Annotated in this window: 61 protein-coding genes (1 of these 61 running past the window's edge); 14 read left to right on the forward strand and 47 right to left on the reverse strand. The window is 41.3% G+C overall.

Annotated elements, in window-relative coordinates; translation table 11 throughout:
- On the forward strand, nt 1-821 hold an 821-nt coding region (gene pheA, locus HGJ98_RS14370), incomplete at its 5' end, for a prephenate dehydratase (RefSeq protein ID WP_291352096.1).
- Nucleotides 822-895: 74 nt separating this feature from the next.
- Here pheA and thrC read toward each other — a convergent pair.
- Nucleotides 896-2,371 (reverse strand): threonine synthase, encoded by a 1,476-nt coding sequence (gene thrC, locus HGJ98_RS14375; protein WP_291352097.1) that lies wholly within the window; start codon nt 2,369-2,371, stop codon nt 896-898.
- Between the two features lie 237 nt (nt 2,372-2,608).
- Between thrC and HGJ98_RS14380 the strand changes: the two genes are divergently transcribed.
- A complete protein-coding gene (locus tag HGJ98_RS14380) occupies nt 2,609-3,997 on the forward strand; it encodes a uridine kinase (protein WP_291352098.1) in 1,389 nt (462 codons plus the stop codon).
- 112 nt (nt 3,998-4,109) lie between these two features.
- Here HGJ98_RS14380 and HGJ98_RS14385 read toward each other — a convergent pair whose 3' ends face one another.
- From HGJ98_RS14385 to HGJ98_RS14410, 6 genes are all read right to left on the reverse strand, one after another.
- On the reverse strand, nt 4,110-4,295 hold the full coding sequence (locus HGJ98_RS14385; protein ID WP_291352099.1) for a 2-hydroxymuconate tautomerase: 186 nt from the start codon (nt 4,293-4,295) through the stop codon (nt 4,110-4,112).
- 36 nt (nt 4,296-4,331) lie between these two features.
- Complete coding sequence (locus HGJ98_RS14390; RefSeq protein WP_291352100.1) at nt 4,332-4,673, reverse strand: GIY-YIG nuclease family protein; 342 nt, start codon at nt 4,671-4,673, stop codon at nt 4,332-4,334.
- Nucleotides 4,674-4,676: 3 nt separating this feature from the next.
- Nucleotides 4,677-5,495, reverse strand: a complete 819-nt coding sequence (locus tag HGJ98_RS14395; protein ID WP_291352101.1) for a menaquinone biosynthetic enzyme MqnA/MqnD family protein — start codon at nt 5,493-5,495, stop codon at nt 4,677-4,679.
- A gap of 74 nt (nt 5,496-5,569) precedes the next feature.
- Entirely contained in the window at nt 5,570-6,325 is a 756-nt protein-coding gene (locus tag HGJ98_RS14400; protein WP_291352187.1) for a fumarylacetoacetate hydrolase family protein, read from the reverse strand.
- Nucleotides 6,326-6,356: 31 nt separating this feature from the next.
- Nucleotides 6,357-7,007 (reverse strand): endonuclease III, encoded by a 651-nt coding sequence (gene nth / locus HGJ98_RS14405; RefSeq protein WP_291352102.1) that lies wholly within the window; start codon nt 7,005-7,007, stop codon nt 6,357-6,359.
- Between the two features lie 14 nt (nt 7,008-7,021).
- Nucleotides 7,022-8,077: an HD domain-containing phosphohydrolase gene (locus HGJ98_RS14410; RefSeq protein WP_291352103.1), complete on the reverse strand. Its 1,056-nt coding sequence runs from the start codon at nt 8,075-8,077 to the stop codon at nt 7,022-7,024.
- A 165-nt stretch (nt 8,078-8,242) separates the two neighbouring features.
- Here HGJ98_RS14410 and HGJ98_RS14415 point away from each other — a divergent pair, with 165 nt between their 5' ends.
- On the forward strand, nt 8,243-8,995 hold the full coding sequence (locus tag HGJ98_RS14415) for a TSUP family transporter (RefSeq protein ID WP_291352104.1): 753 nt from the start codon (nt 8,243-8,245) through the stop codon (nt 8,993-8,995).
- A 61-nt stretch (nt 8,996-9,056) separates the two neighbouring features.
- Here HGJ98_RS14415 and HGJ98_RS14420 read toward each other — a convergent pair whose 3' ends face one another.
- The 3 genes from HGJ98_RS14420 to HGJ98_RS14430 are packed head-to-tail and all read right to left on the reverse strand — an operon-like array spanning nt 9,057 to nt 11,601.
- Complete coding sequence (locus HGJ98_RS14420; RefSeq protein ID WP_291352105.1) at nt 9,057-10,181, reverse strand: VanW family protein; 1,125 nt, start codon at nt 10,179-10,181, stop codon at nt 9,057-9,059.
- A 24-nt stretch (nt 10,182-10,205) separates the two neighbouring features.
- The gene (locus tag HGJ98_RS14425) at nt 10,206-11,042 is read right to left on the reverse strand and encodes a PRC-barrel domain-containing protein (RefSeq protein ID WP_291352106.1); all 837 of its coding nucleotides are present in this window, start codon (nt 11,040-11,042) and stop codon (nt 10,206-10,208) included.
- A gap of 16 nt (nt 11,043-11,058) precedes the next feature.
- Complete coding sequence (locus HGJ98_RS14430) at nt 11,059-11,601, reverse strand: hypothetical protein (protein WP_291352107.1); 543 nt, start codon at nt 11,599-11,601, stop codon at nt 11,059-11,061.
- Nucleotides 11,602-12,014: 413 nt separating this feature from the next.
- Here HGJ98_RS14430 and HGJ98_RS14435 point away from each other — a divergent pair, with 413 nt between their 5' ends.
- Nucleotides 12,015-13,067: a diguanylate cyclase gene (locus tag HGJ98_RS14435; RefSeq protein ID WP_291352108.1), complete on the forward strand. Its 1,053-nt coding sequence runs from the start codon at nt 12,015-12,017 to the stop codon at nt 13,065-13,067.
- 114 nt (nt 13,068-13,181) lie between these two features.
- Here the strand turns inward: HGJ98_RS14435 and HGJ98_RS14440 are convergent, their stop codons facing one another.
- The 5 genes from HGJ98_RS14440 to HGJ98_RS14460 all read right to left on the reverse strand — a co-directional run bounded on the left by HGJ98_RS14440 (nt 13,182) and on the right by HGJ98_RS14460 (nt 15,968).
- Complete coding sequence (locus HGJ98_RS14440) at nt 13,182-13,328, reverse strand: hypothetical protein (protein ID WP_291352109.1); 147 nt, start codon at nt 13,326-13,328, stop codon at nt 13,182-13,184.
- A gap of 169 nt (nt 13,329-13,497) precedes the next feature.
- On the reverse strand, nt 13,498-14,112 hold the full coding sequence (locus HGJ98_RS14445; RefSeq protein ID WP_291352110.1) for a YigZ family protein: 615 nt from the start codon (nt 14,110-14,112) through the stop codon (nt 13,498-13,500).
- Between the two features lies 1 nt (nt 14,113).
- Nucleotides 14,114-14,503 carry a thioesterase family protein gene (locus HGJ98_RS14450; RefSeq protein WP_291352111.1) on the reverse strand — a complete coding sequence of 130 codons (390 nt, stop codon included), beginning with the start codon at nt 14,501-14,503 and terminating at the stop codon, nt 14,114-14,116.
- Between the two features lie 208 nt (nt 14,504-14,711).
- Complete coding sequence (locus tag HGJ98_RS14455; protein WP_291352112.1) at nt 14,712-15,134, reverse strand: CBS domain-containing protein; 423 nt, start codon at nt 15,132-15,134, stop codon at nt 14,712-14,714.
- Between the two features lie 108 nt (nt 15,135-15,242).
- Nucleotides 15,243-15,968 carry a demethylmenaquinone methyltransferase gene (locus HGJ98_RS14460; RefSeq protein ID WP_291352113.1) on the reverse strand — a complete coding sequence of 242 codons (726 nt, stop codon included), beginning with the start codon at nt 15,966-15,968 and terminating at the stop codon, nt 15,243-15,245.
- 202 nt (nt 15,969-16,170) lie between these two features.
- On the opposite strand from HGJ98_RS14460, the gene HGJ98_RS14465 reads away from it, so the two are divergent.
- Nucleotides 16,171-17,352 (forward strand): MFS transporter, encoded by a 1,182-nt coding sequence (locus HGJ98_RS14465; RefSeq protein WP_291352114.1) that lies wholly within the window; start codon nt 16,171-16,173, stop codon nt 17,350-17,352.
- A 135-nt stretch (nt 17,353-17,487) separates the two neighbouring features.
- On the opposite strand, the gene HGJ98_RS14470 is transcribed toward HGJ98_RS14465, so the two are convergent.
- From HGJ98_RS14470 to HGJ98_RS14490, 5 genes are all read right to left on the reverse strand, one after another.
- The gene (locus HGJ98_RS14470; RefSeq protein ID WP_291352115.1) at nt 17,488-18,081 is read right to left on the reverse strand and encodes a TetR/AcrR family transcriptional regulator; all 594 of its coding nucleotides are present in this window, start codon (nt 18,079-18,081) and stop codon (nt 17,488-17,490) included.
- A 92-nt stretch (nt 18,082-18,173) separates the two neighbouring features.
- Nucleotides 18,174-18,446, reverse strand: a complete 273-nt coding sequence (locus tag HGJ98_RS14475; protein WP_291352116.1) for a FeoC-like transcriptional regulator — start codon at nt 18,444-18,446, stop codon at nt 18,174-18,176.
- 43 nt (nt 18,447-18,489) lie between these two features.
- Entirely contained in the window at nt 18,490-20,574 is a 2,085-nt protein-coding gene (feoB, locus tag HGJ98_RS14480; RefSeq protein WP_291352117.1) for a ferrous iron transport protein B, read from the reverse strand.
- A gap of 83 nt (nt 20,575-20,657) precedes the next feature.
- On the reverse strand, nt 20,658-20,924 hold the full coding sequence (locus HGJ98_RS14485) for a FeoA family protein (protein WP_291352118.1): 267 nt from the start codon (nt 20,922-20,924) through the stop codon (nt 20,658-20,660).
- 127 nt (nt 20,925-21,051) lie between these two features.
- Nucleotides 21,052-21,708 (reverse strand): hypothetical protein, encoded by a 657-nt coding sequence (locus HGJ98_RS14490; protein WP_291352119.1) that lies wholly within the window; start codon nt 21,706-21,708, stop codon nt 21,052-21,054.
- A gap of 199 nt (nt 21,709-21,907) precedes the next feature.
- Here HGJ98_RS14490 and HGJ98_RS14495 point away from each other — a divergent pair, with 199 nt between their 5' ends.
- On the forward strand, nt 21,908-22,066 hold the full coding sequence (locus HGJ98_RS14495; RefSeq protein ID WP_291352120.1) for a hypothetical protein: 159 nt from the start codon (nt 21,908-21,910) through the stop codon (nt 22,064-22,066).
- Nucleotides 22,067-22,349: 283 nt separating this feature from the next.
- Here the strand turns inward: HGJ98_RS14495 and HGJ98_RS14500 are convergent, their stop codons facing one another.
- Both HGJ98_RS14500 and HGJ98_RS14505 read right to left on the reverse strand, forming a co-directional pair.
- A complete protein-coding gene (locus HGJ98_RS14500; RefSeq protein ID WP_291352121.1) occupies nt 22,350-22,661 on the reverse strand; it encodes a zinc-ribbon domain containing protein in 312 nt (103 codons plus the stop codon).
- Nucleotides 22,662-22,894: 233 nt separating this feature from the next.
- Nucleotides 22,895-23,380, reverse strand: coding sequence for an HD domain-containing protein (locus HGJ98_RS14505; RefSeq protein WP_291352122.1), 486 nt, complete (start codon nt 23,378-23,380; stop codon nt 22,895-22,897).
- 110 nt (nt 23,381-23,490) lie between these two features.
- Here HGJ98_RS14505 and HGJ98_RS14510 point away from each other — a divergent pair, with 110 nt between their 5' ends.
- The 3 genes from HGJ98_RS14510 to HGJ98_RS14520 all read left to right on the forward strand — a co-directional run bounded on the left by HGJ98_RS14510 (nt 23,491) and on the right by HGJ98_RS14520 (nt 25,848).
- Nucleotides 23,491-24,471 carry a glycosyl hydrolase family 18 protein gene (locus tag HGJ98_RS14510; RefSeq protein ID WP_291352123.1) on the forward strand — a complete coding sequence of 327 codons (981 nt, stop codon included), beginning with the start codon at nt 23,491-23,493 and terminating at the stop codon, nt 24,469-24,471.
- Between the two features lie 183 nt (nt 24,472-24,654).
- The gene (locus HGJ98_RS14515) at nt 24,655-24,936 is read left to right on the forward strand and encodes a late competence development ComFB family protein (protein WP_291352124.1); all 282 of its coding nucleotides are present in this window, start codon (nt 24,655-24,657) and stop codon (nt 24,934-24,936) included.
- A 237-nt stretch (nt 24,937-25,173) separates the two neighbouring features.
- Nucleotides 25,174-25,848: a Crp/Fnr family transcriptional regulator gene (locus HGJ98_RS14520; RefSeq protein ID WP_291352125.1), complete on the forward strand. Its 675-nt coding sequence runs from the start codon at nt 25,174-25,176 to the stop codon at nt 25,846-25,848.
- On the opposite strand, the gene HGJ98_RS14525 is transcribed toward HGJ98_RS14520, so the two are convergent.
- A complete protein-coding gene (locus HGJ98_RS14525) occupies nt 25,845-26,702 on the reverse strand; it encodes a hypothetical protein (protein ID WP_291352126.1) in 858 nt (285 codons plus the stop codon). The genes HGJ98_RS14520 and HGJ98_RS14525 overlap by 4 nt on opposite strands.
- Before the next feature lie 139 nt (nt 26,703-26,841).
- On the opposite strand from HGJ98_RS14525, the gene HGJ98_RS14530 reads away from it, so the two are divergent.
- Nucleotides 26,842-29,088 carry a DEAD/DEAH box helicase gene (locus HGJ98_RS14530; protein WP_291352127.1) on the forward strand — a complete coding sequence of 749 codons (2,247 nt, stop codon included), beginning with the start codon at nt 26,842-26,844 and terminating at the stop codon, nt 29,086-29,088.
- A 76-nt stretch (nt 29,089-29,164) separates the two neighbouring features.
- On the opposite strand, the gene rd is transcribed toward HGJ98_RS14530, so the two are convergent.
- The 5 genes from rd to HGJ98_RS14555 form a co-directional block, all read right to left on the reverse strand.
- Entirely contained in the window at nt 29,165-29,326 is a 162-nt protein-coding gene (gene rd / locus HGJ98_RS14535; protein WP_007784579.1) for a rubredoxin, read from the reverse strand.
- A 124-nt stretch (nt 29,327-29,450) separates the two neighbouring features.
- Nucleotides 29,451-29,828, reverse strand: coding sequence for a hypothetical protein (locus HGJ98_RS14540; protein ID WP_291352128.1), 378 nt, complete (start codon nt 29,826-29,828; stop codon nt 29,451-29,453).
- Nucleotides 29,829-29,929: 101 nt separating this feature from the next.
- A complete protein-coding gene (locus HGJ98_RS14545; RefSeq protein WP_291352129.1) occupies nt 29,930-30,622 on the reverse strand; it encodes an HAD family hydrolase in 693 nt (230 codons plus the stop codon).
- A gap of 744 nt (nt 30,623-31,366) precedes the next feature.
- Nucleotides 31,367-33,541, reverse strand: a complete 2,175-nt coding sequence (gene ldhH, locus HGJ98_RS14550; protein WP_291352130.1) for an L-lactate dehydrogenase (quinone) large subunit LdhH — start codon at nt 33,539-33,541, stop codon at nt 31,367-31,369.
- Complete coding sequence (locus HGJ98_RS14555; RefSeq protein WP_291352131.1) at nt 33,542-34,111, reverse strand: lactate utilization protein; 570 nt, start codon at nt 34,109-34,111, stop codon at nt 33,542-33,544.
- A gap of 609 nt (nt 34,112-34,720) precedes the next feature.
- Between HGJ98_RS14555 and HGJ98_RS14560 the strand changes: the two genes are divergently transcribed.
- Both HGJ98_RS14560 and HGJ98_RS14565 read left to right on the forward strand, forming a co-directional pair.
- On the forward strand, nt 34,721-35,491 hold the full coding sequence (locus HGJ98_RS14560) for a tetratricopeptide repeat protein (protein WP_367142736.1): 771 nt from the start codon (nt 34,721-34,723) through the stop codon (nt 35,489-35,491).
- A 148-nt stretch (nt 35,492-35,639) separates the two neighbouring features.
- Nucleotides 35,640-35,807 carry a hypothetical protein gene (locus HGJ98_RS14565; protein WP_291352133.1) on the forward strand — a complete coding sequence of 56 codons (168 nt, stop codon included), beginning with the start codon at nt 35,640-35,642 and terminating at the stop codon, nt 35,805-35,807.
- Between the two features lie 130 nt (nt 35,808-35,937).
- Here the strand turns inward: HGJ98_RS14565 and HGJ98_RS14570 are convergent, their stop codons facing one another.
- A complete protein-coding gene (locus HGJ98_RS14570) occupies nt 35,938-37,524 on the reverse strand; it encodes a prenyltransferase/squalene oxidase repeat-containing protein (RefSeq protein ID WP_291352134.1) in 1,587 nt (528 codons plus the stop codon).
- Between the two features lie 186 nt (nt 37,525-37,710).
- Nucleotides 37,711-38,163 (reverse strand): N-acetyltransferase, encoded by a 453-nt coding sequence (locus tag HGJ98_RS14575; RefSeq protein WP_291352135.1) that lies wholly within the window; start codon nt 38,161-38,163, stop codon nt 37,711-37,713.
- 295 nt (nt 38,164-38,458) lie between these two features.
- Between HGJ98_RS14575 and HGJ98_RS14580 the strand changes: the two genes are divergently transcribed.
- Nucleotides 38,459-39,874 (forward strand): ATP-binding protein, encoded by a 1,416-nt coding sequence (locus HGJ98_RS14580; RefSeq protein WP_291352136.1) that lies wholly within the window; start codon nt 38,459-38,461, stop codon nt 39,872-39,874.
- Here HGJ98_RS14580 and HGJ98_RS14585 read toward each other — a convergent pair.
- The 6 genes from HGJ98_RS14585 to guaB form a co-directional block, all read right to left on the reverse strand.
- Nucleotides 39,852-41,099, reverse strand: coding sequence for a hypothetical protein (locus tag HGJ98_RS14585; RefSeq protein ID WP_291352137.1), 1,248 nt, complete (start codon nt 41,097-41,099; stop codon nt 39,852-39,854). The genes HGJ98_RS14580 and HGJ98_RS14585 overlap by 23 nt on opposite strands.
- A gap of 105 nt (nt 41,100-41,204) precedes the next feature.
- Nucleotides 41,205-42,278: a P1 family peptidase gene (locus HGJ98_RS14590; RefSeq protein WP_291352138.1), complete on the reverse strand. Its 1,074-nt coding sequence runs from the start codon at nt 42,276-42,278 to the stop codon at nt 41,205-41,207.
- Between the two features lie 82 nt (nt 42,279-42,360).
- A complete protein-coding gene (locus tag HGJ98_RS14595) occupies nt 42,361-42,942 on the reverse strand; it encodes a TetR/AcrR family transcriptional regulator (protein ID WP_291352139.1) in 582 nt (193 codons plus the stop codon).
- A 154-nt stretch (nt 42,943-43,096) separates the two neighbouring features.
- Nucleotides 43,097-44,254, reverse strand: coding sequence for a glycerate kinase (locus HGJ98_RS14600; RefSeq protein ID WP_291352140.1), 1,158 nt, complete (start codon nt 44,252-44,254; stop codon nt 43,097-43,099).
- A 6-nt stretch (nt 44,255-44,260) separates the two neighbouring features.
- Nucleotides 44,261-44,596: a hypothetical protein gene (locus HGJ98_RS14605; RefSeq protein ID WP_291352141.1), complete on the reverse strand. Its 336-nt coding sequence runs from the start codon at nt 44,594-44,596 to the stop codon at nt 44,261-44,263.
- Nucleotides 44,597-44,831: 235 nt separating this feature from the next.
- Nucleotides 44,832-46,283, reverse strand: coding sequence for an IMP dehydrogenase (gene guaB, locus HGJ98_RS14610; protein ID WP_291352142.1), 1,452 nt, complete (start codon nt 46,281-46,283; stop codon nt 44,832-44,834).
- A gap of 140 nt (nt 46,284-46,423) precedes the next feature.
- Here guaB and HGJ98_RS14615 point away from each other — a divergent pair, with 140 nt between their 5' ends.
- Nucleotides 46,424-46,924 (forward strand): HD domain-containing protein, encoded by a 501-nt coding sequence (locus HGJ98_RS14615; RefSeq protein ID WP_291352143.1) that lies wholly within the window; start codon nt 46,424-46,426, stop codon nt 46,922-46,924.
- A 139-nt stretch (nt 46,925-47,063) separates the two neighbouring features.
- Here HGJ98_RS14615 and HGJ98_RS14620 read toward each other — a convergent pair whose 3' ends face one another.
- The 11 genes from HGJ98_RS14620 to HGJ98_RS14670 form a co-directional block, all read right to left on the reverse strand.
- Nucleotides 47,064-47,321: a translation initiation factor 2 gene (locus tag HGJ98_RS14620; RefSeq protein ID WP_291352144.1), complete on the reverse strand. Its 258-nt coding sequence runs from the start codon at nt 47,319-47,321 to the stop codon at nt 47,064-47,066.
- A gap of 102 nt (nt 47,322-47,423) precedes the next feature.
- Nucleotides 47,424-48,263, reverse strand: a complete 840-nt coding sequence (locus tag HGJ98_RS14625; protein ID WP_291352145.1) for a PHP domain-containing protein — start codon at nt 48,261-48,263, stop codon at nt 47,424-47,426.
- A gap of 34 nt (nt 48,264-48,297) precedes the next feature.
- The gene (locus HGJ98_RS14630; protein WP_291352146.1) at nt 48,298-49,251 is read right to left on the reverse strand and encodes a dipeptidase; all 954 of its coding nucleotides are present in this window, start codon (nt 49,249-49,251) and stop codon (nt 48,298-48,300) included.
- A gap of 111 nt (nt 49,252-49,362) precedes the next feature.
- Nucleotides 49,363-49,623, reverse strand: coding sequence for a stage V sporulation protein S (locus HGJ98_RS14635; RefSeq protein WP_291352147.1), 261 nt, complete (start codon nt 49,621-49,623; stop codon nt 49,363-49,365).
- Between the two features lie 111 nt (nt 49,624-49,734).
- Nucleotides 49,735-50,520: a TIGR00282 family metallophosphoesterase gene (locus HGJ98_RS14640; RefSeq protein ID WP_291352148.1), complete on the reverse strand. Its 786-nt coding sequence runs from the start codon at nt 50,518-50,520 to the stop codon at nt 49,735-49,737.
- A 145-nt stretch (nt 50,521-50,665) separates the two neighbouring features.
- Nucleotides 50,666-51,295: a hypothetical protein gene (locus HGJ98_RS14645; RefSeq protein WP_291352149.1), complete on the reverse strand. Its 630-nt coding sequence runs from the start codon at nt 51,293-51,295 to the stop codon at nt 50,666-50,668.
- Between the two features lie 112 nt (nt 51,296-51,407).
- Complete coding sequence (gene rny, locus HGJ98_RS14650) at nt 51,408-52,955, reverse strand: ribonuclease Y (RefSeq protein WP_291352150.1); 1,548 nt, start codon at nt 52,953-52,955, stop codon at nt 51,408-51,410.
- A 342-nt stretch (nt 52,956-53,297) separates the two neighbouring features.
- Entirely contained in the window at nt 53,298-53,828 is a 531-nt protein-coding gene (locus HGJ98_RS14655) for a regulatory protein RecX (protein WP_291352151.1), read from the reverse strand.
- Complete coding sequence (gene recA / locus HGJ98_RS14660) at nt 53,806-54,846, reverse strand: recombinase RecA (RefSeq protein ID WP_291352152.1); 1,041 nt, start codon at nt 54,844-54,846, stop codon at nt 53,806-53,808. The genes HGJ98_RS14655 and recA overlap by 23 nt, the downstream gene beginning before the upstream one ends.
- A 276-nt stretch (nt 54,847-55,122) precedes the next feature.
- A complete protein-coding gene (locus HGJ98_RS14665; RefSeq protein WP_291352153.1) occupies nt 55,123-56,739 on the reverse strand; it encodes a DEAD/DEAH box helicase in 1,617 nt (538 codons plus the stop codon).
- Nucleotides 56,740-56,756: 17 nt separating this feature from the next.
- On the reverse strand, nt 56,757-57,671 hold the 3' portion of the coding sequence (locus HGJ98_RS14670) for a competence/damage-inducible protein A (RefSeq protein ID WP_291352154.1). Its footprint extends 336 nt past the window's final position; the window shows 915 of its 1,251 coding nt (coding positions 337-1,251); its start codon lies beyond the right edge, outside the window; its stop codon occupies nt 56,757-56,759.

Raw genomic sequence — 57,671 nt, forward strand, 5'->3', positions numbered from 1 at the left:
AAGAGGCACTTCACTTATTTCTAACCACACAGTCTGAATTTATTGATTCACCCCCTGAGCTTATTCCCTTCTCTACAATACCTCGTTTACTATTCGCCTGCGATGATAAAGAAATTGACTGGGCCTTTGTCCCTTTAGAAAATTCAACAGAGGGGCAAGTGGGCGTAACTATGGATACTCTTGGTCAGACTGAGCATCTCTTTATCAATCATGAATTCGTACATCCTATTGATCAATGCCTTTTAGCCCACGAACCTATGCCCCTAGCACAAATTGAACGGGTCTATTCTCATGAACAAGCCATTGGGCAATGCCGTGAGTTTCTTGAGAAACACCTGCCTAATGCTCAACAAGTCACTTGTCTAAGTACTGCTGAGGCAGCCCATAGAATTTCTTCAATCCGAGAAAACTGGGCCGCTATAGGACCACGTCGAGCTGCTCAACTCTATAACCTTCACCTTCTTCAGGAATGCATTCAAGATGCAACGCTAAATGCCACACGCTTTGTGCTAGTCAGTCATAGTCTTGCTGAAATGTCGGGTGGGGACGATAAAACCTCTCTTCTAGTTATTGCAGAAAACAAACCAGGATCACTCTATCGAATTTTAGGGGAATTTGCTAAACGTCAAATCAATTTAAGCCGGATCGAATCCCGGCCCTCGAAGCGAATACTGGGAGAGTACGTTTTCTTTGTTGATGTGGACGGTTATGTCTTTGCTCCACCCATCCAACAGGTTTTGTGGGCACTCAAGGAAGAACGTATTTCTGTTAAACTACTGGGGTCCTATCCAAAGGCACAACCCCATGAGAGAATATTTTAAGGAGAGAGGAAACTTCCTCTCTCCTTAAAATATATCCTGTTTAATTCACTAATAGACGTCTAGTATCACGTATACTATGCAAACTTCTTTTGGATAAACTCAGAGATATCTTCGGGTTTAATCGATGAAACTGATTTTTCTGCTTTGTTTTCCAATCCTTGTAAGCCCTGAGGAACTTTCCATCCAGTTAATTGGTTTAAACGATCAAGAGCTTGCCATTCATCTCGGCAGCTCTCCTGTCTTTCTTTAGCTAAACCTTTTATGACATTCGAGGAAAACTTGAAGGGGCTTGCTGTTGAGGCTATAACGCTGAACGTTTGATCGTTTGTCTCATAACGATAATCCTCGTACACTTTCATGGCGACCGCTGTATGGGGATCAAAAACATACTGATAGGTTTTATAACTTCTTGCTATGGTTTCAAGAGTTTCCTCTTCATTTGCCCACCCGGCGTAAACTGTATCTTGACAAGCTTTCAGGGTCATAGAATCAACCGCGAAGGATCCTTGATTGCTTGAATTATACCAGGCCTGAATTTTCTCTGCGTCACGGCCACTCATTTCAAAAAGAAAACGTTCGAAATTACTTGACACTAAAATGTCCATGGAAGGCGAAATCGTTTGATAAAAGGATCGTTGGCTTTGATAAACTCCTGTTGCAAAAAAATCCGTCAAGACATTATTGCTATTTGAAGCGCAAATAATTCGATTAATCGGAAGGCCCATGCGCTTAGCGTAATACGCGGCTTGTAGGTTACCGAAATTCCCAGTAGGAACCACGACATTCATCTTACTCCCTGAGTGAATCTTCCCCTGCTTTACCGCCTGTAAATAGGCCCAATAATAATAGACAATTTGGGGTAAAAGCCTGCCCCAATTAATAGAATTAGCCGAGGAAAAAATTAGTTTTTTCTTTTCAAGCTGAGCTTTTAACAATTCCGAAGCAAAAACTTGTTTAACTGCCGTTTGACATTGATCAAAGTTTCCCTTAACTGCAACAACGTGTGTATTATTTCCTTCCGTTGTAGTCATTTGACGCTCTTGAACAGGGCTAACGCCTCCCTCCGGGTAAAAAACAACAATGTGCATCCCATTTCGGTTTTTAAACCCTTCTAAGGCGGCTTTTCCAGTATCTCCAGAGGTTGCTACCAGAATTAAAACCTCTTCATCCCGGTTAAACTGTTTAAGACTAACCTTTAATAAGTCAGGTAATACCTGTAAAGCCATGTCTTTAAAAGCCGCCGTAGGCCCATGCCAAAGCTCCAACACTCCAAAGTTTCCTACTGAAACCAAAGGCGCAGGGTCTTCGCCATCAAATGTTCCATCTGAATATACGTTTACGATTTTAGAAAGCGCTTCCTCTGAAAAGTCCGTAAGGTATGGCATCATTACACGTTTGGCGACATCACGATAGGTTAACCCCTGAAGGTCCTGCCAATTCAAGTCTGGAAAATTTGAAGGGACAAAAAGCCCCCCGCTTGGTACCATTCCTAAAGTAATAGCTTGCGATGCTGTTTGGTCGTACAGATTACCCCGTGTGCTTTCGTACAATACTTTTTCCTCCTTGACCCTATTAACTGATTGTTTACAATCTATTCGCGGTATAGTCTCTTTGCCAGAATAAATCTCCTTCATATTCGACTTAAACTAGAACGGGTTTTATACCCTCCGAAGTAGGATGTAAATTACTATTTGATTGTAAATTTTAATCGATATATTGAAGGAAAGCAATAATCACTTGTTGAATACCCATTTTAATGCAATTATAGATTTGAAAGGAGCTCGGGAATGTCAGATTACTCAATACGAAAATATCGACAGAGTCTGGTTATTGGACTTATTGGAGTCGTAAAAGAACTTTTTCCGGATGAACAGCTTAAGATCTCTCACTCAATCCTCGATGGAGTGTATTGTGAACTTGAGAATTCTGTCCTATCTTCAAGGGAAATCCAAAGGATTGAGGATCACCTAAGAATTTGGGTACGTTCAGATCAAGTCATTTCTTATGAAACTGGGAATGATCACCTCTACCATTGTCAAATAAATGACCATATGATCACGACAATCTATCCTCCACTTGAGAGGTCAGGATCTCTAAAACATTTTAAACTAATCCACTTTTTGCCTGGTTTCATATTGCTCTTTCCTAATGCCAATCATCCGGAGTCTCTCTCTCCCTTTGTTCCTCCTGAAAAACTCTCTGCAACATTCTCCGAAACTCAACGCTGGTTAGAAAATCTGCACCTTTCGAACGTTCAAGATGTCAATGCAATTATATCTTCTAAGTCTTCACAGGACGTCATCTACTTGGCTGAAGCCTTACATGAAAAAAAGATATCCTCCATTGCAGATCGTATTTTTGAGCAACGATCGAAAGTTCGTGTCATCCTTATATCTGGACCAACTTCATCTGGCAAGACGACCTTTGCCCAGCGACTATCCACCCAATTACGTGTTAACGGTCTTCGACCCGTTGCATTATCTCTGGACAATTACTTTTTACCGAGGGAAGAAACCCCTCTCGACAGTAATGGACAATATGATTTTGAATGCTTGGAAGCCCTTGATCTACCACTCCTTGCTGCTCATTTAAATGCGCTAATCGGGGGATTAGAAGTTGAAACTCCTGTTTTTGACTTTGTCTGTGGTGGTCGTTGCCCAGCCGGCAGACCTATGCGCCTGAGTCCCGATGAAATCCTGGTCATAGAGGGAATTCATGCTCTTAATCCATCATTACTTCCTTCACTCGACCGAACCCAAATGTTCAAAATATATGTTAGTGCCCTTTTTCAACTTAATATTGATGCGTACACTCGCGTGCCAACAACCGAAGTTCGGCTCATCCGCCGACTTGTGAGAGATGATAAATTCCGCGGGACCGACCCTGCTCGAACCCTTGCTCAATGGGAAAGTGTTCGACGAGGAGAAAACAATAATATTTTTCCTTATCAGGAAGAGGCTGATGTCATGTTTAACTCTAGTCTGCTTTACGAACTCAATGCCTTACGACCTTATGCTGAACATCTGTTGATCTCCATTACCCCAGAATGCCCTCATTATGAAATGGCTGCTCACCTTTTAACCCTTCTATCCTTTTTCAATCCATTAGATATTTCCACAGTCCCCTTTAACTCCATTCTTAGAGAGTTTTTAGGGGGAAGCGCCTATAATGTTTAACCTAGTCGGCCGCTAATCTCCAGTAAACGGTCAAGATAAAATAGTAAAACACAAAGCGCGAAGAGGAAATGCTCTTCGCGCTTTCGCATTCTGACATCGTAATCATTAATTACTATTTGTCACAAGCAAGCTTCCCCGCCTTAGCGTAATTTTCTTTGGCCATATCTCGGATGATAATAGAGATACTCTCTGGGGTTGCCCCGATAGATTCTTCGATAGCCTGAGTGACTTTCTCAGCAAGTAAACGTTTTTGCTCAGTTGTCCGACCTTCTAATAAATCGATTTGTACAATTGGCAATGTATTTCCCCCCAACATTATAACAAATATAAAGGATCAATCCGTCAAGTTTATTAGGTCTTGAGAAACCTCTAAAACTGAGAAGCTTAGATTTCGACGCTCTGCTAACTTATAAATACGTTCTGGTTGCATTATCAATTGATCCTTTTCCATTCGCAAGCATCTCTTTATGGCATGTTCTAACCGCAATGCTTCACTCCATGAGCCAACCTTCCAAGCTTGTGCCAAAGTAACGGGAAGATGCGAGGCTGTATACTTAGCTCCTTTTCCTCTTGAGGTTCCGCTGTTATGTTCTTTCACCCTCCGCAAGAGGTCTGTTGTTGCGCCAGTATAGATCGTATTATTTCCACACCTTGCCAGGTATACCCAATAACCCATGCTTTACTCCTTAGGCCAAAATTCAAGAACCGGTCGGCTTGGCAGTAGCTTCTGTTCAAAACATAGTTCTAAATATTTTCTTAACCCCGTCACCAAGGTTAGATCTAACCCATAGTTAAATTGTGCAAAGTAGTCTCTCCAATAGTCATGTGATCCTCCGAGCATGCTAATGCATGTCCCTATGACGGCATCCATATTACATAGGGCCTTAGCTTTAGCTTCTAAGAGCAATTGGTAGATGCACTTTAATTCCTGTTCCCGCTCAGTTAAGAGTTTTTTAGGGAAGGCCCATACTGCATATGTCATAGAGCAGCCGGTTTGCTTATACCATTCCTCACCCAAATCAAAGACAAAACAATCCGGCTGACTAAGCGCTACTTCTATGGCTGCATCACCAATCAGAAGGGCTGCATCCGCTTTGACAAACATTTCTTGAAGATTTGCCGGCATAGTAAAATATCGAGGAGTTACTCCATAGAAATGATGGAGTAGAATTTTAGTTAAATTGACAGATGTTGCTGATGCATCTGTTAATGCAATTGTTAAGCCTTCTAATTCTTTCAAAGGCACTTTTGAAAATAATAAAATTGATCCTACTCTTCCTTTTGTAGAAACTGAGAGGTTTGGCAAAATCGCATAATCTCTCCAATGCTCCCCATAGGAAAACGCACTTATCGGAGCCATATCTATCCTTCCATCGGCCAACATTGCATTATGCCCCGTCGGCTCCGCTGTAACCGATTCTAGTAAGGGATGCTCTCTCTGTAGAAAAAAGAACATCGGCAACATATTAGTATTAGGGTTATGTCCAATGCGAATCATGCTTGTACCCCCATGCAGTAAAAATATATTAAATCCTGAAACACCAACCTCTGCTAGTGGGTGTTCCGAGTTCACTATTTTACTGTATTGCGTAATTCCCCAATCATTTGAATTCTTACAATTACCTCATCCCCAGGTTGAAGGGCACCTACTCCTTCTGGCGTACCAGTAAGGACTACATCCCCAGGATTGAGTGTCATGACTTGAGAAATAAAGCTTACGAGTTTTGGTACTGAAGTTATAAAATGTCGGGTATTCGAAGACTGCTTAATTTGACCATTAACGAAGGATTGGATGTCTAATTGACTAGGATCGATATCCGTGACAATCCAGGGTCCGATGGGACAAAAGGTGTCAAATGATTTCGCCCGAGTCCATTGACCATCTTTATTTTGAAGGTCTCTTGCCGTTACGTCATTAGCACACGTATAACCAAAAATGGCTTTTGAGGCGTCGCTTTCTGAAACATCTTTAATAGTCTTTCCAATGACAACCGCCAGTTCCGCCTCATAATCAACACGTTGGCTGATTTTGGGGTAAATAATCTCAGCATCCGGGCCAATAACTGCGGATTGCGGCTTCATGAAAACAACCGGGTCAACGGGTAAGGAATGGTCCAGCTCTTGAGCATGTAAAGCATAATTAAGTCCTACACAAACGACTTTATTGGGTTCCACAGGAGTCAGCAAAGTAACCTCCTGTAACGATACGTAAGTTCCAGTTAGTTTACTGTTAGGATTTAGAAATTCCCCGTCGAGATACTGAATCCTTTCTTCTTCTAGGACTCCATATCCAATCCGGCTATTGTTGATAAAACGAACATACTTTATAGTGATCAGTCCTCTCAATTTTATGCTGAAACTAGCGTTTGTCTTCAAAGTACATCTTACAGACTTGATTAACAGGGCATTCCACACAAGCAGGCTTCCTTGCATTACAGATTCGCCTGCCATGAAAAATTAAAAGATGATGGATTAAAGACCATCGATCACGCGGGAAAATCTGCATTAATTCTTGTTCTACCTTTTCCGGAGTCTTCTCGTGGGCTAAGCCTAAACGATGTGCAACTCGAAAAACGTGTGTATCAACAGCAATCGCTGGAACCCCGAAGGCATTACTTACTACTACATTTGCAGTTTTACGTCCTACACCAGGAAGACGTCTCAAGCTTTCTATATCGTCCGGTACTTGTCCGTTATAGTTTTCAACTAGCTCTTTGCAGGCTGCAAGAATATTCTTGGCCTTGTTATGGTAGAGCCCTAAAGAACGAATTTTTGTTTCAAGGGCAATCTGCCCTAATCTGAGGATAGACTCAGGGGTATTCGCCTCTGCAAATAAGGAAGCTGTTACTAGATTAACTCTATCGTCCGTACATTGAGCGGATAAGATCGTGGCAATTAAGAGTTCAAATGGGGAATTAAACACTAACTCACATTGAGCATCAGGAAACCTTTCCTGTAAAGCATCATAAATAAACTGAGCAACTTCCTCAGCAGAACCAATTTGGGCCATGATGTTTCCTCCGCTTAACTTAAGACTTCCTGGATGAAGATTGTTCGCTTTTCTACCATATTGTATTCTTTCATATCATTGGATCCAAATTCTGACTCATCAAAAACCCTAACGATCGGTCTGGCTGGCATACTTAGATTCTGATCAACAACCACTCCGATTTCACCTGTATTCAGCTTAACAGTAATCCCTGTTGGATATGCTGCAATGGTTCTAAGAAATACCCTAACCATTTCTAAGGGGAAGAGTACACCAGCGAGACCCATTAGAATTTCACAGGCTTCATGCGGCATAATACGCTTGACGTTACTATGGTCAGATGTAACCTTGTCATAGAAGTCCGCAATCGCTACTATCTGAGCTAAGGGATGAATTTCCCCCTCTTTTAGGTGCCGTGGGTAGCCTGTTCCATTCATATGTTCATGATGTTGAAAAGCAATGTGAGCGATAATCAAATTAAGATCTTTTCGCTTCCTCAGTTCCTCGAAACCTAGTGTGGTATGTGTTTTAAGTGTCTCCACTTCTTCTGGTGTTAAATGATCGTTTGTCAATAGTTTTGGATCCATTTTTAACTTACCAACGTCATGGAGGATTGCTCCAATAGCTAAGGTCTCAAGCTTTTCAAGATCTAATAACAGAGCCTTCCCTAAAATTGTTGAAAGAACACAAACATTTACCGAATGGGCGAACATCTGATTGTCAAGGCTTCGCATATCCATCATGTTAACTAGTATATCCTTTTTAAATAAGATCTCCTCGACGATTGTACTGATGATTTTTTTTAAGTCAAAACCATTCAGGTCTTTTCCTAGTCGTATAGCCCTTGAACTTTTCTCGAGAACTTCCATGGCCTCACGACGATGCTCTTCACGAATAACATCTTCTACGATCACATCATTAAAACGATCATCTTCGATGTAGAGAATGGAAATCCCCATATCTCTTAATTTCGCAATATACAATGGTGTGAGTTTAACCCCTTTGCCTAACAGGATTCTGCCTGAACTCGAGTAAATGGTTTTACCCAAAACATCTCCCATGGTTAACGAACTAACACTTACTTGCCGCACTTAGAGGTTTGCTCCTTCCTTTCGAAGCATCTTAATCAACACCCTACTGCATAATCCTACACCATTTTAAGCTTTTTTCCCAGTCTTCATTTCCAATAAGTGTGATGACGGAAATGCTTCTAGGGAGTATACTAATAAAGCGATCTATAACAGTGAGGTATGATTATGTTACTTGACCTTACCATAATATGCACACTTGGTTTTATTGCTGCAATGGTGGATGCAATTGCTGGAGGGGGCGGGCTTATTAGTCTGCCTGCTTTGCTCATGGTTGGTGTGCCCCCTCATCTTGCCCTAGGAACGAATAAATTTGCAGCCTCCCTAGCTTCATTAAACAGTTCTATAACCTTCGCTCGCTCTGGAAAAGTGCACTTCCCACTGGTCAAATGGCAAATCACCTTTACATTGATCGGTGCCTTACTAGGGGCTTGGGCTGTTCTCAGGGTTAGCTCCGATTTTTTGAACAAAGCAGTCTTGTTCTTGATTCTATTAGTAGGTATTTACACCCTGGTTCATAATAACTTAGGGATGGAGAATAAATTCAAGGGACTCAGTAGATCAAAAATCCTTCTTGGGTGTCTATTTGCTGTTATCTTAGGATTTTACGATGGTTTTTTTGGCCCGGGAACAGGATCCTTTCTGATCTTTTCCTTTATCGCACTCTTTGGTTTTGATTTTGTCGCTGCTTCTGCAAATTCTAAGGTTTTAAATTTCACTAGCAATATTGCTTCTCTCATGATGTTTGCTTGGAATGGTAAGATTGTATATTCATATGGTATTCCCATGGCCATATTCATGATCTTTGGCTCCTATGTGGGCACGAGGCTTGCCATTCATCGTGGTGCAGCTCTTGTAAAACCTGTTTTTGTCATAATGTCTCTTTTAGTGGCTACAAAACTTATGTTTCAGTATTTCTAGATTAAAAATTACTTATATTTAAAACACCCACTTCTTGAAGTGGGTGTTTTAAATGAACAAGTCACTTTGGGTCTTTATCCCAAGATTCCGGGCCTATGGGATAACCTTCTGGATTTTGAAGTTCCGGGTGTTTGTCATCAGCCAATCCAAATAATCGTATTCGAAGCCAATTAGCCCCAGTACGTGCACTTATTAACAAGTACCCTTTTGTATCATTTCGAAAACGGAAGTCGAGAATTCCATAGGATACAGTGGCATCTTGCCCTCTCAAAACGTAGGATACTGGCAATGAATGATTGTGCTTTTCTTCTATAGCAAGATTGGCCTGAAGTACCGCTTGATACAGCGTTGATGAGTCTTGGCAAATGCCTCCTCCAATTTCTTGGATCCTCGACTGATTAACAAAGACTATGGCCGGCGAATAACCACTATCCGCCGTACGTTCTCCAACGACATCATTGAACGAAAACACCTCTCCAGGAGGAATTAATTGATTATTTAAGGCTATAGCTGCTAGACGCACATTATTCGTTCGTTGCACATCTAGTGGATTAAAATAAGTCGTGTAATCTCCTAGATTATCTCCGACCTTGGCTATATCAGAAGTGCTCGGCTTAGCAGGCACATCCTTTACAACAGCTTCTACTTGTTTTCCCTCGTGTTCTTGGGCGACTTTCAGCCAGGTCGCTTCAATATCTAATTCTAACCCCGATAATCCTTCTGACCTTTTTAATTGACCATCCACAAACTCAATTGTAGCTGAAAGGGCAGGTCGATTTATTTCCTTACTAAACCCTTGCAACTGTTCGATGATTTCAGATCGATCTAATTGAATGATATCAGCTGAGGCAACCCCAGAGGGACGAGAGAAATTTTGAAGAACATCAGCGAACCAAGACCCCTTTGTAACAGGGAAGACTAGATCCAACCATCGCTCAATCTCTGCATAAGTACCCTCCCACTTTAAGGGATAAACCTGTTCCTCATAGATAACTGCATGGGGTAACGTATCTCTTATGAGCTTCGATACTTGAATTCTAGTTAGTCCTGAGAAGTCCTTGCCCCGCACACTTAAACCTTCTGGCGCCCGATCATGTGTATTAGCAAACGAAACAATGGTTCCAAACCCTAATGTTACACATAACTGTAACAGCAAGGCAATGATAAATAATCTTGATCTTTTCATTCTTAATTTATCTCGTTGTATTTCTTAACTCTTCTGCAAGTGAGAGGTTACTTCCATCAATGTGCTTCTTGTCGTAATGTGAGTAACCATTTCGGACGTAATGCACTCACCAGCACGTAAAAGATCTGCATTGTCTAAAATTATGTCTTTATCAACCTTTTTGCCGATAAAATATTGGAGCTGACGTTGTTCAAATAAGTTAAAATCAGCTTCTTGTTCAAACGCATCGTGTTCTTCAATAGTATCGACTTCTTCTTCAAGAAGATCGACTTCTTCAACAGAACCAAAGTCTAGGGAATTGACTTCAACGGGAATATCCTGAAAGTCGTCAATAGTCTGTGTCTGATTGTCCTCCTCATTGCTAATCATAATGATCTCTTGGTTTGAAGCCGCAGCTTCTCCGATTCCTTCAATGATGAGTAGTTCTTTGCCTAAGGTAATGATTTTTTCGACCTCGATCTCCTGCAGTTGTCCCTCTGATTCAAAAAGACAGGAGGCGATATGGCCGGTTTCTTCGTCAATGATAATTTCCGTCACAGCTCCAATAAGTTGTCCCTTTTTAGTCAAAACTTGAGTTCCTATGACACGGATATCTTGCTTTAATAAATTCTGAACCTCGGCATTTTGAGCTACATCTTGTATGACGTCTGGATATGGGATCGTTATTGCAAATTCCCCAAGTCCCAAGATGTCTGCATAAGGTATGACTTTAGCTCCAAAATAATCTGAGGGCTGATCGATAATCATAAAATCTAATGATTTACTCTGCTGGTTAAGTACTAGATCCTTTACAACTCCAACTTGCGTTCCATCTGAAATGCTTATAACTCGCAATCCAATTATTTCTCTTGTCGGTTTCATGGCGAGAGCCTCCTAATTAATTAAAATATTTAATAAGATTTTCTTTGTGTAGCCAAGCATCAAAGCGACGCCGTAGTTCTGAATTAAACTGTGGCAAATATTTTTGAATATGTCCCTTTAATTCAGTTAACGCATAATCACGCTCCTCTAGATTATCCAATAGCCAATAATAATCAATTATTAAATAAAAGGCCAAATCAGGCATCGGCTCCAGAGTTAATGCACGGGAAAAATAAACTGCGGCTTGTTGAAAATTTCCGAGATGTTTTTCTTTAAATCCCATATCGATGAGTTCATCGATCGTTAGCAAATCTAATCCTTCGACGATCTCTTCAGCTTTCTGTGAGTTTCCAACTTCTAAAAGTGGAAGTGGTGCGTCGGACTCTGCTTGGGTTTCAGAATCATCCCGTGGAGGACTAAGTTCTTCTACTAAAGCATCTTCATCAACTTTTGTGTCTTTTTCGACTTTATTCGCATTATTGTCTTGCAAATTATACTTTTTGTTGAAGTGCTTGTCTCCATCCTTTTTTCTTGACCATAATATAGCTGAAATAATCAAAACTACAAGCACAAACCATAAGATAATCCAACCTGACTGAAGAGCTCGGGGAAAAACTAAGACAGCACAACTCAACAAAAAAGTGATAGTGAACACTCTCATCCTCGATATTCCGAACACTCTCGCTTGCCATGTTAAGAACAAAACAAAGGGTATACTTCCTAAAACGACTGTCAATTCATATGTCAGAATACGGGTCCCCCTTTATATTAAACCATTTCATTTTAAAAATTCGACAGAAGTCCCATTTCTCCTTCTTCTATGCCCATGGATTTGCATTTTTATAGCTGCTTCTTTGACAATTTTCTTTTGGAAAAATATGATATAGTCAAAGGATAATTCAACTTAAAAGAGAATAGTATAATAGTCTGCCTTAATTCAACACCTTCACTCATTTTGTAGGGGGCATAGTTATGTCAAGTGATCGGCAAATCGACCCAGAAGACACTTCTGAATTGTTGCAAAGAATATATGTCTTAGAAAGCGAGTTAGAAGCAATACGTTTACAGACAAACGTTCTTTTAGACATTGCACGTGCTCTTAATGCTTCGCTAGATCCTAAAGTAATTGCCTCCAATATTATTAGTGCTATTGCATCTCTTATTAGTATTGATCAAGCCAGCGTATGTCTTTACAATGAAAAAACTCAAGATTTTCAAGTTATAGGAGTTTTCGATTCACAAACAATTACACCACAGATTCCTCCAGATCTTGATTTGTCGTTTCTATTACAAGTATTAGATAAAGGGGTTACCTATTATTGCCCCCCCGGAAATAGAAGGCAAGATTGGGAATGGATATGTTGTTTGCCTCTTCAAAACGCCCAACATAAAACCGGAACAATCAACATTCACGCCATTCGCCAAACGGAAATCACGTCTGAACAAATGAGATTCTTGGAGACTGTTGCCGGTCATGCAACCTCGGCATTGGAGAATGCTCTTCTTTATGCCATTGTCCAGAGGGAATCAATTACTGACGGATTGACAGGCGTATATAATCATCGTTACTTTCAAAAACGCTTGCGCGAGTACATCTCACTATGTCAACGCCATAAGCGGTCAGTGACCTTTGGCTTACTTATGATCGATGTTGATAACTTCAAACAGTTTAACGACAAATATGGACATCAATTCGGAGATACCGTACTTCAAACGATTGTGATTGAGCTTCGTAACAATTTAAGAGAAGAGGACCTCATTGCCCGTTATGGTGGAGAAGAATTTGTCATTCTTATCCCAGAAGCTACGGAAAAAATTGTACTATTTATCAGCGAAAAAATTCGAGACGTTGTAGAAAAAACCAAAGTTCTTCACCAGGCAACTGGCATTGATGTATCCGTTACAATAAGTATCGGCGTTACCCTCTGGCGCTCCTCAGATTCTCCGGCGTCATTAATTTCAAGAGCAGATCACGCTCTTTATGAAGCAAAAACAACCGGACGTAATCAAAGTGTCTTCAAATAGATAAGAACACCGCCTGGATAGCAAGGTGTCGTGATATCCGGAAAAATAATAAACATCCCCTCGTCATAGAAGGGATGTTTTAGTTATATAATTGATGGGTTAAATTGAAAATCATTAAGCCTCTATTACCCTTCGCATGGTTCCACTATTTTTCGGTAAATTGACAGTTAATTTAACGAGCTGAAGACATGATGCCGCAATAACCACTGCGCATCCCCCTAGAAATCCACCAATTATTAGGACTGGAATGAAACCTAACATAGAATATGCCCCCTTTACTCAATCTTGTTAATTAGTCACGGCTTGTCATTAATTGTTTTTATCTTTGCTATGATTTTAGCATATGGATAAGAAAAAAGAAAGTGATTGTATTCACTTTCATAAAGTTTAAATATTCACATAAAATAAACAATATTAACTACAAAAGTTTCTATCTCCATATAGTTCCGTGATCCTCATATAGGACTTGTTTTCTAGTAAAATCATCAATCCATTCTCTGAACTTCTCTATTTCATGTTCAGGAATATTAACATGAAGATTAATTACGTCACTAAACTCTTCGTTTTGAATGAACCAATCGTGTTGTTCGAATTGATACTTAAGAGTTTCAAACCATTGATACGGTACACGTAAAATGTATATCTGATAAACGGATAGTTTCTTTAATTCTGTCGAATTAATGACTTGTCGAGCAGTTCCACCATAGGCTCTTGTCAACCCACCCGTTCCTAGTAGTACTCCCCCAAAATAGCGAACTACAACTAGAAGCACATTCCAAATATTTCGGTACTGAAGGATATCCAGTATAGGGCGCCCACCAGTACCCTGAGGCTCGCCGTCGTCAGAGGACTTCTCCATGAATCCGTTGTGTAATCGATAGGCGTAAACATAATGACGAGCATTGGGATAGTCTTCGCGAATTTTTATCAAAGCTGTTTCTATTTCCTCTAACGTTGTAAGAGGAATAGCAATGCCAATAAAACGAGATTTATCGATTACTTGTTCCTCAGTAACAATTCTAGATAATGTATTAAATCCTTCCACGTTATAACTCCTGCTTGCGATTTTTCGTTTTAGCAAGAAAGGGTTCGACTTCAATAATAAAACGTTCGTGCTTTCCTATGCCAATCTGTCCAGCTTCGTCGTATACTTCTACTGAAAATACGAGTCTACGGCGGTCTATTTCAATGAGTTCAGCAGTGGCGAGTACTTTAGAGCCTAGTGGAGTAGCAGCAATATGCTTAATATCTAAGGAAGTTCCCACACTCGATTGCCCCAGGGGTAACTCCAAAGAATTTACAGCGGCTTCTTCCATGAGCGCCACCATAGCGGGAGTTGCAAAGACCTCAAGTTGTCCACTACCCATAGCCTTTGCAGTATTAGAATCTTTTACTATGGTTTGGGCCTGTCCTTTTATTCCAACATATAAATTCAAAGCGAGCACATCCTTCTCTTATTTTTATTTTAGTCTATCACAAAACTCACAAACAGATAATAACGTTGTGAATTTTTCACAACGTTATTATCTGCCTAAAAGGGTTTATCCAATCTTAAGACTTACGCTCATCAAGTAGGCACGTCCACCTGTAAGTTGAACAAGTACTCTTACCATCGTGCCAAATTCGATACCGAAATCTATTTAGTTAATGGTGTGCACCTTGAGAGATATCGCTAAGGGCATCTCCAGCTTCATTAACATGAATTTTTTCGATGGCTAAATCACCTAATGCCACTATTCCAATGATTGTTCCCTGTTCTACTACTGGCAATCTTCGAATTTGATACTCGGACATTAAATGAGCAGCCTCATGAACATCTTGATCTGCAGTAACTGTGATAACCTGAGAATTCATAATATCCTTAGCCCTTTTGCTTTCACTATTTAATCCATCTGCTACAACCCTAAGAACAATATCCCTGTCGGTAATGATTCCAACTACTTTCTTGTCCTCACACACAGGAATTGAACCAACATCCTTGTTCTTCATCAACCGCGCTACTTCTACAATTGAGGCATTTGGAGTAACCCAATCAACCTGATTCGTCATGACGTCACGTACTTTCAAACTGATCCCTTCCTTTCAATTTTTCTTATATAACAGGGATAGTATGAGCAACTACGTAAATAATCATGCAGATATTATTGTAAGATAAAATCTTTAGAAGGAGGACTCCTATAAATCCCGTGGTTTTGTTCCGGAAACGATGGCCACAACACCACCAGCCAAATTATTGTAATGAGCCTCTTCAAGTCCACATTCTGTAAAAATACGTACTAATTCTTCTTGGGCCGGGAACTCTCGAGCAGAGTCGTGTAGATATTGATAGGCACTAGCCTTTCTTGCCCAAACCTTGCCCATAAAGGGAACAAGTTTATCGAAATAGAGCCAATACGCTTGTTTAAAACCAATAAGTGATGGTTTAGCCATATCAAGGGATACAACCTTCCCTCCGGGCTTAACTGTTCTTATCATTTCCCGTAACCCCCGTTGCAAGTCCGGCAAATTCCTCAACCCCCATCCCACTGTAACTCCGTCAAAGGAATTGTCTTGAAAAGGGAGCTCCATCGCATTTCCATGAAGAAATCGAACACTACCTACATTTGATGCCTGAACCAAGGATTTTTCTGCAACTTCTAACATTTTTTGCGAAAAATCAAGCCCGGTCACGCTTCCTTCGTGGCCGACAACACGCCCTAATTCCATAGAAAGTTGACCTGTCCCACAGCAAACATCAAGCATATGCATACCAGGCTTCGCACCGACCTCTTGAACTGCTAGACGCCTCCATCGCTTATCCATTCCTAGGCTCATAAGGCTATTCATCAGGTCATAACGCCCTGCTATAGAATTAAACGTTTCTTTCACATATGTAGCCTTATCTTTTCCTGCAAAATCCATCGCAATCTCCCTATCTATTGGTTTTACTAAAATAGTATTCTCATTTACATAAATACTACCCCTACAAGAACCTTTTGTCCATAGACCCACTGAATTCGAAATACTTGCTACAACAAGTCCCAATAGTTACAACAAACCTAGTATTATTTATTGACCATTTTCAAATAAGCTCGTATACTGTTTTAACGAAAGGAGTCCCAACATGAATCATAAGCAACCTATTGAGTATTCTACCATTGGTGTCCTATCGTTAGCTCACATGCTAAATGATATGTACAGTAACTATCTACCTCAAATGCTCCCTTTTCTAGTCGCAGCTACAGCCCTTAGTGCTACGAGAGCAGCCATATTAGTTTCAGCGTTTACTATTAGCTCTTCTTTCATACAGCCAATCTTTGGCTACTTCCTAGATCGACAGGGAAAGCGGTGGCTCGTCCATGTGGGCACACTTTGGATGGCAACTATGCTCAGTTTAACTGGTCTTGTAACCAACTATCTTCTGCTTGTACTCTTAGCCACTTTAGCGGGTCTTGGGACTGCCGCCTTTCATCCCCAGGCATCAACCATGATTACTGTTGTAAGTGGTGACCGAAAAGCCGTTCTTCTATCTATGTTTATCGCCTTTGGGAATATTGGGTTTGCTCTCAGCCCACTCCTACTGGTTCCCCTTTTTCAAACCTATGGTCTTAGCGCTACAGTTTATACAGTTATCCCCGGGATTTTAGTTGCTTTACTCCTCTATTTTTTTGCCCCCAAAAATAATGTACTTAGTGGAAAGGCCCCCTCGTTAAGCGATGTACTTAATTCTTTGCAAAATGCCCGTACAGAACTGCTGGCGATCACTAGTGTCATCGCTATTCGAGCTTTAACCTTTACCGGATTGTTAACCATTCTCCCCTTATATTTTCAGGCACAAAACCTTTCGTCGATTGCCTCTAGTCATTTAGTTTTTATTATGTTATTCTCTGGAGCTATCGGCGGAATTCTTGGTGGATATATTTCAGATCGATATGGTCGTAAACGGTTAATTGTTTCTTCCCTCGCCCTTTCTACACCTCTTTTCTATGGTTTCACACACACACAGGGCGTTTTTAGTGTTATTTTCTTAGGCCTTGCTGGTGCTTCTCTATTGTCCAGCTTTTCTGTGACCGTAGTAGCTGCTCAAGAAGCTATTCCGAATAATAAGTCTCTCGCTGCCGGATTAACCATGGGCTTTGCTGGGGGAATCGGAGGGCTAATGGTAATCCTAATAGGCCGTATAGCAGATCTTTATGGCTTATCTACGGCGATCTCAGTATTGTTCTTTCTCCCTCTTGTAGCCGGAATTACCGCACTATTGATGAAAAGCCGACCTCCAGCGAGAACCCAACGAATAGCCACATAAGTTAGGAAATTAATAGTATAGAAGAAGACTCTTCTTTAGAATTACGGCATCACTTACGAAAAGAGCCAATCACTTAGATTTCAAGAAAATTTAAGTGATTGGCTCTTGATATTTTCAAAACAACGTAGAATTTAATTATTGTTTCTGCTTTATTCTAAAAGCCCCTCGCATAAGATCAAATACTAAGTCTTCTACTCCCTCTAAAGGACGCGGTTTCTTAGAACTCACCCAATCGCTGATAGCAGCATCAAGAGTTCCAAAGAACATCTGTCGACCTACTTTAACGTCTGCTAGCACTATTTCATCTTTCTCTACGCCTTCTGCAAGAACTTGTTCAATTAAATGGAAATACTCTCGCAGGGGCCCAGAAACTGCCTCCCTAATTTTAGGATCAGATTGTCTAAGTTCAATTTGCGTAACTATAGCTAGAGAGCGATTTTCCTGCATGTATTTAAAGTGAGTCTGAATGATGCATAATAATCGTTCTTGAGTTGTCTGGTATTGAACCACAGACTGACGAACTTCTTGAATAAATCGACCCATTCGCTCTGAAAAAAGACTGACCAAAATGTCCTCTTTATTCTTGAAATATAAATAAATCGTTCCATCAGCGACGCCGGCTAACTTGGCAATTTTAGATACCTGGCAAGTGAAATAGCCATACTCGGCAAAAGCCTCCGTGGCTGCATCTAAAATTGCATGATATTTTTCCTCACGGGGCTTACTCATTATGTCACGAGCTCCCTTCTTAAACAATTCCTAACACCTTAGATCGTACTAAAGGATATTTAACATCATACCATAGATCCTATTATCTAACATCATTTTCCCGAGGATCGTCCTGACAATATTTGTCCCCTCTCCGTAAGTACCCAAAAAGCAAACCCTTCTGGGGAAAGAAAGCTACATCCTTCACATTCACCGCTGCTTGGATCTTTACCGCAGCTCGGGCTACAGGCTCGCCCTAAGACCTCACGACGGACATAACCCATGTGTTCCATTTGTTCCAAGGCGCTTTCAAGCTCTCTTACGGAATAACCCAGTTCTTCAGCCAACTGGGCCATTGATAAAGATTTGCACGATAGTACTTCCATAATACTTGTAAGCAAAACGGTTCACCCCCAACGGGTTTTGTTATTAAAAGCCCAGAACTCTTCCTCCGTGAAAAACAAGCCATCCTATGACGAAACTAAGTATTAGGTTATAGGCAATCCCAAAGCTTGTCCAACCTAGGCTCTTTGACTCCTTATAGGTCGTAACAACTGATGCAAGGCAAGGAATATATAGCATATATACTACCAGAAAGGTATAGGCACCTAAAGGAGTCATGGCCCCAGTCATAGCCTCAGCGATTGACTGGGAAGCATCCGCGGCTACACCGTACAAAATACCTAGTGTGGATAATGTCGTTTCTTTGGCAGTAAACCCAAAAACAATCGCAACCATAATGCGCCAGTCAAATCCTAATGGCTGCCCGATAAAAGCTAACCCCTCACCCATTTTTCCAGCCCATGTGGCATTCATGGGGGCCCCTTGCGGATAAGAGCTTAAGACCCAAACGACTATTGATGCTACCAAAATAAACGTCCATGCTCTTTTTAAGAAGGAATAGGTTTTTTGCCAAGTAGGCATTAAAACATTGCGCAAGGTGGGGATATGGTATAAAGGAAGTTCCATTACAAAGGCTGATCGTTCCTTTTGTTGGACGACTTTTCTTAAAAATAAGGCCGAGAACATAACCAGAAGTAAACTTATTAATAATAAGCTAATCATTATGAGAGCTCCTCGAGAACCAGGAAAAAATGCTGCTACGACAGCGCTCATGACTCCTAAGCGCGGAACACAGGGAATCAAGGGATTTATTAACATGGTAATCAAACGGTCCTTAGGATCCTCCAAAGTTCGTGTAGCCATTATTGCTGGGACATTACAACCAAATCCGGATACTAAAGAGAAAAAGGACTTTCCATGTAATCCCATAAGTTGCATAAATCGGTCACCCAAGAACGCTGCACGGGCTAAATAACCACTGTCTTGCAATATAGAGAAAAAAGCAAAGAATATCGCAATTTGAGGAACAAACGCTAAAACAGCGCCCACCCCAGCAAAGATGCCGTCTCGTACTAAACTCTGAGCAGCCTCAGGCACATGGCTCCACTGTAGCAAACTTACAACGACCTCTGCCGCCCAAGCCATTCCTTCCGATACAGCTCCTCCTAATGGTGCACTGGCAACAAAAGAAAACCAAAATACCAGGGAAATAATAAGGAACATGATAGGATAACCCCAGATCGGAGAAAGTATCCATTTATCTAAAGCATCTGTCCAGGTAGGTTTAGCGGAATTCTCATGCACCCTAAACTCAGGGAGAATCTTTGAAATATATTGGTACTTGGCATCTGCCACTGCCATTTCGAAATGATCCTTGCTCCACCCCTCTATTTCATAAGCCTGGAGCAACTCCTCTCCAGGCAAGGTAACTGATTCTTGAAGTACATATTTGAGCGGATCTCCTGCATCATGGCAGGGATCCTGCTTCTTATTCCTTTGGGAGGACCGAGGGATGCTTTGCCAAGTTTGCCCTATTTCCGGATCTTGTTCTAAACGTTTGATAGCCAACCAACGTAAAGGATACTTTGAAGCCCAAATAGTACCAGTCAATAGTTGTTCCAGTGCCTGAATCCTTTTTTCCAGCTCGTCCGGATAAGGAATTTCATCCCAAACAGATTCACTTTTAAGTTTTCCTACCCGAATAGCCTCTGTTAAGAATTCGTTGATCCCTTTCCCTTTAGCTGCAACGATTTCCACAACGGGAACATTCAATGCTTGCGCTAACCTATTTGAATGAATTGTTATCCCTGCGGACTTTGCTAAATCCATCATATTTAAGCCAATAACAACCCGTGGGGTAAGTTCAAGAATCTGTAAAACTAGATAGAGGTTTCGTTCAATATTTGAAGCGTCAACCATTGCCATAACGACATCTGGCTTTTCGCGGAGAATATATTCGCGTGTAACAATCTCTTCTTGAGAATATGCGGTCAAACTATAGGTTCCTGGCAGGTCGATCAGCTCTATTTCGTCATTATCTCTATGTATCGACCCCGATTTTCGTTCAACTGTTTTTCCAGCCCAGTTTCCTACCTGTTGATTAGAACCCGTTAAGGCATTGAAAACTGTACTCTTCCCTACATTAGGGTTACCTATTAGAGCTATTTTCATGCCTCTACCGCCTCCTCCCTTTAAAGCTAACAATTATGTCCTAGCGGTAAACTTAATTATCTATCAGTACAAAAATCTTTTAATTATCGACTTGCCAATGAGTATTCGATGTGTTCCTGATTATTTTGGGTGACCATAATTTTGGCACATTCTCCACGCCGCATTGCCAAATAGTACCCCTTAAGGCGAAGTTGAAGTGGGCCGCCTAATGGAGCACTACGAACAACTTCCAATTCTACACCTGGAACAATCCCCATATCCATCATACGACGACGCAAGGCCCCTCCGCCTTCAATACGCTCAACACGCGCCCGTTCTCCAGGTTTTAAATCCTGTAAAAATCGTTCCATCGTTCATCCCTCCCTATCAAAATGATTACCATTCTCAAGCTAGACTAAATAATTAACTGAGAATATATCTCATTTAATTATAGAATACTATTCATTCAATTTCCTGTCAATAGAAATTATATAGGTGTCAAATACCCCCATGCTTTTCGAATAATATTCTTACATCTTCGTCGATGAACCGATGTTCTACGCTGTTGATGTCGAACTTAAAGAGTTTAAACATGAACTGCATAATATATCCTAGGGCTATTGACATGATCAAAGTCCCTACACCTACGTAACCGCCTAATAAATAACCAATAAAAAGTGCACTAATTTCAATAGAATTCCGAATAAAACGAACTGACTTATGAGTCTTTTTTGTCAAGGCGATCATTAATCCATCCCGTGGACCTGAACCTAGTCCTGCACCGATGTAGAAATAACTGGCAATGCCGATAATAACCAGTCCCAAAAATATCATGAGTACACCAGAGAAGACTTCATTAACAATCGGAATCAAGTGATTTAGCATGATTAAATCCATAAATACGCCGATAAAAATCATATTAAACAAGGTGCCCCACCCTAACCGTTCTCCCAGCACTACATTAGCTATTACAATAACAACCCCAACGGCTATGGTTGCTTGCCCCATGGTTATGCCAATTAAATAGGTACAACCCTGATGAAAAACATCCCAAGGCGATAGGCCAAGGTTAGCGTTTATTGTCAAAACAATACCTACAGCATATAAGAAAAGACCAATAAATAATCTGATAAGCTTTTGAACCAGGCGTGACATTAAATCACCATAACCTTCCACTCAATAGTAATTCTATAAAATTTCTTCGTTAATAGCTTAGAACTCCTAAATCAATTTGAGTTCAGATAACTGAGGTACATAATTCCTCTACAATATAATCATACTTAATTATAGTACGATACGAGTTTAAATTCTAAAATTTATCTCGCTATATTCAGTTATACAAGGAGGAAGAGCTATGTCATTCCAAGAAAGGCTATCTTCTAAACAGGAAGAAGCCCAGTCATCTAAACCAAATCCCAAAAACTCCCCTATGCCTAACACAACAGGGGAAAATAAAGACGACATTATTTTCACTAAGGATAAAAGCCCAGATGATCTGGAAATTTTAGAGTAATTTCCCCGCTTAACTAACTACTAAATAAATATGGCATCCTTTATCAAGCAAATAGTTAACGTTAGGACTTCTCTACACAGAGGGGTCCTTTTTAAAACCTAATCGATAAGATTTTACAATTTTTCAGGCGTTGAATCGACCATTCATACGAACTTTAGGTTAGGAAGCGTTAAAACGGTCTAAAACGTGTCAAAAGGACCGTCCCCCTGCCATAAAAAGGACCGTCCCCTGTCATAAAAGCAAAAAAAGACCAGGGGTTACCCCCCAGCCTTTTGTGTTCATATTAGTAACGACGCATGGATTGGAAGCAATCTCGACAGTAAACAGGTTTTTCGCCAGAAGGCTGGAAAGGAACTTCTGTTTGTACACCGCAACTTGCGCAGACTGCAGGGAACATTTCCCGCTGAGGGCGACTACCAAAACCGCCGTAATTACTTCGACCGCCACCTGATTGTTGTTTGCGTGCCTGACGACAAGCTGGGCAGCGAGTTGGTTCATTTTCAAACCCTTTTTCAGCATAGAAGTCTTGTTCACCAGCTGAAAATACAAATTCTTGACCACAATCACGACATGTTAGTTGTTTGTCTTGAGCCATTATAAATCCTCCTTATTTGGTGATCTTGTACACGTTGGATCCTCACAAATTATCATCCGTTACACCAAATAAGGTTAGAATATGGATTCCAATTTTAGTTAGGCCCAATTTTAACAAGTACAGGGTCAGTATAGCAGAGGCAATGCTGATTAGCAATTAAATTTTTTCTCAGGCTATTAATAAGAATAATTCACGTTATCAGTATGTAGAGACCGATTACTAAAGATCTCTCCCTAATATGGATAAGGTATTCCCAGGTCCTCTAACGCCGTCTTGAGTCTTGCCATATGAAATGGTTTCATTATATCTTCGCCGTGCCAATGACAATCTAAGACGTCAGCATCCTTAACAATCTCTTCAAGGGGTGTTCCAACCTCATCCTTCTTGGAATGGTTTATGACGGCTTGAACAATTTGATCTTTTACTTCAGCCATATCTTCTTTCTCAGCCAAGAAACTTCGAACTGGACCTTCTCCTTTTGGTGCATGTTCATACTGTCGTCCAGAGATCCAGCGACCCATATCATGAAGGGCACAAGCTAATGCTGCCTGCTCTACGTTTATTCCCCTCTTTTCAGCGAGCATACGCCCAATTTGGGCACAGCTTGTGGCATGTACTTTTTCCCATATGATAGGATAATCTCGTTTACTCGTTTGCACCTCTAATTCATCCAATAACGTAAAAATCTTTTGCAAGTCCCCCATAAACTCCCAATTCATTAAACTTCTCCTCCAAATACTTATTTTACCAATACAAAAAACAAAAATTAATTCTCGTTCCCCTCATATCTTATTCCTAAGAGGATTTGCTACAACGAGGAGGGGTCTGTTTGAATTCAAGTTGGACACCTATTGCACGACGTCTTTTAGACAAACGATTATGGATACTGGGTTATACTGCTGAGGACTTTCAAGGTGACTCTCGAGCCAACGATACACTTTTGCAACAGGGCTCCCGTATCGATGTTTATGCTGATTTTGCGTTTCAGCTAAAGGCTGACGGTCAGTTTACTGGTCAAGTGAATACGTTCCTTCTTCAAGAGGCTGTTAAACGTGGCATCGCGCCTTTTATTCTTTATCACAATTTTAACGGAAAAATCTTTGATCCGATACCCTTAAGGTCTGTTTTATCGTCAACCGCCTCACAACAAAATTGCATACGCCATATGATGAACTCCCTTCCCTCGACTGCTGCTGGTGTTCATGTTGATTTTGAAGGGGTAGAAGCTCCTTATCGTATTCCTTTTCTAGCCTTCCTTGAATCCCTGAGAGCTGAATTACATAATCGTGGTTTACTATTAACCATTGCCATCCCAGCTAAGCGTACGGAGTGGGAAGCACCGGGTTACGACTTTGCAGGAATTGGTCGTCTATGTGATTCCATCACCTTAATGACCTATGACGAACATTACTCAGGAGGTTCCCCTGGTCCAATTGCAAGTTTACCATGGATGACACAAGCACTCGACTATGCTATCCGTTATATTCCCAATGAAAAACTTTTATTGGGTATCCCTGTATATGGGTACGATTGGTCCAGTGAGCCAACCCGTCTCGTGCCAATGCGGGATATTCCGGAATTGATCACTCGAACCAACGCACGACCACTTTGGTCAGACCAAGCAGTTGAACCATACTTTTATTATTGGGCAGGGCGTATTAAACATACTGTATGGTATGAAAATGAACTTTCTGCCAAGGTTCGTTTTGGTTTCATTAAGAGCTACAAATTAAGAGGGATTTCCATTTGGCGCCTTGGATTTGAAACAAGTCGCTTCTGGCAAGAAGTAACAGGCAAAATCAGAAAATAGCTTCTAGCAATTATAGACTAAGAGAGCATCTTCATAAGAGGAGTGCTCTTCTTTCTTAATTTCCAAGCTTCTAAAGCATAATATATAATATAATAATCATATCATTGTTCTTTGGAGTATTAACCCTTATTATTAGACTGATACGGATAATTTAGAAAGATTAGAGGAGATGAATCAATTATTATGTATGATCTCAAAAACCACACAGAAATAGTTGTCCAACATGCACTAGATACCTATCTTCGGAATAATACTCTGAGCTGTTCATGTGAACGTTGCCAGGCTGACATTATGGCACTTGCTTTAAATCGTTTACCAGCACGTTATTACGTATCAACACGTGGTGAGATTATGACCCAATTCACCTCTCAGGCACTTCCAGACCAGACACGTGTCATGGCGGATGTTGTTCTAGCTGCCCAACAAGTCAGCGCTAACCCCTCACACCCATTAGACCAATCTTAAACCTATCCCCAGCATTGTACGATTAGTCTGCATTTATAATGATAATCACTGCAAGAACAGCGACTAAAAACAAGGTAAACACTCGAAAAGGATCATTGATGAGGGATAATACTCGCACTGGAGTCAATTCAATCTCTAGCATATCCATTCCTCCTCACTTCTCTTTCTAGTCTATGGCATTTAACAGACTAGTGAGAATGGGGAGACAATGAATTTTTAGGAAATGAGGTTCAATTAGTGCCTAATGCTGACGACCTTCTTCGCTTTTCTTTATTTTCTTCCTTAAGTTCTGACGATGTTGCCCCTCTTCTTCCTCATATAGTCGAGCGTCGTTACCGCCCTGGGCAACTTTTATATGTCGAAGGTGAGATTGGTTCATCTGTATATTTTGTCCTTTCTGGGCAAGTTAAACTATGTAAATCAACTCCGGCAGGTGAAGAGCAAATTCTTGACTGGTGTGGTCCCTATGAGTGTCTTGCCGAGGTTCTCCTTCTTGAGGCTGGGTCATACCCTTCTACAGCTGAAGTCCTGAAAGACAGTATACTATTAGTGCTTAACAATGAAATAATGCCTCAGATTTTAGAAGCCAATCCTTCCCTATCCGTTGCACTGATTCGAACTTTAAGTCGAAGGTTAAGGCTCGCACAAGAGTTTATTCGCATCTTAACTAATCGTTCGACCACTGGAATCCTTGCTGCGCTTTTTCTCCGTCTAGCTCGACCTGCAACAACTCCAGGACAGCCAATATTTGTTGATGCTTCTATAACTCATCGAGATTTAGCCAGTATGATTGGAACGTCTAGAGAATGTGTCAACCGGGCTATTAATGGTTGGAAGCGATCCGGGATTTTGAAACTAGTAGATGATCGGTTAGAGATCCTTAAACCCCAAGAACTAGCAGAATGGCCTTAATTGAACACCATAGAACTCGTACTATCTGGTCGTTCTAATTGATTAATAATTCGCCAGCATTCCTCCCAGCTAACGTTTGGTTGTCGGCGCCAAAAGATCATCGCTGCCCTGGTCTTTTCGCACTCACGATCGTTGAGCATGCTTTGGCTAGGCATTTTAGCACCCCAAGCATTAATCCATTCTTGATAACAGTGGATTAATTCAGTTGATTGGCTTTTCAGATATCGCATAGTGTAAACAGTTGTCAGCCAATGAATAACTTTGTCTTCACCACCTCTGGCATAGACCTGCCCATCTAAATCAGATCCAGCAACCAAGAGCAACAAGAATAAGAAATGGACCCTTACAGCCTGCTGTAAAGTATCTGGATTAATCTCATATAATTCGGCAAAGCGCCCTAGAGGTTTTAAGAACAGTTTAACAGCGGGATCCCGATAAGTACATATTCCAAAGGCCGCAAGCGGGATTGGGTAAACATCATTCAATCCGCTTTCTTGTAATTGACCCACTAACTCCCGTTCAACTTGAATCAAACGTTGCTCTCTCATAAGAAGCTGATCTGTCGTCTCTTTTAGAAATGATTCAGCTTCTTTAGGTCGTTCTGGCAGGGAATCGGCCCATTCCCGTAAACGAGATCGCCGTGGCATTAGTATTTCAATCATGGAGCCTGTCTCTTGATGCAGTTGTTTAAACCCTTGGCGAACTCGATCAGGATCTCGATATAATCCCCGCATCAACGTTTCAGCAGGTTGGGGAATTTCCATAGATTCCTCGAACCGTACAATAACTTCTCCATTGCGCTCTGGAAACTTGAGCCCCATGGCCTTCTCAATTTCTAATCTTATAGAAGACACATCTGATCCCCCCTAGCCTTGTCTCTTGTTTCATCCTATGGATTCAAGGGATAATTCAGACCATGCCAGACCTAAATTTGACCATTATTCGTTGCTTTGTTAAAATTAGTAAAATGAATCAGAAACGAGCTGACTGCTATTGTCTAAACGAACTTATCACGAAATGGACCTAGATCCCTTCCAGGAAGAAGCACTTGACGCAATCGATGCAGGCAAATCCGTCATTGTAGCAGCACCTACTGGCACTGGGAAAACTCTTGTTGCGGATTATTTAATTGAGAAGGCCATGAAGGATCATTTAAGGGTGATCTATACAGCACCGATTAAGGCCCTTAGCAACCAGAAATTCAGGGACTTTAAAAAGCAGTTTGGAGAAGATGCTGTCGGAATAATGACTGGAGATGTTGTCCTTAACCCAACTGCTCCCCTGCTTATAATGACAACAGAAGTATTTCGGAATCAAGTCATCACTGAAGACCCTAATCTAGAATTTGTGTCGCACATAGTATTTGATGAAATTCACTGGCTAAATGACGAGGAACGTGGAACAGTATGGGAAGAATCGATCATTCTTGCTCCACCAAAAATGAAGATTCTCGGTTTGAGCGCGACAATCGCTAACGCCCGGCATTTAGTGGATTGGATTGAATCCATACGTCATGAAGAAGTTGCTCTTATTGAAGAACACAATCGGGTTGTTCCCCTAGAATACTATTACTATACTAAAGATACCGGCCTTGTCGACTATGATCAACTTTGGCGTTATTATCGTCGAAAACTAAAGGACCGTATCAACGACGATAATCCTTTTGGTCCTACAACTCATTTAGATCTCATACGCACAATTCAGCGTAATCATCTCCCCGCACTTTTTTTTGTGTTTAGCCGAAAACAATGCGCCTTAAAAGCAATGGAGCTTGCAAACATCGCAAATTATCTGCGACCACATGAACGTAAAGTCGTCGAGGAAAAATTTATACATATCTTTGGTCAAGAAATTGACTGGTCATCTTCAACTCGTCAACTCAGACGTTTATGTTCCAAAGGAATCGCTTTTCATCATGCTGGTTTACTTCCCTCACAAAAAGTTGTCGTCGAAGAACTATTTCTTGAAAGGCTAATTAAAGTTCTTTACTGTACAGAAACCTTCAGTGTCGGAATAAATTATCCGGTCAAAGCAGTTTGTTTTGATTCCCTTAACAAATATGACGGACGAAATTTTCGTCCCCTTGCCAATCACGAATTTTTTCAAATGTCTGGGCGAGCAGGACGACGCGGTCTTGATGAAAAAGGATTTTCTTTCGCCATCGTCGATTTAGCATATATGGAAAAAAGCCCCCCGCCTAAATTTCAACTAAACCGACTTGAACCTCTCACCAGTCAATTTAGGCTGACTTATAATACTGTTCTCAATCTCACTGCGACCTTAACTCAAGCACAAATAGAAATTTACTTCCAAAAAAGTTTTTCCGCTTATAGTTATCGATTAAGTTCTGAGCGACTTCATTCCGAATTAGCGCAAATCCAGCAAAAACTCGAAGAAACCCAACATCTCTGCGATGAGGTCGGCTCCTTTACATGTCCAATTAAACACCATCCCAAGCGCAAAGAGCTTGAGAGGCTTAAAAAAGCTTATCATTCCTTGGGTCCCCGTAAGCAATCCCGTGTATACGGGCGGGAAATGGCTCGTAAAATTCGAGCTTGGGAAAAGCTATTATCCCAAACTCCGAAAAGTTGCGACTTCCAACGCCAAGAAAATTGCCATGTTCAAAGTAAATCTTACTTAAAACTCAAACTGCAACAGCAAGAACTTCAAAATGCTGTCGCTGCGCTTCCTGAAGAACATGCCTTTCTTCAGGAATTTGAATACAAGAAGAACCATCTTCGTCAACTTGGCTATTTGCGTGGCGATGAATTATTACCTCGCGGAACATGTGCCAGTCGAATTTATGTTCAAGAACTCTTGGTTACTGAACTAATCTACTCTGACGTTTTCCAGCAGTTGGATGATGACCAACTGAACGCCTTGATTTCCAGCATTGACTTTGAAGCGAGGAAAAACGATATGTTTCATCGGACAACAGTCTTTGATTCAACACCCGTCAAAGAAATTGTTGAATACATTCAGAGTATTTGTGGGCAAGATTCAGTGAGATATGACCCACGCGTTGCAGGTATCACCCATGCTTGGAGTCAAGGCAGTACCTTTGTCGAAGTCCAAGCCCTTTGCAACTTAGATGAGGGAGATATCATTAGCGTGTTTCGACGAACTATTGATCTTATGCGCCAAATGAGGGAGGCTGTTAGCGATTCTGCCCTTCGTAACCGCCTAAAAGCATGTATGGATAAACTAGACCGAGATGAAGCCGCCATTATGGAACTATAAAGGGAAAAGCTCAACGCTTTTCCCTTCTCTATGAAAAAATCTAAAATTGTAGTTCAAGACATTCGACCCTATAGGTTTATTCGGAAACCTCAAACATATCTTTGCCTACGCCACAAATCGGACAAACCCAATCTTCTGGGATATCCTCAAAAGCAGTACCTGGAGCAATACCCGAATCAGGATCCCCAGCCTCAGGATCGTAAATGTAACCGCAAGCTGTGCAAACATATTTTTTCATTCTTATTACCTCCATTTTTTCTAAGACTATGTATAACTTATTTTAGCATTTTTTCTCCTGATTAGCTAATTCTCCCCAGCCGAATTAACAAATTTCAATCACTAGTTTACTAAACACATTTACACTAACTTATGAATCCTGTCTCAAAGGATATATTGTAATTCTTTAAAACATATCTTCGAAAGTCCTCAGCACATTGGCAAGATTCTTGATGATCACAAAAACCCACTTCTAACTTACCAATGAAATGATGGTGAAGAATATAAACATTCACATACAAATGACTGACTTTCTCGTTTAGAGCAAGATAATGCTTAACAGTGATATAAAACAGAGTAAGCAGAGCGATACTTATAAACATCCCGATCATTGGAAAAAGCCAAGGAATGATTAGGGCTGACAAACCAAGCATTAACACCATAGTCATTCCGATTTTTTCCTGCTGTTTAGCGAGTTTCCACTCGTTATATCGACCTAGAAATTCATAAAACAACTGAGCCATACGCACTGACGGAAACGGCGGATTAGGTTTCCCCTCCGTTTTGTCATTGACGTACTGGCAAAGTACACCCACTTGTATCCTTCCTTTCAAGTTAAACTTCTTCACAGGCTCCCTTGACTAATAAGCTGAAAGAGATCATCGAGCTGGCCAGCATAATCTGTTTGAATCTCTGTATCTCTCGACCCAACTAAAAACGTCTTCATGCCTAACTCTCGACAGACCATATCATTGATGTGTGGGGTGATCATAAGGCAATTTTGAGGCCTGACTCCTAGGTTTTCCGCTACCTCTTGAAAAAACCCGAGGTGTGGTTTTGAAAAATGTACGTTATCTAAGGTTGCAATAACTTTAAAATGTTCAGGGGTAAGACCGGACCAACGAATTTCTTCCTGTATTGCAATTAACGGCATGAGCGGATTGGAGACTATCGCCGTTAAAAAGCCTTGTTGAATAGCAAATTCCACTACTTTAACCCATAGTGGATTGGCTTGAACGAGGCATCGTAAGGCAGGAAAGTCAGAAATGTAAAATTCCTCAAATATAGGCTTTAAGACCTGTACAGACTGCCCAGTGGCCTTAGAAAAGTCCTCAAAAAATGCTTGTATGACTGTTTGTTCAGGCTTAGGTTCTTTTTGAATAGTTTCTAAAGATTTTAATAATTGTTTAGAAAACTTATCCGGCGAAAGAAGGTGTGCAAATCGTGGTGCTAAGATTCCAAGGTAGTTCTGAACGAACTTTGCTGTATCAAGGTTTGTCAATGTTCCCTCTATATCAAAGAGAATTGCTCGGATCACAATGTTGTCCTCCTAATTGAGGTCTCAAGCACAGAATTCTTCGTTGTTCTGGCCCTGTAGAATTAATATTCTCCTTTTTCTTCGAAATTCCTTCTAGTCTTAGAGATGTTACAGTCAATCAACTATTAATATTCCCAGCTCTGCCAACATAATTCCTATCCATATTCACCTGACTCAAACGGGAAATTTTAAAACTATCGGAAAACCCGTAGGAGCAATTCATGTATTGCCCTACAACGCAAAAAAGGTCCCAGAAGAGAAGTTCTCCTCTAGGACGCTTAACAACTCAGTTCTTGCTACGACCCACTCTTAAACAGAGGTGCAATCCCTGAGGCAGCCCTCCCTAGTATGCTGCAGGCACATCGGGAGGGCCATTTTGTATGAGGCCTCAGCTTAAGGATCCCCATTTCATGTCATAAAAACGCTTAATTTAGACATTCTTAAAAGGTATAGACTAGCTGCGATTCGTTCTTACTTCTAAATCATAACTATAAATTAGTGACTGTCCCTTTTAAAACACTAAATAATAAAACGTCAATTCTTAAAAAATGGTTTACCCTTCTCTGCCTCTCCTCTCTCGCTAAACAACCTTTCCCTCTAATGCGATTTCGCTCGCTTTCGTGGCAACACATTGCCTACTTCCTTTGGTAATGGTTGTCTGCTACCCTTTACTTACTTCTTGGTTTGACCTGGAAATTCCTTGGCAGAAAAATAGTATTTAAGCACAAATATTGTTGAATTAAATTACTTCTTTTTACTCTTATTTGTCTTTGCGTTTTTCCGCTTTTCTAAAAGAAGTTCTGCGGTGTGTATAACCTTAACGTTTGGATTATGCTTATCGAGGCCACCTGAAATCTGCATTAAACATCCTGGGCAATCAACTACGACAACATCTGCACCCGTCTCATCAATATTAGCTAGTTTACGATCCAGGATAGGTCCGGATAGCTCTGGAAATTTTATGGAGTAGGATCCGGCAAAGCCACAACACCGATCGGATTCTTTCATTTCAATGAGTTGAACTCCTGCGGTATCAGTCAATATCTTTCGTTGTTCCGCGTAAACCCCCATTGAGCGTTTCAAGTGACAGGAGTCGTGATAAGTAATCTTAAGGGGAATTCCATCTCCTCCTGGAGTTAGTCCACCAAGATCAAACAACAACTTGGAAAAGTCTTTAGATTTTCGACTTAACTCTTCCGCACGAGCTGCTAATGCTGGATCATCTTGAAGCAGCTCTTTGAAGCTTTCTTTAAGCGCGTGGGTACAGGTCGGACATGCTGAGACAACATAATCCACCTTTTCAGCCTCTAACGCTTCGATATTCATAATTGCACACTTACGTGCATTATTTCGATCTCCCATATAAGTTGCTGGAGCACCGCAACAGGATTGTCCGTCTGGGAAGACAACCTCGTATCCTTTTTCATTAAAGGCACTGATAACTCCTTCTCCAATCTTTGGATAAACAAAATCAATCAGACAGCCTGCATAAAGGGCAACCTTTCCTTTAGGATTCTTAACATCCTGTTTTATAGTTTTAATGACATCTCTGAAGGGAACCTTAGCTACAGCCGGTAAACTCTTCTTCTCAGTCAGCCCTGAGAGGAACATTGGTAAGTGACGAATAACTGGCTGTCCTTTGGTAAACGGCTTTTGCGCGACAGAAGCTACACGTAACAGAGAATGGAAAAGCCGCCGATTAGACACTACATCCAGTGCAAATTTTTGCGTAAAGGGTAGTCCTTCTTTTTCTCCCATACGGTTACGTAACTCTAGAATCATTTGAGGAATATCTAATTTTCCTGGACATACTTCAGAACACTTACCACATTGCAGACAAAGATTTTGAGGATTCTGAGCATCTTTTTCAGAGTTCACAAAATTAGTTAGGATCGTCCCGATGCCACCAGTATAAATATGCCCATAGACATGCCCACCTACGAGTTGGAATGCGGGGCATACATTTAGGCAAGATGCACAGCGGATACACTGAAATGTCTTCTTAAACTTCTCATCGTTATACATCTTACGTCGGCCATTATCCATTAGAATAATGTGGAATTCTTTGTCTTTAATTGTGCCGTCGGAATAATATGCAGGCGTAGGACCCGTTACCATACTCACATAGCTAGTTATTTGCTGACCCGTTGCACTTCTGGGAAGTGCTTGAAGGATATGGGTTGCATCTTCGAACTTTGGAACAAGTTTTTCGATACCGACTAAGAATACATGAGTCGGAGGCAAGGTAGATGTTAAACGACCATTACCTTCATTTGTCAGCATCATTAAAGTCCCTGTTTCGGCGATTGCCATATTAGCGCCGGAAATCCCCATATCAGCCTCAAGAAAGGATTTTCTAAGCTCTGTTCTGGCCGTTTTAACAAGTTCAGCAATTACTGGTTGGTTTAATCTATTCAAATGACCAGAAAAAACATCGGCAACTTCTTCTTTAGTCATATGAATTGCAGGCATAACCATGTGGGAGGGATGTTGACCAGCTAACTGTACAATCCACTCTCCCAGGTCAGATTCCTGTACTTCTATTCCTTCAGACATCAATGTTTTGTTAAGTAAGATCTCCTCTGAAACCATTGATTTTGACTTTACTACTTTTTTCACGTCTTTTCGTTTAGCTAACTCGAGAATATATCGTTTTGCATCTTCTCCAGTGGCTGCACGGAATACTTTAGCCCCTCGTTTTGTTGCTTCTTTCTCAAATTGATCAATCATCTCGTCCAAATGGCTAGCTGCATATGACTTAACTTGCGCAATATTGTCGCTGATTTCTTTAAAATTATACCCTTCATAAGCTTTTTCACGAGATATGACATAGGCATCTCCAAAGCGCCCCAAAGCTCCACGTAAGACGTCATTACCAAGTGCATCCGAAATTTTCTTTTTAAACTGTTTGTCTGCCATTTAAGCCGCACCTCCTACTTCCTCATCTACAAAGATAACAACCAGTTGTTTGGGCCCATGAACCCCAATTGTTAAAACCCTCTCAATGTCTGAAGTTCTACTAGGACCCGTGATAAACCCAACAAATCCTGGGATTTCAGGAAGAGCATGCAGAGTGGCCATGGTTTCTTTCAGGGTTGGAATTATACTAGACGTCGATACTAGTGCAATATGGATTGGAACAAGTGTCGAACATAAGCGCTGATTGACATCAGAATCTGCTTGAACGAGGGTTCCAAGTTCAGCTATGGCATAGTTAACTTGCGTGATACCCGCTTCTGCATCTGGGGTTACCGCACGAAAATTATCTGTGTAAACAGTTAGACCTTTTCCACCAATTAACTCGGAGAAATTCCCTTTTTTCGAGATAGAGGCATCTAAGAGTGCGACATTTTTAATTCCTTTTTCTATCATAACCTTGCAAACAAGTTCTCCTGCTTCTGTTGAAGTGTTGACACGATAGCATTCACCAGATACTGCTTCTAATTTTGTTTTAAATCGTTCGTATAATATACTTTGGTCATCTCTCATACGGACTTCCCCCTAATGTATTATTCTTAATAATATTATTCCTACGTGGTCAGACCATCATGCCACTTTTATTTATTTTAAGTCATAATTCAAGAAATTACAATTACTTTCTCTAACCAAAATTTTAAATATTATGATTAATAATTTGGATCCTAGTTAGGAATAAATCCATTAAACGAGGATACTTACCCATGTTTTATGAGGATTGTACCACAAGGGTAAGGATGAGCTGTTCTACTAAAATTTACAAATTGATTTTCGACAAACTTTGCGGTATGTTTAAATAAGTAAAGTCTAGTAGTTAAATCTTCTAGGTTTTGCGCATAAAGAGGATTTCCGGACGCGGAAATCCTCAAAACTCACTTCCACCAGACTATCCTACGTGTGCAAATTAGCCCGTCTCTTTATAATACTTATGTACTAACCATGTATGCCCCTATACGGTAGTCGCCGAGAAATAAGTCCAAGAGATTCCTAAGATGAAGCATTCTGTGACAGAATGCTTTTTTTATGTTTAAGCCTGAAGTATGTTCGATTATTTATGACGGAGTTATGTTCTAATTACCGTGTTATTATCGTATAGATTACTGAGGGGATAGAATGCGAGTTATGCGATACGATCCAGAAATACTCTATGTTCATAAATTATGCTTCTTTATGTTCTTATCAACCTTTACCCTGCTCGCTACGGCAATCGTTACTTGGAACTTTGATATTCCTAGCGGGCTCAAAGTTCTAGCTGCGGGGCTAGGCCTTTCCTATATTGTCATGGTTCTAAAGAAAGATTTCAATCCCCCTGAAACGAAATTGACCGCTAAACGTATGGCTCACACAATTTTACAAGACACCAGCCCTCTGTCCATCGCTCGTTTTGCAAGTCAGCTTTATTATTACTTCCATGAACCTGCTCAAGCAATTTCACTATTAGAAAAATACCTTCCCAGCCAAGATCCTCTTATCTGTACGACACTAGGTGACATCCTCCTTAAAGAAGGTAAAGCAAAACGGGCACTCTATATTCTACGAGATAATCCTTTTGCGTTAGTTGATCCGCTTCTTTTAGCAACTCAAGGTCGTGTTCTGAAACATATCGGTAAAATTCCCGAAGCTGCTCGATTATTCGAACGAAGTTTATCTCTCTCAAAACGGGAAAAGTTCCCTAAAAGCAGTTCCAACTGGATCACTCAAAAGATACTAACGATTAGCTATATAGCCAATATTCATCATAGGCTTGCAGATTGTTATATTATCCTTGACGACATTACCCAAGCAAAAAAGCATTACAAAGCAGGTAATCGACTTCTTCTTGATATATCTCTTTGGCGTCGATGCCCACCTGTTCCTATCGATTCAACAAAAAACCGCAAAAATACTTATTAGTTCTTCATTCTTTTCCCTTTTGCCGCTAATCTTTACGCCCTATTCCAACAGCTTTTTTAAGGAAAGTTTTCTATAATAAGAATAAAACTTATATGATATTGCAAAATTGGACAAGACTAACCCCGAGTTCTGAAATGGAGGGTGAAAAATGCTGTCAACACAAACTGACGAGGTTTTGGGATTTATCCGTGAATTTGAAGTATCTTCTCGTGATTATCTCCTCTCCAAGGGCTTGAGTGAATCCGAGATGAGAAACGCCTACCTTGATTTACAATGGGATTTCCTACATACAATACTTAAAAATATTAGTCAGTAACTCATTCAGCCGAGCTAATTATCGAGACTTCGGCAACAAACGTCTCAACCTTTAGGGTCATAGTAAGATGCAAACAAGAGCCTGTTAGATGGCTCTTGTTTATTATTGTTTAATTAAATCGCTCATAGAATCACCTAAAAAATGACGCTTTATATAGTCGTTGATAACGCTGTAATGCTCTAATAGCTGTAAGTCCCGTTGTTAATGGTTCCTCATAATTCCATCCCTTGGCATAGATTCCTCGATAAGAAGGTTCAAATGAACCATTCCTGTTCTGTAACATAAGAAGGTTTAGAATTCCATTATTCAGAACTTCTTTGGGGATAATTCTAGCATAACGCCATAACCCTGAAATAGCTAAGCCGGTTTCAACAACAGACCCCCAGCCCCCATCACTGTTTTGTGTTTCTAACAGAAACTCCTGTGCTTTCTTTCTAGCACCTAATATATGACGTGCAGTGTTCCATCGTTCCCAACTAAATTTCCACTTACTAAACAATTCCAAGGCCTGTGCAGTACTATAAACCGATCCCTCGAACCAAGATGCCGGAAAAGCGCCTTGATTATTCTGCTGAGAAAGTATCCAATTTAGCCCATGCCATATTCGTTCGTCTTGAGAACGCTTACTACGCCACAATGCCTCTAAAACGTGAATGCTAACATCCACACTCGGTATATACACTGGGAATTCTGAAGTAACATTAGGGGGAATCCCTTGAAAGCTAGGAAACGTACTCCAGCTTCCATCGTCATTTTGTAATCGCTCAAGAAGGTGGACCCCCAGCTCATTACGCTCCCCAGACACCTGATGCAAACCGATCAAGGCAACTGCCGTGTCATCCAAGTCGGGGTGGGTGTACGGTGGTGTGCTCCCATAACTACCATCATCATTTTGTGCTCTTTTCAGCCACTCGATCCCCTCTTCCAGCCACGGGATCTCTGACGGGTTCCGGGTTATCTCTCCAAAGACGCTGACCGCCCAACCCATTGCCCATATTTTTAGTTGGTCAAAAGCAGGCCATCCACCACTTGGATATTGTTTCTGTAATAACCATTGCCCAGCCCTTTGAGTTTGTTCTTTGTGAAGTCCATTGTTCATCATAGCAAGAATGGCCATACTCGTTGCAATAATATCTTCTGCCCAAGATCCGTCCTTCATTTGTGTTTTCACAAGATATTGAAGTCCTTTTTGAATCCCATCTTGTGAGTTGGAGGCTAGAATTGATGCTGCAACAACAACCGATCTACCGTATAGTGGTAACTTAGTTAAGATCCTATCTTCAAGAATCGTGGGAAGCAATATTTCTTCCGGTGTAGGCCCTTCCAGGCCAGGAACGACTCTTTGCCCTAATGATAAAATCACTTGAGAAAATTGCCTCACTTGAGACAAAAGTCTAATTTTAGCTCTCCATCCGCCTTGACTTCCCATCAGGACCATTTTTACTATTTGGGTTATCTCTTCATCCGGTTTATCACCCGGAAATTTACCCCATCCTCCATGATCCTGCTGTTTCAGCCATTGTATGCCTTGATATTGTGCATTCTCATACCCTTTACCAACCGCGAGAAGCGCAAGAGCAGCAAGGGCTGTTGCCCCTGGGCTGGGAGAAACACTATGGGCTTCGTCAACCTTACCTGACAAAATCTGTTCTACACCCTCGGATACATAACAACGTGCTTGGTCAAGACATTCTTGAACTTCTTTTCTAAGCTCCATAGAATTCTCTCCATCTTCATATTTAGCGCATGCCATAGTATTAACTATGTTATCAAGCGGTAAATTGTTCCATAAAAAAACTTGCCCAACCTTAAAGGTTCGGCAAGTTGCTTCCATATCGGCATTTGACCGCTTTCACTTGATCCAAGCGAAGAGATTTCGAGGCTATGAAGTCTAAAGAAAACGCTAAAGTGTACGACTTACAGCAATTTCATCACAATTTGGAAACTTGATACAATTAATACACTCAGTCCAAACCTTCTGGGGCATTTGGTCTTTACTAACTTCTTCGTATCCACAGTATTTGAAGAACTCTGGCTGGTAGGTGAGAGCAAAAACTTTTGTACAGCCTAGTTCCCTTGCTTCATCTTCAAGTGTTTTAACAATTTTCGATCCAATCCCTCTTCTTTTGTATTCACTAGCAACCGCTAACGCTCTTATCTCTGCTAAGTCACTCCAAAGAATATGGAGCGATGCAACTCCCACTAGTTGGTCATCCATTTCTGCCAGCAGGAACTCGCGAATGTTTTCATAAAGCATATTTCTTGATCGGGGAAGCATGAGCCCTTGTTCTGCATTACTATTAATCAATGACATCATAGCTTCTACATCCGCTATTCGTGCCTTACGCAATTTCATGTTAAATACTCCTTTTATAGTTTTGCATAATTATACACCATAATTTATATTTCTGCATATCCCTTTATACTGAAATTTTTGTTTCACTTCAAGTTTCTTTTGTTCTCTTGATCTTATTTGTCGGATTTTGAACTATTGTTTTCTAAACATATGTTTTAATAATCGAGTTTATTAGCCACTTGAAGCCTATCTCCCAAAATTTAACTATCTTCTTTTTCTTACAATTTTTTGCGACTTTTTATGGTAAACTTGTCAGTGGGTTGTTCTTAGAAGTTTTTGGAAGGAGATTGTCAATTTGGTTCCTCTAAAATTACGATTACGTTCTTTAGACCGACAAATTGTTTTTATCGTTTTGTCTCTTATTCTCATTACAACCATTCTACTATGTGATATATTCTCAATTCCCAACTCCTTGAGCATTACGCTAAAATTCCTTCCGCTTATCACTCTTATTATTTGGTTTGAACTGTGGTTCCATACTTGGGGCAAAGTATGGATCCTAGCCGCAACTCTTTTCACAGTTGCTTCACATATTAACTCTGCCTTTCCCTCAGGCCCATTACTTATAGGTCATTTTATCTTCCTACTTGTAATGATGTTTCTCTTTGACCGAAGAGAAAGACAAAAAAGGGTACTTCATCAGCGTCACCTTAAAACTATGCAGGCTCTGTTGCGACAAAATCCTCCCTTAATTCAAACCGTTGATTATACCCGTGAAGCGGTTATCTTATTGGATAATTCCGGTTCAATTATTGAACTTAATTCGGAATCCTCCTTTTTGTTATCACTACCCGAATCCAGCTTAATTGGCAAACCTATATTTGATGTTCTAGGTATTTTGCCAAACTTTCAACCATCGAACATTCCGGAAAGTGGTGAATTTGCGTGGAAAACGCAAAAAGGAGGTACAATCCTGATAAAATTTCGTACTCGGCCTTTACTAGACGACGATATTCCATCAGGCACACTCATAACACTTTTTGATATAAGTGAGGCCAAAAGACGTTTGGAAGCTTCTATGCAAATTGAAAAACTTTCGATCATAAGCCAAGTCTCTGCAGGTTTGGCACATGAAATTAGAAATCCCTTGACGACCATTAAAGGTTTCATGGAACTAATAACCCCTGAACAATGGCCAAAATCATTTCGGCCTTATCAGGAAATAATTCTCGATGAGATCCAAACCATTGAACAATTACTCAACAATTTTGTCCTCTTAACAAATCCTACTGCGCCTCAGGTAGTGAGACTTGATCTCATAGAAGAAATCTCCTCAATTATTCTAACGATTCAGCCTATGATTCGGAAAAGCGGAGTCACCCTTGTTCTTGAATTTCCCTCTCATTCTGTCTATGTTATGGGCGACCGTGAACAGCTTGTTCATGCGCTTTTATCAGTCCTTAATAACGCAATTGAAGTTACTCCTAAAGGAGAAAGGGTTATCATTCGTTTAACAGAAGAAGAATCCTTTGTTAGGATAAGTATCATAGATTATGGTCCGGGTATTCCGGAAGACCTACGCACCCGAGTTTTTGAGCCCTTCTTTAGCACTCACAACGAAGCTATTGGATTGGGGCTAACCATTGCTCAACAGATCATCCTCAGCCACCAAGGCAAGCTTCATTTTTCTGAGTCCTCCTCTTCTTCGGGGACCGTGGTAATGATCGATTTTCCAAGTTTATCAAGCATCACAAATACCCTTTCTGCATAAGTGAATGATTCAGATGATTGCTTTGACAATTAAGTTGATAAATACCCTTATCCTGCCAGTCTTCTGGTAAAGTCCAGATTGGAAACTTATCCACATCATTTAACCAACAATAACAACGCCTAAGCTCTTCCTCTTTATTAAGTGTTGTTAGCCAGTGTATACGCCCATCCCAAGCTAAGGGATTCCCTTGATTATCTTTGGCACCCACCAAAAGCAGGCTTCTTTCTAATACAGATGCCAACAAGATACTTCGGGCAGCTCTTAGGAGGGGTTTATCAAAAATTGGACATACCACGCTTAATTGTCCATTTCCATGATAGTAAAACCATTCTTCCAAGTCAACTACTGCATTTTCACTGCGGTCTTTTGCTATCCAAGGCCATGGCCATGGACTTCCCCAGAGTAATTTTAGTGCTCCGTCACCCTGATGAAGGACCAAAGTAAGGAGATCTTGAGGACGAAGTTTACCCTCTCGCTCCAGTGATTCAAGATAATTTAATATCTCAGAAATCGTTTCACAAAAATCAGGGTTTAAAGATCCCGAAGAATCTACCCAGCCCTGTTTTTGCCATTTCATAATTAATTCCGTTTCCTTAAGCCATTTGACTTTACTTGTTAGTTCAAACTTTTTACCCTTGCGCCGCACTTCAGCTATTTCAAAGTTCCCCCAAAAAATGCTAATGGTCTGATTTTTAATAACTATACGAACGTTTCGAGAGGTTAACTGGTTGAAAAACTCGTTCACGGTCATTAATTGTTGCCTGGCAACAGGATTTAAACCTACTCCCCAACGCTTCCAATCGGCTCTTTCTTCTCCTATGGCATATCGCGGCCCACGTAATGCTTGCTTCTCGGGGATGGGGTATAGACTTGGAGTTAGTTTTTCACGCCAGTATACTGCTTTTGCATTGATAGTCCCTCCTATTTTTGAGAGACCTGATAAAAAGGATGTAGAAAAATCCGGGGCTACATAATAGATTACAGTTTTTGCGCCATTGCTTAGCCGATGCCCCCATAACAGACCTGCAAGAAGGAATTCTTCTTCACGATTTATTGAGGTACTGGCAATAATGCCTACTCGTAAAGTCGTCTCTCCACCCATAAAATAATTATACTGAAGTGGAAGACGACTGGCTTTCTTTTTGTCTTCTGGGTACTCTTTCCAATCCTTAGCTATAAATACATCAGGATGAGTTTCCCAGATTATGTTCCAGGTAATACTCAACAATGACCCTCCCTTAGCTTTTCTCCATAAGGATGTTTACGCGCTAAGTACGAAGATCATGACAAATATATCAAGAATGGTGTCAGATTATTCATAATTCTTATATTAGAGCCCGCCTTGCCACCTGCGAACAATATCTAAGGTTTCCGTAATCGGCAACGCGTTCCGTATATGCCCATCTCGTCCTTCCATCGTTCGGGCTAAGAACATAGAGTTCCAAATGCTTTCAGCGCTTGCCTCAGTCACAGCTCTGAAGAATTCATCTAATTCCCAGTCTGATAAATAATTATTCGGACTGCCAATATAGGTGCTGACCATCAAACAAAAATCCCCGCTTCCTGTCATGGAGATTGACCCAGTCCGAGCCATGCCCAGGTTGGCCCGTCCTGCAAGTTGCCTTAATTGCCAGCGTGATAAGGGAGCATTCGTAATCCCCACAAGAATTAACGAACCTGGGATGTACCCTGATGCTTGCTGATCTAACAATTTTCCTACTGGAACTCCCACCAAGAGAAAATCACGCAAAACTCCAAAATTCGCCAAGGCAAGCATGCCTAATACAAAACTACGCCCACTTTGATCTTGGACAAGGCGTGATGAACTCCCGATTCCTCCTTTCATATGGAAACAGGACATTCCGACTCCTGCTCCGACATTTCCCTGCTCTATGGGGCCTTTAGCAGCCCGTTGGAGTGCTAGTATTGCATCCCATGGCTTAACATGGCGTCCACGTATGTCATTTAGATAGGAATCGTCACACTCCATAACAACGATATTTGGAGTTCGTGCGTCATTTCCTATCTCTGGATTTTGCTGTAATAAATAGGTGATTACCCCATTAGCGACGTCATTTACACTAAGAGTATTCGTCAATAAAATAGGAGAGTTTAAACTACCCGTCTCTTGTATGTAGGGTACCCCCAGTGACTTTCCGTACCCATTCATAACCTCAATTCCCGCGCTGCAAGGTTGTCGGTATAAGTTACCGGTTCGAGGTAGTATGGCTGTTACTCCCGTCCTAACAGGACCCTTTCCATGAGGAAGCAACGGCCCAACCCCTTGGATTAAGGATACATGACCTACTCGAACCCCTGGTACATCTGTAATATCGTTATTTTTACCTACAGGCATTTGACCCATCCAAAGTCCTAAGTCCCTCGGAGTCCTTCTTTTTTGCATCAAAAACCCCTCCGTTGTATCTTTATGGAAAACAACAGAGGGATATGAGCAAATCACCATTTTTCCTAATAATCATTTATCGTTAGGCTTCCCACTTCTTTTCTGATAGTCCGTCAAGAAAGACCGAGAGGGCATGGTTCAACTCTTGATGCAAATCTCCCGTACCTGAAACATACCAGCGGATAAAATGCTGGATCATCATCCCTTCCAAGCTTTCTGCTAAGAATGCCGGATCGAACTCACGGCTGATTTCACCATTTTGTTGTCCAACACTTAAGATAGCTAATAGACCATAATGCAGGCTCATGTCATAATCTGCACCTTCGCGACTCCTGACTGTAACCCAAGCAATTTCACGATCTTTGGTCATAAATTCAGCCCAATCTTGAAGTAGGGTTCCTAATCGCTGCCTTGTCCCTATACTTGGCTTATGGCGCCCCAGGTTAGCAAGATTTTGCCAAGATCGTCGAGAAAATTCCATAATAACGGCTTCTTTTGTAGGAAAATAGTTATAGAAGGTTCCTTTACCCACATCAGCCTGCTGGGTGATCTGTTCAACAGACGTAGCTGAAAACCCTTGCAAACGAAAAAGCTGCATAGCATTGGAGAATATCTTCTCGCGAGTTTCATTTTTCTTTCGCTCTCTACGAGACAACTCCGTCACTTTAAATCCCCCTTTGAGTGGCAATGTCAAGCGACATTAAACCTACCCTCACTCATAGAGGTGAGGGTCTTGGAATACATAAAAACTACCTACTCATCTATTCTACGTATTCCATTTTTTTCCTTCTCAAAAGAGGTAAATCAGAAAATTTTTACTACTTGCTATGAATCCCAACAGAATCACGTCCGAGTTTCCAGACTGAAATAACCCTCCAGACTGCTCGTTCTAATTGCTCTTGAGCTTTTGTGAATGCTTCTTCTAAGGTAGCTGGTCCTTCTGAAACACTGAAACAACACAAGATCCCTTGTTTTGAAAGAAAATTCGGAGGGCCCTCCACAGATCCCGATATAACCAGTACTGGAACATGATATCTTTTCGCTAAAGCTGCAACCCCAACCGGTACTTTGCCGTAGGCTGTCTGAGAGTCAGTCTTCCCTTCACCCGTAAGCACTAAGTCCGCATGTCTAATTTTTTCATCTGCATTAGATACTTCTAACACAATTTGCGATCCCGGTCGCAATTGTGCCCCTAAGAACCCAACGGCTCCTGCACCAAGTCCACCTGCAGCACCACCACCAACTAATGCAAGCAGGTTTGTACCAGCAACCGTGCTCAGACATTCCCCTAATTGCTGTAAAGCCGCATCTAGTTCCTGGATATCTGCGGGACTTGCACCCTTTTGCGGCCCATAAACAGCACTGGCACCTTCTGGACCACAAAGCGGATTTTGAACATCACAAGCCACTTCAATTTTGACGTTTGCCAGAAGGGGATTTATTCCTGACATATCTATGTTAGCGAGTTTTGCAAGTGCCGCTCCTCCAAGTGATAATTCCTTACCATGGGAATCCAATAACTTAACTCCTAAAGCGACAGCAAGACCTGCTCCACCATCATTCGTCGCACTTCCTCCAATACCGAGGAGAATCTTATTCACACCGCGTTCCAGGGCATCTTTAATCAATACACCGGTTCCATAAGTAGATGTTAAGCGAGGATTTTTTTCTTCATCCCTTAAAAGGGTTAATCCAGAGGCTGCCGCCATCTCAATGATTGCGGTCGAGCCATCATCGATCAGACCATATGATGCCTCTAGTGGGCGACCCAGAGGGTCTGTGGTATTGACTTTTATTTCTACTCCACGAACTGCGCTTAGTATCGCTTCTACGGTACCCTCTCCGCCATCTGCCATTGGGATCATATCGATTTCACATTCCGGATAGACCCTTTGAACCCCCTGACACATAGCTTGAGCAACATCTAAGGCTTTTAGACAGCCTTTGAACGAGTCTGGTGCAATGACAATTCTCACATAGTTTCACTCCTTAGACTGAGCACGTCGCCCAAAATACATTCCAACGTTCATAATAACTACGAGGCTTACAAAATCTAGAACAACCAAAATCCAGCTATCAATGGGAAAATCTACAAGGCTAGCGATTAGATAGGATAAAAGATTAAAAATAAAGGCTGCAAGGTAGGCAATCCGTAGATCCTCATGCTTTGGACGATACCCTACCAAAAAGCCGAGGGGGTAAAACAACGAAAAATTAAAGGCTAACTGATTAAATATGCCACCCGTAACAAAGAACTCCCCCCAAAAAATAAAAAGAAAACTTAATATAAGTTGATAGCGCCAAAAAGCATAATTCATGCGTTCCTCCTAAAATGTTGACCCTTTGCTTGTCCTAAGTTCTTAGCTTAGGCGCTCAGTGGAGTCTAGCCTCTACTAAATTGGGGAGAGAGTTACACTCCCTCCCCATACCGATACTATAGAACGTATACTATAGTCGATTAGACCTCATAGTCATAGTTCGACACCTCACATCCTACCAAGGAAGAAGTTGAACTACTTTATACTAAGCCAGTTTTTTATATGAATTATGATATTAGCTATAGTTTGGTGCTTCCTTCGTTATTGTTACATCATGAGGATGACTTTCTCTAAGTCCTGCAGCAGTGATACGAATGAAATGAGTTTTAGTTCGAAGTGCCTCAATGTCAGCAGTTCCGCAATACCCCATCCCTGCTCGCAGTCCCCCGATCATTTGATAGATCGTCTCCGAAACTGGTCCTTTATACGGAACCCGACCTTCAATTCCCTCGGGGACAAGCTTTTGATCCTTTTCTTGGAAATAGCGATCTCGGCTTCCTTCTTTCATGGCGCCAATGGATCCCATTCCCCTGTATACTTTGAAGCTTCGTCCCTGATAAATTTCTAAATCTCCTGGACTCTCTTCTGTTCCAGCGAAAAGACTTCCAATCATCACGATACGAGCTCCAGCTGCTATAGCCTTTACGATATCACCCGAAAACTTAATCCCTCCATCGGCAATCACCGGAATTCCATATTTTTCTGCTTCTTCAGCACAATCCATTACCGCCGTGATTTGAGGAACCCCTATCCCTGCTACAACTCGCGTAGTACAAATAGATCCCGGTCCAATTCCTACCTTAATGCCATCAGCACCCGCTTCGATCAGGTCACGTGTTGCTTCTGCTGTTGCAACATTACCTGCAATGACCTGAGTCTCTGGAAAGCGGTCTTTTAAGACTCTAACCATCTCGATAACCCCTTTGGAGTGTCCATGTGCAGTATCAAGGACAATAACGTCAACACGGGCTTTAACCAATGCTTCTGCACGTTGTAATGTATCTGAAGTAACCCCAACAGCAGCCCCTACTACCAAACGTCCGCTTTCATCACGAGCTGAATTAGGATATTGACGTGCTTTTTCAATATCTTTAATAGTGATAAGGCCTTTAAGCATACCATCAGAATCTACGATGGGCAGCTTTTCGATCTTATGTTGACCTAGTATTTCTTGAGCGTGGTCAAGGGTTGTTCCTATAGGAGCTGTTATCAAATTGGTCTTTGTCATAACTTCCGAGATTAGACGATCAAAATTTTTCTCAAAACGCAAATCCCTATTTGTCAATATGCCGACCAGTTTTCCCTCAACCGTAATTGGAACTCCTGAGATACGGTAACGTTCCATCAGTTTTAGGGCTTGCATAATAGTGTCAGTAGGATTTAAAAAGATAGGATCCGTGATAACGCCATGTTCTGAGCGCTTAACTTTATCAACTTCTAAAGCTTGTTGCTTAATGCTCATATTTTTATGAATAATCCCTATTCCGCCCTCCCGAGCAATGGAGATAGCCATCCGGGAATCAGTCACTGTGTCCATACCAGCACTCATAAGGGGAATATTAAGTTTAATCTTTTTCGTTAAATAAGTGCTGACATCCACATCCCGGGGTAATACCTCGGATTTAGCCGGAACAATGAGAACATCATCAAAGGTTAGTGCCGCTTCATTGATTATACGATTGGACATGATTAGCTCCCTTCCCAATAGTTTTCTAATTAGTATATCAGAAATATGATAAAAAAAACATGTTGCATGCTAAATAATCATTCTCCCGGCTTGTAAAAAACAATTTCTCTAATTATGATAAGGAAGAGGGGGGGCAGAACATGTTCTACCGTGTACATCAATTCCTTCGAGCTATCTTTCCTCACGTTGATCCTTCTGAGATCAATTGGGCGTTGAATCATTTATCCCCTGAGGCTTCTGAACTTTTTCTTCAGCAATCCCTGCCAGAACAACGACATTCTATCGATGTGGCAAAGACAATTATAAAAACAAAAGTCCCGTTAGCGTTTGATGATTTTCAAAATCTGATGACTGCTGCACTTCTTCATGATTGTGGAAAGTCCTTCATATCCCTCCGAATCTGGCAACGGGTGTATATTGTCCTTGTCCATAAAATGCCTCAATTGTTATGGCCTTACTTCAAAAGGGGGCACTCAATTTTTGCTGTTTCCTTGAAAATTGATGCAAGTCATGCTTTATGGGGTGGGTCTTTAGCTGAAAAAGCAGGATTAAATCCCATGGTATGTCTCTTGATCCGCGAACATCATACTCCTACTACGGATTTGGGCCGTATCTTAGAACAAGCGGATAATATAAATTAGGGGCAATTCATGAATTGCCCCTACTATCTTTGCTGCTTAAGCACTCTGCTCAGGGAAAAATAGATTTCTATACAAATATAGTACCAAATACTGGAATGCAGGTCTAATATAAGGAAGCATGAGTCACCCATTGGATGACTCATGCTTTTTGGACGGATGATTCCATTTTGTCTTGTAGTTCCACGATTTCCCTGTTCTTAGAAAATATCCATTTTGCAAAACGCTTGTTATCTCGTTGTAAGCGAACGTTTTCCTTTTCGAGACTACGAACTAACGCTACCTTTTCTCGTTCAACCTTCTCTAATAAATTCATGAGTACTCGACGGCTTACTCTTAAATGTTCGACACGTTGCTCTAATTCTCCAACACGAGCCCTAAGTAACTTTATTTCGTCCATTGAATTCAATCATTACGCCCCCTCGGCTCTATCAATAATAATAGTCTATGCCGGGAAAACGCATTTTAAACCCAAAAAAAGAAAAACTCCAAACCTTCTTAGTTAATTGGACTTTGCTAATTCCTTGATTTCCTGAAGAACCCTGAGTGACACCCCCCAGCGTCCAAGCTCCACTCCAGGTTTACAGGCTTCTCCATGAAAGTCCGAACCTCCTGTCATGAGTAAATTATAGTGCTCAGCAAGAGCCTTGTATCTAGTTACATCCTGAGCTTTGTGTTCTGAATGTAATACTTCGATCCCTTTAAGACCCGCTTCGACCCAGGCGGGAATCCCTTCCTCAAGGCGTTGCATCCCAGGATGGGCAAGCACCGGTACACCCTTCGCTTTTCGGATTAGCTCAATCCCTTCTTCGGGAGTTAATTTAAAGCGTGGAACATAAGCCGGCGCACCAACGCCTAGGTAACGCTCAAAACCTTCCTGAATGTCTCGAATATAACCCTTTTCCATTAGTGCTTGAGCTATATGCGGACGACCGATGGAATCTCCTTGAGCATATTTTCGAATAGCTTCCTCAGAAATGTCAACCTCTTGGTTTCTCAAACGTTCTAGGATTTTCAGCATTCGTCGTTGACGAGCCTCCCCTAAGTTTCTTAATTTATCCTTAAGATAGTTAGATGAGCTATCAAGCTCGTAGCCAAGGATATGTACCTCTTTTCCTAACCAATCAGTACTGAGCTCGATTCCTTTTAGGAGTTGTAGTTTGTAGTGGGCGGCAGCTTCCTCGGCCTCATTCCATCCCTTAATTGTGTCGTGGTCTGTAATTCCTAAGCCTTTTAAGCCCAACTCTGCTGCTAAACGAACAAGTTCCGCTGGGGACAATGATCCGTCGGAGGCAGTCGTATGACAATGTAAGTCTACTTCATATAAAGCTACTACCTGCACGTTATAACCTCATTTCTACTGTTATCTACGTCATCTATTTTAGCACGTCCGAGAGTAAACGCATAAAATTACCCCCTGCAATCAATTCAACTTCTTTAACAGAAAACCCAGCTTTTGATAAATCGTCCATTAGATAGGAATACTCCCCAACATGTTCCAGTCCCCCAGGGACTTCACTTATTCCGTCAAAATCTGAACCTAAACCCACCGTCTCCACTCCGGCTATTTCAGCAATATGACAAATATGACGAACAACATCTTCCCGCGTTGCAGGGCCGGATTCTTTTAAAAACTGTGGATAAAAGTTGACCCCTACAACCCCTTTATGCTTCGCTAAAGTACGCAGTTGTTCATCCGATAAATTTCTTGGATGATTACACAAAGCCTTAGCACAAGAATGAGTTGCTGCGACAGGAGCCTTTGATAAATCTAAGACGTGCCAAAACCCTTCTTCATTAAGATGTGACACATCAATAAGCATTCCTAGTGTATTCATACGCAGAACAACCTCTTGCCCTAAATTGGTTAACCTACTTCGGGTATCTGCCTCGCCGACACCATCAGCCAATGCATTCCGTTGATTCCAAGTAAGGCCCAAAGCTCGCACTCCCAGTTGATAGATTATGTCTAACATGAAGAGGTTTTGACCTAGAATTTCTCCTCCCTCGACACTTAACAAGATACCTATACGTCCGGGGTCCGGGATCCGTTTAAGATCTTGCTTACCTATAACTAGAAATACTTGCTCTGGATGATCAGTCAGCAATCTAAGTGCTCCTTCAATTAGTTGTAAGCCCCGTGCTGTGGCCATAAATGGTTTATACTCTGCCTCGATATAAGCTGCTAGAAACTGAAGAGCTACTCCTGCCGACCTTGCGCGAGGCGTATCCCATTGCCCTCCTTCTGTGGGATCTTGCAATGTCCTTTCACCATTCACAAAATGAATTAAACTATCACAATGTCCGTCAATAATATAGGGATATTTCATAAGGTAAAAACCTCCTTTCTGATACATTTGGAAAATACTTGAAATTATAATAAACACCTGCCTACTCTAAGTATAGAGCAGACAGGTGATTTATTATTGTATCAATAATTTTTAACGTGACTGAATTATTAATTTAATAGCTGTTCTTTCTTCTCCCTCAATCATTACATCAGTAAAGGCCGGAATGCAAACAAGATCCACTCCACTTGGAGCCACAAAACCACGAGCAATAGCGACTGCTTTTACAGCTTGGTTTAGAGCACCAGCTCCAATAGCTTGCAGCTCAGCACCGCCTTTTTCACGAAGTACCCCCGCTAAAGCTCCTGCAACCGCATTCGGGCTTGATTTTGCTGAGACTTTTAATACTTCCATAATACATCCTCCTGCTCGAATTCATTTACAAGTATTACCACAACTTAGAATATATGTATTCGAGAACGAGCAGACAAAATCCTCTATTTATAGGAAGAATTTTCAGATTTTTTAAGCGTCGGTTAATAATTGAATCGCTTCGATTTTTTGTGCTTTTCCTGTATCTTCATCAATATCTATAACGACAGCATTCATTTGAATTGGACCACCTGCTAACTCAAATTTCGCAGGGAGTTGAGTTAAAAAGCGATTGATGATTATTTCCTTTTTCACTCCCAAAACAGAGTCTCTTGGTCCAGTCATGCCCACATCCGTTATATATGCTGTACCCTGACTAAGCAAGCGAGCATCCGCTGTCTGAATATGTGTATGGGTGCCCAGAACTGCACTGACCTTCCCATCAAGAAACCAGCCCAAAGCAACTTTTTCCGAAGTAGCCTCGGCATGGAAATCTACAATTATAATGGGAGTTTCTTGTTTAAGCTGATTAATCCAGCGTATTGCTCCACTAAAGGGGTCCTCAAGAGGTGGTAAAAATACTCGTCCTGAAAGATTAAGCACGCCAATTTTTTTACCCATGGCACGTATAAATCCGTAACCCTGCCCTGGTGCTCCAACAGGGTAATTAGCAGGTCTAATAAGTCTTGGTTCACGATCAATAAAATTCATTATCTCTTTATTGTCCCAAACATGATTTCCCATTGTCATAAACTGAATTCCGTTATTATATAGTTCATCAGCAATATCTTTAGTTATTCCTTTTCCAGCAGCAGCATTTTCACCATTTGCGATGGTTACATCGATTTTGTGTTCTTCTTGTACAGATTTTAAAAACAGCTTAACTGCCTCTCTTCCCGGCTTCCCTACAATATCTCCAATAAAAAGTACGCGTAACAAATAAATAACTCCCTCCAATACCCGAACTAATTCATAGTTATAGGATACCAATATTTCGTTAAGATAATCAGAAAACTTACACTTCATAACCTTGATCTATAAGTAAACACCCACTTCAAGTGAGGTGTCATCTAGAATAGAGCAACTAGGTTTTAAAGACTAATACCTTATCATCTTCTCGCAAAGCAACAACATTCTTCTTCACATCGATGGTCTGAATGGAAGACAGCATTTGAGTTATCATTTCTTCCTGATAGATTTGTTCATCTTGGGGCAAATATATTTGATCATAGATCAAATGGTGTTTATAGGCTCCCTTTAAGAGTTCAACAATGAGTCCAACTTCTCGCTGACTCATACTATCAACATCACGGGTTATCGTAATCACACTAACGCCTTCTTCGCTCCGGCTGGCAATATCAAAAACTCGCATTCTTTGCCCTTCGAGTTGATGAAAAATCTCTAAAGCAGGTTTCAGGAGTTCATGGAGAGTGGTGTCATCTTGGGCTTGATTAACCATAAACTTAAACTTAAGCGCATGTTCCTCACGCCAATATTGAACCGATCCTACTTCCGTATATCTCGTCAAGATTGAGGTGAGTAAACCAACTCCATCTTGTAAACGCCCTCCATCTTTATATTGTAAATTACTTAACATTCCTGTTTTCAGCCCTCTCTGTCCGCTTTTAGCACCCACTTCAAGTATGTAGGTATTTCTGATCCATCGTTCTGAACCAGTTTCAAACAATGTCTTATCTTGCATAGTATTCGGCATTGGGCATCGAACTCCTGCTCAAACCTTCCAAAATTGAATTGGTCATTTATGGATAGCAAAAAAATCAGGCGACCCAATGGATCGCCTGATTTCAACATTTTACTATTAATAATTATTTCGCGAAGTCAACTGCCCGAGTCTCACGGATAACGACAACCTTGATTTGTCCTGGATACTCAAGTTCTTCTTCAATCCGCTTACTAATCTCACGGGCAACGCGAGGAGCGAGCACATCGTCAATTTTATCGGGTTTAACGATGATACGAACTTCCCGTCCAGCCTGAATAGCAAAACATTTTTCAACTCCTTCAAAACTCTCAGCAATTTCTTCGAGTTTTTGTAGGCGTTTAATATACGTTTCGAGAGTTTCTCTACGCGCCCCTGGTCGAGCCGCAGAAACCGCATCAGCCGCAGCAACAAGTACCGCAACAATGGTTTTAGGCTCTACATCGTTATGATGTGCTTCAATGGCATGGGTAACATCACTAGATTCCTTGTACTTTCTTGCCAAATCGACTCCGATTTGCACGTGAGTCCCTTCCATATCATGATCAACGGCCTTACCGATATCATGCAACAAACCTGCCCGTTTAGCAAGCTGGATATCTACACCTAACTCAGCAGCCATTAATCCTGCTAAATGAGATACTTCCGTTGAGTGTTTCAAGACATTTTGTCCATAACTGGTTCTGAATTTTAGTCGACCAAGCAAACGAATCAACTCGGGATGCAATCCATGCACACCAGTTTCAAAGGTCGCTTGTTCTCCTTCCTCCCGAATCTTTTGATCGACTTCTTTCTGAGCTTTTTCCACCATCTCTTCAATTCTTGCTGGGTGAATTCGTCCGTCAGCAATGAGTTTTTCTAAAGCAATACGCGCAACCTCGCGACGGATAGGATCAAAACCTGATAATATGACAGCTTCAGGAGTATCATCAATAATAAGATCAATCCCTGTCAGGGTTTCCAAAGTACGGATATTACGCCCCTCACGACCGATAATCCGTCCTTTCATTTCATCGCTTGGCAATGCAACAACAGATACAGTTGTTTCTGCTACATGATCCGCTGCGCATCGCTGTATCGCTAAGGCAATAATATTCTTTGCCCTTTTCTCCGCTTCTTCTTTGGCACGAGTCTCAATTTCCTTAATCAGAATTGCAGATTCATAACGAACGTCTTCTTCAACACGTTTAAGTAGCAATTGTTTGGCCTCTTCTGAGGTCATACCCGATAAACGTTCTAATTCAGCTTGCTCCTTGCCAACGATCTGATTCAACTCTTCTTTTAGATGTTCTACTTCGTTTTCTTTACGGTGCAAGTTTTCCTCTTTACGTTCCAATGACTCAATTTTACGATCTAAGCTCTCTTCTTTTTGAAGCAAGCGTCGTTCAAGCCGTTGGAGTTCATTACGCCGTTCCCGAGTTTCCTTTTCTACTTCATTGCGAATATGCATGACTTCTTCTTTAGCCGCAACTACAGATTCTCTTTTCTTGCTTTCAGCTGCAGAATGGGCATTCTCAACGATCCGTTTTGCTTCTTCTTCTGCTGATCCAATACTCTTTTCAGCTGTATTCTTGCGAAAAAGCCAACCTGCTAAGACACCTAGACCTAATCCCACTAATACGGAAATTAACCCGGTAATAACTAGTTCCATCATTACGTCTACACACCTCCTTTTTTTAAACTTTTAATCTTTTATTATTTTACATAAAAAAAACTGGTTCCAAAACCAGTCACTCTAAGCATAACCTTTAAAACAGGTTGTTTTCCCTGTTTCCTACAACTCTCGCTCGCTAGTCAAAAAACCCATATTTTAGCTAACTACAACGAAATCTATAAGAAAACCTTTAAAGGTTAAATCTTAACAGAGACAGGTCTCTGTTAAGATTTTAATATCATTTGCAACCAATGTCAAGCTTGTCCTAAATGAGTGAATTCTATACACTTAACTATGCCTCTTAAGTGAGCTTATTCAACTAAAGTGTACAACCATACCATTCTATTCGCCCTGGTTGTCCTGAATATGTGAAAGTACATTTCGTACCATATCCGAGGGATACCCACGTTGAATTAGCTTGCGAGCAATTTTTTGCTGAAGCCATAGTTCACGGGGTATCGTTTTCTTTGTCTTCTCAACGTCGATCTTATGCTCCCAACGCTTAGCTTCTTGTACCCACCAACGTTCTGCGAGGGTTAGGCATTGCTCGAACTCTTCATCACTTGAATAGTTTTGTCCTAAGGCTTGTTCGATTAATTCAGGTTCTAATCCACGATTATGCATATCTTGTTGAACCCGTCGCCGAGAGTAACGCTTAAGACGGCTTTTGGAATACATTACAGCAAGTTCTTGGTCATTAAGATAACCCCATTCCCGGAGTTTTTCCAACACAGCATTTATCTCCAAGCTTTCATACCCTTTTTCTTTAAGACGGGTCTCTAATTCATAATGGGTTAGAGCTCGACGGGATAAACAATCTAGCGCGACTTCCTTAGCGGTTCTGCGGGGTTTAGAACTCGTCAAGGGTACCATCTTCCTCAGCTGTTGTTGTGGCAGCTACAGGGACCAAGTTGGCACGGATTCGTTGTTCTACTTCAAATGCTACCTCTGGATGTTGCTTGAGGTATTCTTTAACATTTTCGCGCCCCTGCCCTAAGCGCTCTCCATTATAGGAATACCAAGCTCCCGATTTGGCGATGACCTCAAACTCTGTACCTATGTCGACAAGACTTCCTTCTCGTGAAATACCTTCTCCGTACATAATATCAAAATCAGCTATTTTAAACGGTGGCGCAACTTTATTCTTAACAACTTTGACCCGGGTTTTATTTCCCATAACATCCTGCCCTTGTTTAATGGCCTCTTGGCGACGTATCTCCATTCTAATTGAGGCGTAGAACTTCAAAGCACGCCCACCCGTGGTTGTCTCTGGATTACCAAACATAACCCCAATTTTTTCTCTAATTTGATTGATGAAAATTACACATGTATTGCTTTTACTGATGGATCCGGTCAACTTACGTAAGGCTTGAGACATTAGACGAGCATGCAAACCAACATGATTGTCTCCCATTTCCCCTTCTATCTCGGCTCGGGGAACTAAGGCTGCTACGGAGTCGACGACAACCACATCCACCGCGGCACTGCGCACAAGGGCTTCACAAATTTCCAGCCCTTGTTCTCCTGTATCCGGCTGTGCAACAAGCAAGTCATCGATATTAACCCCTAATGCTTTGGCATAAACAGGATCCAGGGCATGCTCTGCGTCGATAAAGGCCGCTGCTCCGCCCAATTTTTGAGCTTCAGCAATGATATGTAGTGCTACCGTTGTTTTTCCTGAAGATTCTGGTCCATAAATTTCGATGACCCGTCCCCTGGGCACCCCTCCAACCCCCAAGGCAAGGTCTATCGCCAAAGATCCCGTAGGGATGACATCAATCATCCTATCCGTGGAAGATTCCCCAAGTTTCATAATTGACCCTTTACCGAACTGCTTTTCAATCTGAGCAAGTGCGATATCAAGTGCTTTTAGCTTATTCGTTTCGGCCATTCTATTCCCTCCTCATCCTTGGTCATGACTCATCAAATAGTTCATTCTTCAGCAAAACATCTGTTCGGTTCTTATTATAGATGTACGCCTCAATACTTGTCAATTTGTTTATTATCTGCCGACAGCATAACAAATTATCTGACAATTTAGTAGATTAACAAAGAAATCGAGTAGGGGCAATTCATGAATTGCCCCTACAATGCCTTGTACTTAGAACTCTGTTATGTTCAAAAAGCTAACCCAGTTAGGATTAGCTTTGAACCGCTTATAAATCTATTAAAAGCCAGAGTTTTCACGTGCCTTTGCTGGTTCGACACTCACCTTGCGTCCTTTAATCATTGTTTGATGCATACAACTCTGAACTCTAGAAGCATATTTTTCAGGAATCTCAACAAACGTAAACTTATCATAAATATTTATCATTCCAATACTGTTTCCAGAAATTCCACTTTGATCTGCAATCCAACGGATAATATCCTGAGGACGGATTTGTTGAACTCTCCCGATATTGATAAAAAAGCGAACCATACCTGCTGCTGCTCCGGTGTTTCCAAAAAGACGTTCATCCGAATTTTTATCATCGAGTTCTTCGACATTCGCTCCCTCAATGGCATACTTCAAGGCCGCAGCTGCTACTTCTATGGAATCATATTCCTGAAGTAATTCTCCGACAATTGCTCGATAACTACCTAAGTGATTACTTTGCATTAGTTTAATGAGTTGGTTTTTAAGGTTTTCTGCTTGTCGCTCACTTATGTCGGCCAGGGACGGAAGCTCTTGTCGTCGGATTCTTGTTTTAATCAGATTTTCAATTAAGCGAAGTTGTCGGTATTCCTTTGGAGAAATCAAGGTTATAGCCTGCCCTTTACGACCAACACGCCCGGTTCGCCCGATCCGATGCACGTATGATACCGGATCCTGAGGGATATCGAAGTTAACAACATGGGTAACGTTATTAATATCCAAGCCTCGTGCCGCAACATCCGTGGCTACCAACAATTCAGATTTCCCATCTCTGAACCGTTTCATGACTCGGTCCCGTTGTTGCTGGCTTAAATCTCCATGTAAAGCATCAGCAAAATATCCCCGAGCTTCAAGGGCCACTACCAGCTCATCCACTCCACGTTTTGTACGACAAAAAATTATCCCTTGTCCGATATCCTCCATATCAATAATTCTGCCTAAAGCATCTACTTTTATACTTTCTCGAGTCTCATAGAAAACCTGTTCAATCAACGGAACAGTTAATTCATCCCGGCTGACCGTTACAGAGCGTGGAGAATTCATATAAGTCTGAGCTAATCTTCGAATTCCCGGGGGCATAGTTGCTGAGAAGAGCAAAACTTGCCGTCCCTCAGCAGGGACCTCCCTTAGCAAACTCTCGATGTCATCAATAAAGCCCATGTCCAGCATTTCGTCTGCTTCGTCGAGAACCACCGTTTTCACATGTTGTAAACGAAGTGTCCCTCGATTCAAATGGTCTAGTAATCGTCCAGGAGTACCAACCACGACTTGATATCCCATCCTTAAGGCTCTGATCTGCCGATCAATGGGCTGGCCCCCATAAATCGGCAGTGGTTTAACATGTTTATGCTTTCCAATTTTTGATATTTCTTCCGACACCTGGATTGCCAGTTCACGTGTAGGTGTAACTATAAGCGCCTGTACCGCTTGGAATTTAGAATTGACCTTTTCTGTAACTGGAATTCCAAATGCAGCTGTTTTACCAGTTCCTGTCTGAGCCTGACCGATTAGATCAACACCGTGAAGAGCAACCGGAATTGCTTCTCTTTGAATCGGTGAAGGCTCTTCAAACCCCATTTCCGATAGTGCTTGTAAGAGTGGTTTACTTAACTGTATATCTCCAAAGGTTTTTAAGCGTTCAACCATCACCTAGTTGTAATCTCCTTTCACTGTTTACATAGGAGGCGGAGGCGTACCTCATTGAGGGCAGCTTGAACGGTTAGCTGACGAACAGACTCCCGTTCACCGTAGAACTGAAATTTCTGGGCATGAACACCCTTAGATGTTGCAAAACCAATATAAACCAGTCCTACTGGCTTTTCATCACTACCTCCATCCGGCCCAGCTATTCCCGTGGTTGAGATAGCCAGATTTGATCCTGTCTTAGAACGAATTCCTTCTGCCATTTCCTTGGCAACCTCTTCACTCACTGCCCCAAAAGCTTTAAGGCTTTCTTCACTCACCCCCAGAATACCTCTTTTTAAGGAATTAGAATAACTCACAACTCCACCTAGATAGAACCTAGAACTCCCCGGTTCCTGTGTAAACGCAGCACCGAGAAGACCCCCAGTACAGGACTCAGCAGTTGAAATAGTCAGATTCTGACTATTTAGCGCTTGCCCGACAATGCCGACCATAGTTTCCTGATCACGACCAAATACCTTGTTTCCTAAGCGGCGACGAATTTCTTCTTCAACCTCGTCCAAAGCTTTCAAAGCCTCACCAGATGTTATTTTCGTACTTCTTGCTACTAAGCGAATGTGCATCTCAGCCCGTTTAGCTAGCAAAGCCAAGGTAAGGTTCGGAAGATCCATTAATTCATCGAGAACTTTCTCAAGGGCTGATTCTCCGATTCCAAAGACTTTTATAACTCGCTCATTCATCCGTTCGGCATTGGGTCCGACAATCCGTGCTAATTCCGGCCAGACATAATTATTGAACATGGGTTCCATTTCAAACGGAGGACCTGGCAATATGATAACGGTCTTACCGCCTTTTTCAATAATAGCACCTGGAGCTGTCCCTATAGGGTTAGGTAAAATTTTTGAGCCTTCAGGAAAAAAAGCCTGTTTCTCATTACT

It is taken from the genome of Desulfosporosinus sp., from assembly GCF_014237355.1.
Taxonomy (GTDB): Bacteria; Bacillota; Desulfitobacteriia; order Desulfitobacteriales; family Desulfitobacteriaceae; genus Desulfosporosinus.

Excerpts from the sequence above, each read along its gene's own strand:
- HGJ98_RS14380 (WP_291352098.1), top strand. The coding sequence starts at position 2,609 with ATGTCAGATTACTCAATACGAAAATATCGACAGAGTCTGGTTATTGGA.
- HGJ98_RS14390 (WP_291352100.1), bottom strand. The coding sequence starts at position 4,673 with ATGGGTTATTGGGTATACCTGGCAAGGTGTGGAAATAATACGATCTAT.
- HGJ98_RS14395 (WP_291352101.1), bottom strand. The coding sequence starts at position 5,495 with ATGATTCGCATTGGACATAACCCTAATACTAATATGTTGCCGATGTTC.
- nth (WP_291352102.1), bottom strand. The coding sequence starts at position 7,007 with ATGGCCCAAATTGGTTCTGCTGAGGAAGTTGCTCAGTTTATTTATGAT.
- HGJ98_RS14415 (WP_291352104.1), top strand. The coding sequence starts at position 8,243 with ATGTTACTTGACCTTACCATAATATGCACACTTGGTTTTATTGCTGCA.
- HGJ98_RS14420 (WP_291352105.1), bottom strand. The coding sequence starts at position 10,181 with ATGAAAAGATCAAGATTATTTATCATTGCCTTGCTGTTACAGTTATGT.
- HGJ98_RS14425 (WP_291352106.1), bottom strand. The coding sequence starts at position 11,042 with ATGAAACCGACAAGAGAAATAATTGGATTGCGAGTTATAAGCATTTCA.
- HGJ98_RS14435 (WP_291352108.1), top strand. The coding sequence starts at position 12,015 with ATGTCAAGTGATCGGCAAATCGACCCAGAAGACACTTCTGAATTGTTG.
- HGJ98_RS14440 (WP_291352109.1), bottom strand. The coding sequence starts at position 13,328 with ATGTTAGGTTTCATTCCAGTCCTAATAATTGGTGGATTTCTAGGGGGA.
- HGJ98_RS14460 (WP_291352113.1), bottom strand. The coding sequence starts at position 15,968 with ATGGATTTTGCAGGAAAAGATAAGGCTACATATGTGAAAGAAACGTTT.
- HGJ98_RS14465 (WP_291352114.1), top strand. The coding sequence starts at position 16,171 with ATGAATCATAAGCAACCTATTGAGTATTCTACCATTGGTGTCCTATCG.
- HGJ98_RS14470 (WP_291352115.1), bottom strand. The coding sequence starts at position 18,081 with ATGAGTAAGCCCCGTGAGGAAAAATATCATGCAATTTTAGATGCAGCC.
- HGJ98_RS14475 (WP_291352116.1), bottom strand. The coding sequence starts at position 18,446 with ATGGAAGTACTATCGTGCAAATCTTTATCAATGGCCCAGTTGGCTGAA.
- feoB (WP_291352117.1), bottom strand. The coding sequence starts at position 20,574 with ATGAAAATAGCTCTAATAGGTAACCCTAATGTAGGGAAGAGTACAGTT.
- HGJ98_RS14485 (WP_291352118.1), bottom strand. The coding sequence starts at position 20,924 with ATGGAACGATTTTTACAGGATTTAAAACCTGGAGAACGGGCGCGTGTT.
- HGJ98_RS14490 (WP_291352119.1), bottom strand. The coding sequence starts at position 21,708 with ATGTCACGCCTGGTTCAAAAGCTTATCAGATTATTTATTGGTCTTTTC.
- HGJ98_RS14495 (WP_291352120.1), top strand. The coding sequence starts at position 21,908 with ATGTCATTCCAAGAAAGGCTATCTTCTAAACAGGAAGAAGCCCAGTCA.
- HGJ98_RS14500 (WP_291352121.1), bottom strand. The coding sequence starts at position 22,661 with ATGGCTCAAGACAAACAACTAACATGTCGTGATTGTGGTCAAGAATTT.
- HGJ98_RS14505 (WP_291352122.1), bottom strand. The coding sequence starts at position 23,380 with ATGAATTGGGAGTTTATGGGGGACTTGCAAAAGATTTTTACGTTATTG.
- HGJ98_RS14515 (WP_291352124.1), top strand. The coding sequence starts at position 24,655 with ATGTATGATCTCAAAAACCACACAGAAATAGTTGTCCAACATGCACTA.
- rd (WP_007784579.1), bottom strand. The coding sequence starts at position 29,326 with ATGAAAAAATATGTTTGCACAGCTTGCGGTTACATTTACGATCCTGAG.
- HGJ98_RS14540 (WP_291352128.1), bottom strand. The coding sequence starts at position 29,828 with ATGGCTCAGTTGTTTTATGAATTTCTAGGTCGATATAACGAGTGGAAA.
- ldhH (WP_291352130.1), bottom strand. The coding sequence starts at position 33,541 with ATGGCAGACAAACAGTTTAAAAAGAAAATTTCGGATGCACTTGGTAAT.
- HGJ98_RS14555 (WP_291352131.1), bottom strand. The coding sequence starts at position 34,111 with ATGAGAGATGACCAAAGTATATTATACGAACGATTTAAAACAAAATTA.
- HGJ98_RS14560 (WP_367142736.1), top strand. The coding sequence starts at position 34,721 with ATGCGATACGATCCAGAAATACTCTATGTTCATAAATTATGCTTCTTT.
- HGJ98_RS14565 (WP_291352133.1), top strand. The coding sequence starts at position 35,640 with ATGCTGTCAACACAAACTGACGAGGTTTTGGGATTTATCCGTGAATTT.
- HGJ98_RS14570 (WP_291352134.1), bottom strand. The coding sequence starts at position 37,524 with ATGGAGCTTAGAAAAGAAGTTCAAGAATGTCTTGACCAAGCACGTTGT.
- HGJ98_RS14575 (WP_291352135.1), bottom strand. The coding sequence starts at position 38,163 with ATGAAATTGCGTAAGGCACGAATAGCGGATGTAGAAGCTATGATGTCA.
- HGJ98_RS14590 (WP_291352138.1), bottom strand. The coding sequence starts at position 42,278 with ATGCAAAAAAGAAGGACTCCGAGGGACTTAGGACTTTGGATGGGTCAA.
- HGJ98_RS14605 (WP_291352141.1), bottom strand. The coding sequence starts at position 44,596 with ATGAATTATGCTTTTTGGCGCTATCAACTTATATTAAGTTTTCTTTTT.
- guaB (WP_291352142.1), bottom strand. The coding sequence starts at position 46,283 with ATGTCCAATCGTATAATCAATGAAGCGGCACTAACCTTTGATGATGTT.
- HGJ98_RS14615 (WP_291352143.1), top strand. The coding sequence starts at position 46,424 with ATGTTCTACCGTGTACATCAATTCCTTCGAGCTATCTTTCCTCACGTT.
- HGJ98_RS14620 (WP_291352144.1), bottom strand. The coding sequence starts at position 47,321 with ATGGACGAAATAAAGTTACTTAGGGCTCGTGTTGGAGAATTAGAGCAA.
- HGJ98_RS14630 (WP_291352146.1), bottom strand. The coding sequence starts at position 49,251 with ATGAAATATCCCTATATTATTGACGGACATTGTGATAGTTTAATTCAT.
- HGJ98_RS14635 (WP_291352147.1), bottom strand. The coding sequence starts at position 49,623 with ATGGAAGTATTAAAAGTCTCAGCAAAATCAAGCCCGAATGCGGTTGCA.
- HGJ98_RS14645 (WP_291352149.1), bottom strand. The coding sequence starts at position 51,295 with ATGCCGAATACTATGCAAGATAAGACATTGTTTGAAACTGGTTCAGAA.
- rny (WP_291352150.1), bottom strand. The coding sequence starts at position 52,955 with ATGATGGAACTAGTTATTACCGGGTTAATTTCCGTATTAGTGGGATTA.
- HGJ98_RS14655 (WP_291352151.1), bottom strand. The coding sequence starts at position 53,828 with ATGGTACCCTTGACGAGTTCTAAACCCCGCAGAACCGCTAAGGAAGTC.
- recA (WP_291352152.1), bottom strand. The coding sequence starts at position 54,846 with ATGGCCGAAACGAATAAGCTAAAAGCACTTGATATCGCACTTGCTCAG.